The organism is Streptomyces sp. NPDC048436, from assembly GCF_043200355.1.
GTDB lineage: Bacteria > Actinomycetota > Actinomycetes > Streptomycetales > Streptomycetaceae > Streptomyces.
In genome coordinates, this window is record NZ_JBICXP010000005.1 from 1 (window position 1) to 54,844 (window position 54,844).

Here is a 54,844-nt window from a genome sequence, read left to right on the forward strand (position 1 = left end):
CGTGAGGGAAACGCCCGGTTACATTCCGAACCCGGAAGCTAAGCCTCACAGCGCCGATGGTACTGCAGGGGGGACCCTGTGGGAGAGTAGGACGCCGCCGAACTATTATTAACGGGAAACCCCCGCACCTTTGGTGCGGGGGTTTTCTGCGTTTGGCGTCGGGCTAATGTCGAGTTATGCGATACGACCTGGTCATCTTCGACAACGACGGCGTCCTGGTGGACAGCGAGCCTCTCTCCAATGCCATTCTCGCCGCCTATCTGACCGAACTCGGCCACTCCACCACGTATGAGGACTCCCTGCGTGACTACATGGGGGCCGCCGTCCATCGCGTACACGATCTTGTTCTTGAGCGCAGTGGGCAGCGGCTGCCCGAGGATTTCGATGTGACCTTCCACGCTCGTGTCTTCGAGGCCTTCGAGCGGGAGCTTGAGCCTGTGGCCGGCGCCGTCGACGTACTCGAGAAGTTGGTGGCCGACGGCGTGCCGTACTGCCTCGCCTCCTCCGGGAGCCATGAGCGGATCCGGGTCGGGCATCGGCGGACCGGGCTCGATCAGTGGTTCGGTGACGAGCGGATCTTCAGCTCCGAGGACGTGGGGCGGGGGAAGCCGGCGCCGGATCTCTTTCTGTACGCCGCCGAGCGCATGGGGGTGGCGCCCGAGAAGTGCGTGGTGATCGAGGACAGCCCGTTGGGTGTCCGGGCCGCCGTGGCTGCGGGGATGGATGTGTACGGGTTCACGGCCATGACGCCCGCGGAGCGGCTGGCGGGGGCCACCGAACTCTTCGGGGACCTGCGAGAGTTGGCTGACCTGCTCGTATGACGGCGGTGTGGGTGCGGATCTGACAATTGTCATCGCCAGCTCCGGACGATCGTTTCTGTTGGCCGATGGGCCGTCGCGGCGAAGCTGTGTACATCGAGAACGAGCGGGACGTACGCAGTGACAGCCACGACGGAGGACCGATCACCATGAGCCAGCTCGCCACCCCGGCCCACACCACGACCACCGCCACCAGCGCGGCGACCCCCACCGCCCGGCAGTCGCGCTGGGAGTCGCTGAAGCCGCTCGTGCTGGACGCGGTGGTGCCCACAGCCTCGTACTACCTGCTCAGCAAGGGCTTCGGGATGGGAACGATGGGGGCGCTCGCCTGGAGCAGTGTGGTGCCGGCCGGGCGGACGCTGTGGGGCGTGGTCAGGGAGCGGCGCGTCAATGGGCTCGCGGCGCTCATCCTGGCCGCCAACGTGGTCGGGCTGCTGCTCAGCCTGGTGGCCGGTGACCCGCGGCTGATGCTGGCCAAGGACAGCGGGATCACGGCGACGATCGGCATCGCCATTCTGTGGTCCGTGGCCGCGGGGCGGCCGTTGATGACCGCCGGGCTCAAGCCCTGGGTCACCAAGGGCAACGCGGCGCGGACCGCGGTGTGGGACCGGCTGATCGGCGAGCAGGGGCGGTTCGCGCGGCTGGAGCGGACGTTCTCCGTGCTGTGGGGTGTGGCGCTGTTCGGTGAGGCCGTGTTGCGGGTCGTGGGGGCCTACACGCTGTCGATCGACACCATGGTGTGGCTCGGCGGGGCGATCGCGGCGGTCACCATCACGGCGACGGTCTTCGTCAGCGGCGGTCGGGTCGTCGGCCCGATGGAGATGATCGTGAGCGAGGAGCTCGCCGCGATCGAGCGGTGAGGCCGGGAGGGAGCCCCATCCGAGGGGCGGCGGTGGGAAATAGGTGAGTGATCTATCTACCCACCGGTAGTCAGGGGTCCTACGCTCAGCAGCCATGACAGATGAGCTGCGGCGCGGCAGGGCCTCTTTGGCGTTCAGCTTCCTGGTGCAGGGTGTCACCTTCGCGTTGCTGGTGACGCGGATCCCCGCCCTTCAGGATCAGTACGGGATATCCGACGGCCTGCTCCCCGTCTTTCTCGCCGCCGTGCCGATCCTGGCGGGTGCCGGAAGCGTGGGCACGGAGTGGCTGGTCAAGCGGGTGCGGCCGAGCCGTGTGCTGCGGTGGTCGCAGCCCGTGGTGCTCCTGGCGCTGCTCGGGGCCGGCGCGGGCGACGCCCTGTGGCAAGTGGGCCTGGCGCTGGGGGCGTTCGGGCTCGCGGTGGGGGCGCTCGACGCGTCCATGAACATGCTCGGGGTGAGTCTGCAGCGGGCCTACGGGCGCAGCATCATGCTGGGGTTCCACGCGGCGTACAGCCTGGGCGGGATCGCGGGGGCGTCGATCGCGTGGGCGGGGGCGCACTGGGATCTGTCGCTCTTCGTGTCGTATCTGCCGGTGGTCGTGGTGCTGTTGCCGGCGGCGCTGGTGGGGAGTCGGTGGTACGTCGACGCGGGGACCGGTGGCGAAGCCGGGGTTGTGGCGGGTGATGCCGGTGAGGGCAAGGGCGGGCCGCTGGTCTTCAAGCTGCTCCTGCCGCTCTGCCTGGTGATGACTTTCGCGTACATCGGGGACTCGACCGTCTCCAACTGGAGTGCGAAGTATCTGCAGGATGTGCTGGGGAGCTCCGAGGAGGTCTCGACCGTCCCCTACAACGTCTACATGGTCATGACCCTGCTGGGGCGGGGACTTGGGGACCTGGGCGTCCGGCGGTTCGGGGCCGTGGCGGTGGTGCGGGCCGGTTCGGTGGTGGCCGCCGTCGGGTTCGCGGTCGTGGCGGTGGCGCCCGGGGCGTGGACCGGCATCCTGGGGTTCACGGTGCTCGGGATCGGGCTCTGCGTGATCGTTCCGCAGACGTTCGCCGCGGCGGGGCGGCTCTTCCCCGGGGCATCGGACGCCGCCGTCGCGCGGCTCAACGTCTTCAACTATGTGGGGTTCCTGATCGGTTCGCCGCTGGTGGGTGCGCTCGGGGATGCCTGGAACTACCGCGGGGCGATGCTCGTTCCCATGGTGTTGGTGCTCGTGACCTTGTTGTATGCCCGTTCCTTCGCCCCCGGAGCGGACCGATACGGTGACGGGCATGAGCGGGCACGCACAGCTGATGTGGGACGAGGCAGTAACGGGCTATGACTTCGGTCCTGAGCACCCCATGGACCCGGTCCGGCTCGCGCTGACCAGAAGTCTGGTCGGCGCCTTCGGGCTCGACCGTGATCTTGAGGTGGTCGCGGCCAAGCGTGCCGGTGACTCGACGCTGCGGCTCGTGCACCGCTCGGACTATGTGGACGCGGTCAAGGCCGCGTCCGCCGATCCGGCGTCGGCGGACGGTGGCTATGGCCTCGGGACCGTGGACGATCCCGCCTTCGCGGGGATGCACGAGGTGTCGGCGCTGATCGCCGGGCAGTCGGTGGGGGCCGCCGAGGCGGTGTGGCGCGGGGAAGCGCTGCACGCGGTGAACTTCGCGGGCGGGCTGCACCACGCGATGCCGGGCGCCGCTTCGGGGTTCTGCATCTACAACGACGCCTCGCTTGCCATCGCCCGGCTGCTCGAGCTCGGCGCCGAGCGCATCGCGTACGTGGACGTCGACGTGCACCACGGGGACGGTGTGCAGGCCTCGTTCTGGGAGGATCCGCGGGTTCTGACGGTTTCGCTGCACGAGCATCCCCGGACGCTGTTTCCGCAGACCGGGTGGCCGGAGGAGACGGGCGCGGCGGGTGACGCCGAGGGGTCGGCCGTGAATGTCGCGCTGCCGGCCGGGACCGGGGACGCGGGGTGGCTGCGGGCGTTCCACGCCGTGGTGCCGGAGCTGCTCGCCGAGTTCCGGCCGCAGGTCCTTGTCACCCAGCATGGCGCCGACACGCACTTCGATGATCCGCTGGCTCATCTCGCCGTGTCCCTCGACGCACAGCGGGCCGTGCAGGTGGCCTGCCATGAGTTGGCGCATTCGTACGCCGATGGGCGCTGGGTCGCTCTGGGCGGTGGGGGATACGCCGTGGTGGATGTGGTGCCGCGGTCCTGGACCCATCTGACCGCCATCGCCGCGGGGCGGGAGGTGCTGCCTTCGGCGGAGATTCCTGAGGCCTGGCGGCAGGAAGTCTTCGCGCGGACCCGGCAGTTGGCTCCCGCCCGGATGACGGATGGGCGGTGGCCCGTCTCCTGGGAGGGGTGGGAGGCGGGTTACGACCCCGCGGACCGGCTCGACCAGGCGGTGCTCGCCGCTCGCCGGGCGGCGTTTCCGCTGCGGGGGCTGTTGCCGTAGGAGGCGGGCACGCGGGCAGCGAACGGCGGTTGGGCTGGAGTGGGGTGGCTCCGAACGCCGGCCGGGCTGCGATTGTGCCCCCGTTAGCCCAACTGTGGGGGATTTCCGGGGTTTTGGGGGTGGTCGCCGGGTCGATGCGTCAGCATCGGCACCGTGTTGAGCACCGGAGCATTGCGCGCGCATCTCCTGGCTGCCCGCCTTGCCGGGCCCGTGGCCACCTCCCGGGAGCAGAGCCTGCGGAACTATCGGCTCTTCGCGGCCCGGGATCCCCGGATACTGCTCGGCCTCGACCCCGAGTGGAACTGGGGTCCCGGCGACCTTCTCGGGCTCATGGCCGACAAGTGCGGGGTCTCCGCCGACCCGCGGGACACTTCCGGGACCGACGTCATTGATCCGGAACGGACGCTCGCCGCGCTCGACGCCTTCGCCGAGAGGCTCGCGGAGGTGGCGCGAGGGCGGCTTCCCGTGCTCCTCGGGACAGGGCATCCGCACCGGCTCCTCGGGTTCTACGCCGCGTTGGCGGACGCTTTGTCGGCGGCGGGGTGCACCGTCCTCACCCCCGCGCAGGGCAGCAGTGTCGACATAACGACCCGGTTCGGCCTACGCACGTACAACCTTGACTACGTACAAGGAGTCGCGTTGGTGCGGGAACCCGGCGCGTGTCCCACCGGGAGTGAGACCGGCGCACACACCCATTCCCCGCTCCCGGTTCGGGTCGTTCTCGAGGCTGCCGCGGAGGCTGGGGGACCGCTTCCCGAGCTTGTCATCGGGGACCACGGATGGGTCTGCGGGGCAGGTCAGCTGGGGTTCGAGGCGATCGGTCTCGCGGATACGGATGATCCCGCGCTGTTCGTCGGAGAGGCCGAGGGGCAGGTGTCCGTCGTCGTTCCGCTTGATGACGCTGTGCGATCTGATTACTACCGACCGCTTACTCGCTATGTACTCAATCGAGCGTGTCTGTCACAGTAGGCGGCCGATCGCTACTCCTCTTCCCCACTCGCATCATCCGCCCCTAGTCTGGTGAGTGAGCGCGCAGAGACGAAGAGTCACCGGAAGGGGAAGCCGGTGCCCGTCATATGTGCGGAAGGTTCAGGTGGGGTGTCATGGCAGCTGACCAGAGGCCGCTGAACGAGGTTCAGTTTCTGACCGTGGCGGAGGTCGCCTCGGTGATGCGAGTGTCCAAGATGACCGTGTACCGCTTGGTGCACAGCGGTCATCTGCCCGCCATCCGGGTCGGAAGGTCTTTCCGGGTCCCGGAGCAGGCGGTTCACGAGTACCTCCGCGAGTCCTATGTGGGGGTCGAGGCGGGCTGATCGGAGCGATCGATGCCCCTCGATTACGTCCCTCACGCGGGGGCGGGTAGGCTAGGCCGACGTAGGTCGTGTGGGCCCAGTCTGCTGCCCCGCACCGAGTGAAGAGAAGTGAGCGAGGGTAGTCGTGGGCTCTGTTATCAAGAAGCGGCGTAAGCGGATGGCCAAGAAGAAGCACCGCAAGCTGCTGAAGCGCACCCGCGTTCAGCGTCGCAACAAGAAGTAAGCGACAGCTGTTCAGCGCGTCCCGAAGCCCTCCCGTCATCCTGGCGGGAGGGCTTCGGCGTGTTCCGGCCGGTTTTCGGCCGGTTTTTCGGGCCGCGCACGGGCCCCGGGGGCTTGTTCCGAACGTATGTCCTGGGCAGGATGTGCGGTCCCGATGGTCCCGATCCGGGCGTACGTCCTGGTCTGGGCGTACGGCCTGCTCTGTGTGCATGTGTGGGGTTGCCGTCACTTCCTGCATCGGGCGGTCATCACAGCGCAACAACGACCCGCTAGCGTGTGCCGGAGGGAAATGATGGGGCGCGGCAGGACTTCGAGGGCTGGGGAAGGCAGGCGCTGATCTTGGGCAAGGTCGTGCTCGTGACCGGGGTGTCCCGACAACTGGGCGGGCGGTTCGTCCGTCGAGTCCTGAGGGACCCCGAGGTCGACCGGGTGGTCGCGGTGGACGCGGTACCTCCCGAGCACCATCTGGGCGGCGCCGACTTCGTCCAGGCCGACATACGGCAGTCCGCGATCGCCAAGGTGCTCGCCGAGTTCTCCGTCGACACGGTCGTGCACCTGGACGTCACGGGCACCGCGCTCGCCGGCGGCAACCGCGGCTCGCTCAAGGAAACCAACGTCATCGGCACCATGCAGCTGCTCGGCGCCTGCCAGAAGTCGCCGACGGTCAAGCGGCTCGTGGTGAAGTCGAGCACCAATGTGTACGGCTCCGCGCCGCGCGACCCCGCGGTCTTCACCGAGACGACGCCGCCGAAGTCGCTGCCGTCCGGTGGCTTCGCCAAGGACACCGTCGAGGTCGAGGGGTACGTACGCGGATTCGCGCGCCGCCGCCCCGACGTGGCGGTCTGCGTGCTGCGCTTCGCGAACATCCTGGGGCCCGCCGCGGACTCCCCGCTCGCCGAGTACTTCTCGCTGCCGGTTCTGCCGACCGTCTTCGGCTACGACCCGCGGCTGCAGTTCGTGCACGAGGACGACGCGATCGAGGTCCTGCGCATCGGCGCGCGCGAACCGGAGCGCGGAACGCTCAACAGCGGCACGTTCAACATCGCGGGCGACGGGCTGCTCCTGCTCTCGCAGTGCTCGCGGCGCCTTGGGCGTCCGACGCTGCCGGTGTTCATGCCCGCGGTCACCTGGGTCGGCCAGGCGCTGCGGACACTGGGCGTGACGGACTTCTCGCCCGAGCAGATCAGGCTGCTCACCCACGGCCGGGTCGTGGCCACCCGGCAGATGCGCGAGACACTGGGCTTCACGCCCAAGTACACGACCGCGGAGACCTTCGCGGATTTCGTACGCAGTCGGGGTTCGGGACTTCTGCCGCCGCAGGCCGTCGCGGGGGCCATCGACCGGATCGCCACGCTGCCCTTCGCGGGCAACCAGAGCGCCAACTGAGGAGAGCGTCAACGATGGCGGACGCCAAGGTCATTCCGTTCGACGACGACAGGTCGCGCGGGGGTGCGCAGCGCCCGCCGCGCCGCAGGAGCGCGCCCCGGCGCAAGAACGATCCGGCAGCGGTGCGTGAGGTCCCGGCCATGCCGGACCAGGCGGAACCGGACGGGTCACCGCCGAGCGCGGAGCAAGCCGGACACCCCGAGCACCCAGAGCACCCAGAGGTCCCTGCGGGGGACCGGGTGCCCAAGCCCAGGGCTGGGGCGGCTCCGGGCTCGCGGGGCGGTGGTGGCGGCCTGGAGAGGCGTATCGCGGGCGGGCTCGCGTTCCTGCGGCGGCGGCTCACGGGTGACTACGAGGTCGACGACTTCGGTTACGACGAGGAGCTCACCGACCAGGTCCTGATGTCGATGGTGCGGCCGCTGTACGAGAAGTACTTCCGCGTCGAGGTGAAGGGCATCGAGAACATCCCGTCGGACGGCGGGGCGCTGATCGTCGCCAACCACTCGGGGACGCTGCCGCTGGACGGCGTGATGATGCAGGTCGCGGTGCACGACAACCACCCGGCAGGGCGTCATCTGCGGCTGCTCGCGGCGGACCTCGTCTTCATGCTGCCCGTGGTCAACGAACTCGCCCGCAAGGCGGGGCACACGCTGGCCTGCGCGGAGGACGCCGAGCGGCTGCTTGAGCGGGGTGAGCTGGTCGGGGTGATGCCGGAGGGGTTCAAGGGCATCGGGAAGCCGTTCAGCGAGCGCTACAAGTTGCAGCGGTTCGGGCGGGGCGGGTTCGTCTCCACCGCGCTGCGGGCGGGGACGCCGATCATTCCGTGCTCGATCGTGGGCGCCGAGGAGATCTACCCCATGATCGGCAACGCCAAGACGCTGGCGCGGGTGCTCGGCATCCCGTACTTCCCGATCACTCCTACGTTCCCGTGGCTCGGCCCGTTGGGGGCGCTGCCCCTGCCCACGAAGTGGACGATCCAGTTCGGGGAGCCGATTCTCACGGACGGTTATCCGCCGGAGGCGGCCGAGGACCCGATGCTGATGTTCAACCTGACCGATCAGGTCCGGGAGCAGATCCAGCACACCCTCTACAAGCTGCTGGTGCAGCGGCGGTCCGTGTTCTTCTGAGGGCCGTGTCCTTCTGAAAAGCCCAGGCCGGTGAGGCGAACGCAGGACGGGCCGGACCCCACGGAGGGTTCCGGCCCGTCCTGCGTTCGGTCCGCTACTTCGCGTCCTCTTCGTCGATGCCCAGGCCCGGAAGCAGGCCCGGCAGCAACGGCGGTACCGTCACGTCGGGCTTGGCCGGAGCGGATTCCTTGCCGGCGTCGCCGCCCTCCGAAGGGGCGGTCGGCTTGTCGGACTTCGGAGGGTCGAGGAGACCGCCCGTGTTGCCGCCGAGCAGGCCTTCGTCCTCGCTGTGCCTGTCCGAGGTGGACGGGTGGGGCCTGCTGTCCGTGCTCGCGCCGTCCCGGGGGGATGTCGTCGGGGACGAGGGGCGGTCCGGGGAGCTGGAGCCCGACGAGCCCTGGTCCGGGCTGCCCGGCGCCTGGTCCTTCTCCGGGGTGCGGGGGAAGAGCGAGCGGAGTGGCTCCACTTCCTGGTCCATGGCGTCGAAGACCGAGCTGACCTGCTGGCCCACGTCGCCGAGCTGGACGGGCAGCCGGCTCTGCAGGTCGCTCCAGGCCTTGCGGTGCGACTGCGAGAAGGCGGACAGGGTCTGGATGGGGCCGAGCGACCCGTCCCGTTCGTACGCCTCGTGCAGCAGGCGGTGGCCTTCCGTGGCGTCGTGCCGCATGCCGGAGAGGGCACGCCTCACCTCGCCGAGGGATTCGTGGTCGAGGTCGCCGGAGCGGCCCCGCTCCATCAGGCGGCGGGCTTCGTTGAGCCGCGTCGAGGCGTGGTCGAGATAGATCCCGCCCTTGTCGCTCTCGCCGTCGGCCAACCCCAGCTTCAGGTCCTCCATGCCGCGCTTCAGCCCGTACAGCGAATCGCCCGGCAGCGCGTCGGAGCTGGCCGCGGCCACTCCGCTGAACGCCCCCGCGGCGACGCCGACGGTGAGCCCGCCCGCGGCGATGCCCTTCGACAGGCGGGAGCGGGGCTTCAGTTTGCGCAGTCCCGTGGCCCGGTGGGCTCCCTTGCGGGACCGCTGTTCGGGCACCGAGGTGCCGATGGTCCCACCGCCCGCGGCCGTGCCCTCAAGGAGCATGGCCTCCATGGCAGCTACGAGCTGGGCCCGCTGGACCACTTTGACCTCGGGATCCAGCTCCGGCTTCGGCAGTTCGCCGAGGCCGTTCGCCAAGGTCAGCATCCGGTCCGGGGCAGCCTGTTCGGACGGCGCCGGATCGGGTGGGACGGAACCTTCGATCTGCTCGGCCGCCGGGTCCTGGTCGGAATGCTCCTCCAGGTCCTGGGCGAAGGCGTTCGCCCGCCGGTGTGCCGATACGTTCGCGATCACTGGCGGCACCTCCTCTCGTCATGACGGTCGACTCCCCAGGGGGTCCTGAGGGTTGCCCGACTTGAACACTTCCACACGATCGAGTGAGTGGAGGCGGTCAGGGGGCGACCACAGGGAGCCTGCATCCCGCACAACGAGCGTCGCGGCACTTGGGTTACGGACGGAGGATGATCGGACCGCCAAGTTTCCGTGACGGCCATCTGGCCGCCACGGACGGTGAGTTGGCCGCCACGCACGGCTACCCGGAGCTGTCCGCAAAGGTCGGCGCTAGCGCACGTCGTCCGGCAGGAGCCGGGCCAGCGTGCGGACCGCGCGGTACTGGAGGGTCTTGATCGCGCCCTCGTTCTTGCCCATCACCCGGGCGGTCTCGGCGACCGAGAGGCCTTGCAGGAAACGCAGGGTCACGCACTCCTGCTGCTGGGGGTTGAGGCGGCGCACGGCGTCGAGCAGTGCGGCGTTGGAGAGGGACTCCAGGACGGAGTCCTCGGGGCTGCGCTCGACCTCGTTGGCGTCGAGCATTTCGCCGGTGGTCACTTCGAGGCGGAATCGGCTCGACTTGAAGTGGTCGGCGACCAGATTGCGGGCGATCGTGACCAGCCAGGCACCGAAGTCACGGCCCTGCCAGGTGAACGTACTGATGCGGCGCAGGGCGCGCAGAAAGGTCTCACTGGTGAGGTCCTCGGCGGTCGCCTTGCCGCCGACGCGGTAGTAGATGTAGCGATAGACCGTGTCGCTGTACTGGTCGTAGAGACGGCCGAAGGCGTCGGACTCGCCGGCTTGGGCGCGTTCGACGAGGTCCATCATGCGGGCGCTGTCGCTGTCCGCGGCGGGACGGCGGTGGGTGGGGGTTGAGGTGGCGGCAGAGGCGGAACGAGCCCGTCTGCTGACCGCCGCGCCGCTGTCCGCCAGGGCATAGACGGGCCCGGCGGGTGTGGGGACGGCAAATGCGGGGACGGCGGGGCCGGCGTACGCGGTGGGGACGAAGCCGCGCAAGCGGTCGGCGACCGTTGCGCGCAGCGTAGCCAGGCCCGAGGCGTCAACCCCGACGTGTGGGTACACGGGACTCCCAGAGGCAGAGCTTCCATCACGTGCAGTACGGGACCGTTCACCCGTCGTAGCGACGTGTGGGGTCCCTTATGCGTCTGAGGAGAATAACGCTTCGTACAGGCGGCGCTACACCCAGTTGCTCAAATCACCGATTACGTCGCTTCTGTTACCGGTCTATGCCCGTTCAAGTAGCGCACAGTGAGCGCTTGTTGATCGAAATGGTTCACATTCCGGCTAAGCGCGGTGCGTGTTGTGGCCGAGTGCTACCAACGTGACTGGCGGGAGCCCGGGCGGGGTAGGGGCGAGAGAATGTTCAGTGGCGGCGGCGGTGCAGGGCGATGGCCGCGGCCGTGCCGCCCGCGATCGCGCCCACGCCCGCGGCGGCCGGGATGCCGACCTTGGCGGCCTTGCGGCCGGTGCGGTAGTCCCGCAGACGCCAGTCCCGCTCGCGCGCGTGCTTGCGCAGTTTGGCGTCGGGATTGATCGCGTACGGATGCCCGACCAGCGAGAGCATCGGGATGTCGTTGTGCGAATCGCTGTACGCGGCACAGCGGGCCAGGTCGAGGCTCTCGGCCGACGCGAGCGCGCGCACCGCCTCGGCCTTCGCCGGGCCGTGCAGGGGTTCGCCGACGAGCTTTCCCGTATAGACGCCGTCCACGGACTCGGCGACCGTGCCGAGCGCGCCGGTCAGGCCGAGGCGCCGGGCGATGATCGTCGCCGTCTCCACCGGGGCGGCCGTGACCAGCCAGACCTTCTGGCCCGCGTCGAGATGGGCCTGGGCCAGGGCGCGCGTACCGGGCCAGATGCGCTCGGCCATGTACTCGTCGTAGATCTCCTCGCCGATGGACATCAGCTCGGCGACGCGGTGGCCCTTGACGATGGAAAGCGCGCTGTCGCGGGCGTCCTGCATGTGCTCGGGGTCCTCGACGCCCGCGAGCCTGAACCACGCCTGCTGCCAGGCGAATCGGGCCAGCTCCTGGCGCTCGAAGAACTTCCGCTTGTAGAGGCCGCGGCCGAAGTGGAAGATCGCGGCGCCCTGCATCACGGTGTTGTCGAGGTCGAAGAACGCGGCGGCCTTGTCGTCGCCGAAGACCGGGAACTCCGGCTCCGCGGGCTCTGCCGGCTCTTCGGGTGCGGCGGCCTCCGCCGCCAGTTCCTCCAGCTCCTGGGAGGACTTGCGCGCTGCCTCAGCCGAGGCCTCGCCTGCCAACACGCTCCGCGCCGTGGCGGAGCGCCTACGGGGGGTGAGCCATCCGAGAGCGGCCATGTCGTGAGCATAGCTAGTTCGTTCGGTGGTTCCGGAGTCGGCAGGATGCGTCCCTGTGAACTCTGCGCGACCGCCCCGTTAAAGAGACGGGCCGTGCGGCGCGTCGGCGGGGCGAGAATGGTGTCATGAGCCCGATTTTTCGCCGTACGGAGAAGAAGAAGCCCCAGGACCGGACGGTCACCTTGATCGGTAAGCCCGGCTGTCATCTGTGCGATGAAGCACAGCTGGTGATCGAGAAGGTCTGCGGCGAGCTGGGAGTCGCATGGGAGAAGAAGGACATCACCGAGGACGAAGAGCTCAACAGGGCCTACTGGGAACAGATTCCGGTGGTTCTGGTGGACGGTGAACAGCACACCTTCTGGCGGGTGAACGAAGATCGACTTCGTCGGGAGCTCGCCCCGTAAACCGAACGGTTACTGACTGAGTAGTACAAGTGCCCCGAAAGGTCCCTTAGGATCGTGGGCGGTTTGGTCTCGGGGGCGATGATCGTGAGGAGAGTGTGCGGTTTTGCCCCCATCAAATGAGCAACGCCGCTCCCTATGCGCCGGTTCCAGGAAAGAGCGCCGGGGGCGCGTGACCCCGGTCACGTTGGCCGGGCAAATCGGACACCATCTTTGTGCACGCGTTCACAAAGACATAGCCTGCATTCGACGGGGCGGTCTGGGGACGTGTGACCGCCTGCAGCCCCGCTCTACCCGCAGGAGCACCGTGGCAACTGGCCGAACTCACCGACCGGCGACCCGCAGCCGAGGGATTCCCGAGGCCACCGTCGCCAGGCTTCCGCTGTACCTCCGAGCCCTCACCGCACTGTCGGAGCGCTCGGTGCCCACGGTCTCCTCCGAGGAGCTCGCGGCCGCCGCGGGGGTCAACTCCGCGAAGCTGCGCAAGGACTTCTCCTACCTCGGTTCCTACGGGACGCGCGGCGTCGGCTACGACGTCGAGTACCTCGTCTACCAGATCTCCCGCGAGCTCGGCCTGACCCAGGACTGGCCCGTCGTGATCGTCGGCATCGGTAACCTCGGCGCGGCGCTCGCCAATTACGGCGGGTTCGCCTCGCGCGGCTTCCGTGTCGCCGCGCTGATCGACGCCGACCCGGCCATGGCGGGCACGCCCGTCGCGGGCATGCCGGTGCAGCACACGGACGACCTCGAGAAGATCATCAGCGACAACGGCGTCTCCATCGGCGTCATCTCGACCCCGGCGGGCGCCGCCCAGCAGGTCTGCGAGCGGCTCGTCGCCGCCGGTGTGACGTCCATCCTGAACTTCGCGCCCACCGTTCTCTCCGTGCCGGACGGCGTCGACGTACGCAAGGTGGACCTCTCCATCGAGCTGCAGATCCTCGCCTTCCACGAGCAGCGCAAGGCCGGTGAGGAAGCGGCCGCCGACAGCGCCGCGCCGCCCGCCGCCGCCAAGCAGCAGCGGAAGGGACCCGACGGGGACGTCCCCGCCGTGATGCCGGCATGAGTCTCCTCGTCGTAGGGCTGAGCCACCGCAGCGCCCCCGTCAGCGTCCTCGAACGGGCCGCCCTTGGTGCCGACACGCAGGCCAAGCTCCTCCAGGACGTGCTCGCCGCCGAGCCCGCCGCCGAAGCGGCCGTGCTCGCCACCTGCAACCGCATCGAGCTGTACGCCGACGTGGACAAGTTCCACGCGGGCGTCGCCGAGCTGTCCACGCTGCTCGCCCAGCACAGCGGCGTCGGCCTGGAGGAGCTCACTCCTTATCTGTACGTCCACTACGAGGACCGAGCCGTCCACCACCTGTTCTCGGTGGCCTGCGGCCTGGACTCGATGGTCGTCGGCGAAGGGCAGATCCTCGGACAGATCAAGGACGCCCTCGCGCGCTCCCAGGAGCTGCACACCGCGGGGCGCCTCCTCAACGACCTCTTCCAGCAGGCCCTGCGGGTCGGCAAGCGCGCGCACTCGGAGACCGGCATCGACCGGGCCGGGCAGTCGCTCGTGACCTTCGGCCTCGAACAGCTCGCCGGGCGCCAGCCCGTAGACACGTGGGCCAAGGGCAAGCGCGCCCTGGTCATCGGCGCCGGATCCATGTCCTCCCTCGCCGCGGCGACGCTCGCACGCGCCGGGGTCCACGAGGTCGTCGTCGCCAACCGCACCCTCGACCGGGCCCACCGCCTGGCCGAGATCCTCTCGGAAGGCGGCACGGGCACCATCGCGCGCGCCGTGCCGATGGACCAGGTGGCGGCCGAACTGACACGTGCAGATGTCGCGGTGTCCTGCACCGGCGCGACGGGTCTCGTCCTGACGGCCGATGCCGTCGCGGCGGGAGTCGCCGACCGTACGGGCGCGCCCGTCACGGTGGGTGCGCCGCGCGTGCCCGCGGCAAGCTCTCCGTCCGCCGCCGCCCCGCACGGCGCCGACACCGACGACGCGTGCCCGCTCGGCCTCTCCGGGGACGGGGCGGCCGTGCCCCGCGGCGTCGGGTTCTCCGTCATGGGCGAGGACGCCGTCGCCGGGATGGACGCCGCGACCCTTGAGCAGCACGCCGCCTGGGTGGACAACGCACCCGCCGCGCGCCGTGACGACCCGCAGAACGAGGCCGACACCATCACCGCGCTCGCCGCGGCCGTGACCGCCACCGGGCGCGTGCCCGAGCGCCGCGGACCCTCGATGGTCGAGACCGGACACGTCCTGCTCGCCCTGCTCGACCTGGCCATGCCCCGCGACATCGACGGAGCCGTGCATCGCATCGACGGCGTACGCCTCGTCGACATCGAGTCGCTCGCCGACGCTTCCGCGGACGCCCCGATGGCCGACGATGTGGAGAAGGTCCGCGCGATCGTCTCCGACGAGGTCGCCGCCTTCGGCGCCGCGCAGCGGGCCGCGCACATCACGCCGACCGTGGTCGCCCTGCGCACCATGGCCGCCGACGTCGTCGCGAACGAGATCGCGCGGCTCGACGGACGGCTCCCCGGGCTTCCCGAGAAGGAGCGCGCGGAGATCACCCAGACCGTCCGCCGCGTCGTCGACAAGCTGCTCCACGCACCCACCGTGCGCGTCAAGCAGCTCGCGGGCGAGCCCGGCGGCGCCGGGTACGCGGACGCGCTGCGCACCCTTTTCGACCTGGACCCGCAGACGGTCGCCGCCGTCAGCAGGGCCGACCGGCGCAATGACCCCACCGAACAGAACGCATCGCAAACAGATCCGAATCGAGGCCGGGCATGACCGAGAGGGCACTAAGGCTCGGGACACGGCGCAGCAAGCTGGCCATGGCCCAGTCCGGGCAAGTGGCCGACACAGTGAGCCGGTTGACCGGCCGCTCCGTAGAGCTCGTGGAGATCACGACGTACGGCGATACGTCCCGTGAGCACTTGGCACAGATCGGCGGCACCGGCGTCTTCGTGACCGCCCTGCGCGACGCGCTGCTCGGCGGCGAGGTCGACTTCGCCGTCCACTCGCTGAAGGACCTGCCGACCGCGCAGCCCGACAACCTCGCGCTGGCCGCGGTGCCGCTGCGCGAGGACCCCCGTGACGTACTCATCGCACGCGACGGGCTGACCTTCGCGGAGCTGCCCGCCGGCGCGCGCGTCGGCACCGGCTCGCCCCGCCGCATGGCGCAGCTCAACGCCTACGCCCGCAACCACGGGACGACCATAGAGACCGTGCCGATCCGCGGGAACATCGACACCCGCATCGGATTCGTGCACAAAGGGGAGCTCGACGCCGTCGTGCTCGCCGCCGCCGGACTCCACCGCGTCGGCAGGATCGACGAGGTGACCGACTTCCTGTCGGCCGACACAGTTCTGCCCGCCCCCGGCCAGGGGGCACTGGCGATCGAATGTGCCGCGTCCAACGCGTCACTGATCGCCGCGCTCGCCGAGCTCGACGACCCGTACACCCGGGTCGCCGTGACCGCCGAGCGATCCCTGCTCGCCGCCCTGGAAGCCGGTTGCAGCGCACCTGTGGGTGCGCTGGCCGACTTGCTGGCCGACGGGCAGATTGTCAAGGAGATGCGCCTGCGCGGCGTCGTCGGGGCAACCGACGGCTCGACGCTGGTGCAGCTGTCCACCACCGGTCCCGTGCCCGAGACGCATGACCAAGCCTTGGCGCTCGGCCGTGAACTCGCTGCCGAGATGCTTGCCAAGGGCGCGGCCGGTCTGATGGGGGAGCGAGCACTTTGAGCCCCACCTCGAACCTTGCCGGCCTTCCCGCACACGGGCACGTCACCTTCCTGGGTGCCGGACCCGGAGATCCGGGACTACTCACGCTGCGCGCCGTCGAGGCGCTGGCCCGAGCGGACGTACTGATCGCCGAGCCTGATGTGCTCGACGTCGTTCGCGCGCATGCCCGGGGAGGTGTGGACACACCTCAGCCAAGGGCAGTTGACGGCGCATCAGCGATCGCCGAAGCTCCGTCGGTACGAGCCGCCACCAATCTTGTCATGGAGGCAGCGAGGGGCGGCAAGCGGGTCGTGCGTGCCGTCAGCGGCGACCCCGGCCTAGACGCCTACGCCGCCGAGGAGATGCTCGCCTGCGCCGCCGAGGGCGTCTCCTTCGAAGTCGTGCCCGGCATCGCGGCGGCGGTCGGTGTGCCCGCCTACGCGGGTGTTCCGCTGCGCGACGCACAGGGCACGGACGTACGTTTCGTCGACGCGCGCACGGCCTCCGACCGTTGCTGGAGCGAGGTGGGGTCATCCGACGGAACCGTCGTCGTGTCGACCTCCCTGGACTCCGTGGCATCGGCCGCCGGTGAACTGGTCTCGTCCGGCCGCAAGCCGGACACCCCGATGACCGTCACCGTCGCCGGTACGACGACACGTCAGCGCACGTGGACGGCGACCCTCGGCACGATCGCGCAGGTACTCAAGCAGGCGAAGGTGCTGCCCTCGCCCGACGGAGGCCAGCCCGTCATAGCCGTGGTCGGCGAGCGGTCCGCCGCCGCGCAGCGCGACCAGCTGTCGTGGTTCGAGTCGAAGCCGCTCTTCGGGTGGCGGGTGCTCGTCCCGCGTACGAAGGAGCAGGCGGCCTCGCTCTCCGACCAGCTGAGCTCCTACGGCGCGGTGCCTCACGAGGTGCCGACGATCGCCGTGGAGCCGCCCCGGACGCCGCAGCAGATGGAGCGTGCCGTCAAGGGCCTGGTCACGGGCCGCTACGAGTGGATCGCCTTCACCTCGGTCAACGCCGTCAAGGCGGTGCGCGAGAAGTTCGAGGAGTACGGGCTCGACGCGCGCGCCTTCGCCGGGATCAAGGTCGCGGCGGTCGGCGAGCAGACCGCCGCGGCGCTGGTCGCCTTCGGCGTGAAGCCCGATCTGGTGCCGAGCGGTGAGCAGTCGGCCGCGGGTCTCCTTGAGGACTGGCCGCCGTACGACCCGGTCTTCGACCCGATCGACCGGGTGTTCCTGCCGCGGGCCGACATCGCCACGGAGACGCTGGTCGCCGGGCTCATCGACCTCGGCTGGGAGGTCGACGACGTCACGGCCTACCGGACCGTACGGGCGTCGCCGCCTCCCGCGGACACGCGTGAGGCGATCAAGGGCGGCGGCTTCGACGCCGTGCTCTTCACGTCCTCGTCGACCGTGCGGAACCTCGTCGGCATCGCGGGCAAGCCGCACAACGTGACCGTCATCGCGTGTATCGGCCCCGCCACGGCCAAGACCGCGGAGGAGCACGGGCTGCGGGTGGACGTGATGGCTCCCGAGCCGTCCGTCCACAAGCTGGCCGAGGCGTTGGCCGAGTTCGGAACCCGTCGCAGGCTCTCCGCCCTGGAGGCGGGGGACCCTGTCACCCGGCCGAGCGAGCGGCGACCGGGGTCTCGCCGGAGGCGTGCGGCACCGTAAGGTCTTCGGCGCCGTTGATCACCGGCTACGCCGAGTTCGTCCTCAAGCGCCGGACGGGCTGGATATTTCCCCTGGCCCCGGCTGAGATCCTTCAGTCGGGGCCAGAATCGTTTCGTGAGGTGAGTGAGAACAGTGACCACGTACGGATCCTTCCCCGGGGCTCGGCCCCGCCGGCTGCGGACGACCTCCGCGATGCGGCGCATGGTCGCCGAGACGCGCCTCCACCCGGCCGATCTGATCCTGCCCGCGTTCGTACGCGAGGGCATCAGCACGCCCGCGGAGATCGGCGCCATGCCCGGCGTCGTCCAGCACACCCGCGACAGCCTGAAGAAGGCCGCCGTCGAGGCGCTGGAGGCCGGAGTCTCCGGGATCATGCTCTACGGGGTTCCGGAGGAGCAGAAGAAGGACGCCGCGGGCACCGTCGGCACCGACCCGGACGGGATCCTCCAGGTCGCGCTGCGCGATGTGCGCGCCGAGGTCGGCGACGACCTCATCGTCATGTCCGACGTGTGCATCGACGAGTTCACCGACCACGGGCACTGCGGTGTCCTGGACGCCGAAGGGCGCGTCGACAACGACGCCACCCTTGAGCGGTACGCCGAGATGGCGCAGGTCCAGGCCGACGCGGGCGCCCACGTGGTGGCCCCGAGCGGCATGATGGACGGTCAGGTCGGCGTCATCCGCGACGCGTTGGACCAGATCGGGCACGAGGACGTCTCGATCCTCGCCTACACCGCCAAGTACTCCTCCGCCTTCTACGGCCCCTTCCGCGAGGCGGTCGGATCGTCGCTCAAGGGCGACCGCAAGACCTACCAGCAGGACCCGGCCAACGCCCGCGAGTCGCTGCGGGAACTGGCCCTTGACCTGGAGGAGGGCGCCGACATGGTGATGGTGAAGCCCGCCGGCCCCTACCTCGACATCCTGGCGAAGGTCGCCGCCGCCGTGGACGTGCCGGTCGCCGCGTACCAGATCTCCGGTGAGTACGCGATGATCGAGGCCGCCGCCGAGCGAGGCTGGATCGACCGGGACCGCGCGATCATGGAATCGCTCACCGGCATCAAGCGGGCGGGCGCGAACATGATCCTCACGTACTGGGCGACCGAGGTGGCGCGGCAGCTCTGAGGGACGGCGGCTCCGCTTGACCTCAAGTTTGCTTGAGGTTGCAGGGTGATGCGCATAGACGTTCTGTCGCGTTCTGAGGAGGACGTATGCGCGCCGTTGTTCTGCATGAGTTCGGACCCGCCGAGAACCTGACGTACGAGACCTTGCCCGACCCCGTCGTGGGGCCGGGCCAGGTGCGTATCGCCGTACGGGCGGCGGGAGTTCACTTCGTCGAGACCGTCATGCGCCAGGGTCAGGCGAGCGACATGGCGCCCCCGCTGCCCGAGCTGCCTTCCGTGTTCGGCGGGGAGGTCGCCGGTGTTGTCGACGCGGTGGGGCCTGGCGTGGACTCCGCGTGGCTTGGGCGGGCCGTCGTGACGCCGCGCAGCACACCCGGCGGATACGCCGAGCTGACGGTGGCCGAGCTCGCGCAGCTGCACGAGGTGCCGGACGGACTCGGGTACGAGACCGCCGTGGCCATGGTGATGACCGGCGCGACGACCATGGGGCTGCTGGACGTGGCTCAACTCTCCGCTGATGACGTGGTCTTGGTGACGTCTGCCGCCGGTGGTGTCGGGCGGCTGGTGGTGCAGTACGCGGTGTCCGTCGGGGCGGTGGTGATCGGGGCTGCGGGCGGGGACAAGGTCGAGGCCGTCTGGGAGCTCGGCGCCGATCTCGCCGTGGACTACAACAAGCCCGGCTGGACCGACGTCGTGCGTGAGCGGCTCGACGGGCGGCAGGTGAGTGTGGTGCTAGACGGGGTGGGCGGCGAGAAGTCCGCTGCCGCGTTCGATCTCATCGCAGAGGGCGGCCGTTACGTGGTCATCGGCTGGTCCTCGCAGGAGGGCTTCCAGCCGGACGCGGCGGCCGTCGAGGAGCGGGGCATCACCGTCACCAACGCCTTGCTGGAGCTGATAGAGCACCCGGAGAGAGGCCCAGACCGTGAACGCTGGGCTCTGGAGGCGGCTGCCAAGGGGGAGTTGACGCCTGCCGTGCAGGCGTTCCCGCTGGCGCAGGCGGCGAGGGCGCATGCGGCCATGGAGCGCCGGGAGACCACGGGAAAGGTCGTACTGACCCCCTAACCCTGACCCTGCTCCTTCTTGAGCAGGGTCGTCAGGCGCGAGAGCCCGTCCGCCGCGTGACCGGCGGCGACCGAGCGGTCCAGGAGGCCCTGGAGCGGCCGGAAGAGCTCGTCGCTGATCCCCGCCTGGGCGTACGCCGTAAGGAAGTTGGGCAGAGCGGCCTGGTTGATGCCCAGGGACGAGACGTCCGTGAGGTGCTGCCCGGAATCCAGCGCCTCGGCCATGCCCGGCACCAGGCCGTCCGTCATGGCGCCGACCCACTCCCGGAGCAGCGGCGCGAACTCACGGGCCGGTACACCCGCGCTGCCGATCAGCGCGTACGCCTGGACCACGCCCATCACCATGCCGTACATGCCCGTGAGCAGCGACAGGTCATACAGGGCGGCAGCGCCAGGGTCCTTGCCGACCCACTTACTGGCGGCGAGCGCTTCCAGCGTGGGCCGGTGGGTCTCGAACGCGGTCTCGTTCGCGCCGCTGTAGAGGATGTACGCGGCAGGGGTCGCGATCATCTGGGGGATGGCCATGATGCCGCCGTCGATGTACGTGATGCCGCGAGCCGCCGCCCAGTCGGCCAACTCCCGCGCCTGGGCCGGGGTCCCGTTCGTGAGGTTCACGAGGGTGCGGCCGGCGAGGGCTTCGGCCTCCGGCGCGAGCAGGGAACGTACGCCGTCGTTGGTGGTGAGGCACACGATCACCAGGGGACTGGCGGTAATGGCATCCCGCACGGTGCCGGCCGGGGCCGCGCCCCGCGCCACGAGGGGCCCGGTCTTGGCGGCGGTGCGGTTCCACACGGTGGCGGGGTGCCCCGCCTTGAGAAGCGCGGAGGCGAGGGCGGTGCCCATGAGGCCTAGGCCTAGGACGGTTACGGGGGTGGGCATTGGGGCTCCTTCGGGGGCGGCTTTTGGGTACGCCTTGATCCTTGGGGGGCCCTGCGGTTGGGGCAAGTACCGACTATTTGGTGCGTACTTACCTGCTGGTCAGTGAGTGGTATTGAATAGCGTGGTTGCTGTGGGTGGGTGTCTGATGGAGCCTCCATCCCGTGTGGGCACGCGCGAGTCCGGTGGGGGCTGGCTTTCGTCTGCTGATGTCCGAACGGGGCCACGGATTTGCACACCTGGATCAGACACAAAGGACAACGGGCCAGGGCACCCCAAGGGCAGCAACAACGACTCACCCAAGAATGGCCGCCAAAAGACGCAGCAACAGCAAGAGCGGCGGGCCGGGACGGGGGCTGCCGGGGCACGCCGTGGTCTCCGTAGACGCCCAAAAGACACCCATTCGCAGAAAAGTTCCAGCCGTCCCCTAGCCGACCAGGGATAGCGTGGAACTTTTCTGCATTCCGCCCCATAACGCGCAACACACGCCACCTGCCCCGTCTTGTTGCTGCGCTTTTTGCCGCACGTGGGGGTGCGTTGTTGGGGGCGGGGTCGGAACGGATTGTCGGTTGCGTTTGAGAGGGATTGCTAAATCTGGGGCCCAGTCCGGACATCAGCCCACGAAAGCCAGCCCCCACCGGAGCCGCGCATACCCACACGGGATGGAGGCTCCATCAGCCACCCACCCACAGCAACCACGCTAATAACTAGGCGACTACAGCCCGGCGTCGGCCTCTGTGCTGCCGTCCAGGAACGAGGTCCAGGCCTTCGGCGTGACGGTGAGGGTCGGGCCTGCGGGGTTCTTGGAGTCACGGATGTGGATGGCGGCGGGGTGCGGAGCGATTTCCACGCACTGGCCGCCTTGGTCGCTGCTGTAGCTGGACTTCCGCCAGTCGTAGGCGACTTCGAGGCACTGTCCGCCTTCGCTGCCGCTGTAGCTGGACTTGAACCACTGCAATGCGGTGCTCATTGCTCTCCTAGCGAACGGTCCAACAGGCCCTTGGTCTCATAAGGGTTGAGGGCCTGTGTCCGCAGCATCGCATATTTGCGATCCAGCAGAGATACCTCGTCAGGATCGGCGATCAGCTGGCTTCCGCGCTGGGCCTCGATGTAGGCGATGCGCTGGTGATCGGGGGTTTCCAGCAGAGTGAAGGGGCCGTCGAGCCCCGCGTGGGTGTCGCGTCCAACTGGCATGACTTGAAGGGCGACTCCCGGCAGAGTCGCCCACTCGCGCAAGCGGCGTAGCTGCGCGTAGTGCACCTCGTCACCGCCGAGGCGGTCCATCAAGGTCACTTCGGAGATGACGAAGCTGGCTGTCGGCGGGACTTTGCGGTGCAGGATCTCTTGCCGCTCCATGCGGGCGGCGACGCGTAGTGCGATTTCGTCCTCGGCGAGGGCCGGAACCTTGCTGTGGAACACCGCGTAGGCGTACGGCTCCGTCTGCAGCACACCCGGCAGCACCTGGTTGTCGTACCAAGACAACGCAATCGCCTCCCGCTCCAGATCCATGTACTCCTCAGCCCACCTCGGAAACAGATCCACCTCCGGCATGTTCTCCACCGCGATCGCCAACACCCCCTTGGCGTCCAGGAGTACGTCCAGCTCCGCAGCGAAGTCCTCCTTCAGTAGCCGTCTCCCCTGCTCGATCGACGCGATGGTCTCCTCGTCCACGACCAGCCGCTCCGCGAGCTCGCGCTGGGTCAGGCCCGCCGCCCGGCGCAGCGCGGCGACCTGCGCGCCCAGCATTCTCATCGCGGAGGCGTTCTTCCTGCGGCGGTTCCTGGGTGGCATGGCGCTCAACTCCCCTGGTGCGGAGATCAACTCACCCGTGCGGACCCGTACAGATTCCCTGCACGTGTGCACGTACTGTTCCATCATCACCACGCACCGTCACCATCGCCCCGTGAATCAAGAAACCCGCGAGCACTTCTACCGCCGCCGGCGCCAATCCGTCACCGGCGCCCGCGAGTTCACCCGCGCTGCCCTCGCGGACTGGGGGATCAAGGGTGACCGCGCAGATGACATCGCACTCTGCGTCACCGAACTCGCCACCAATGCCCTCCTCCACGGAGTCCCGCCCGGACGCGGGTTCCAGCTCTTCCTCCGGTACGGCGCCGAAGGCGAAGCCGTACTCCGCGTCGAGGTGCACGACAGCGGTGACGGGTGTCCCAGAGTCGTGTGTCCCGACGGGGAGTCGGGGCGGGGGCTTCTGCTCGTGGCTGCGCTCTCCGACGCTTGGGGCGTCGGAGAGCGCGATCCGGGCAAGGTCGTGTGGTGTCAGTGGGAGCTGGGCGCGGAGCCGCCGGTCACCACGTCAGGGCGTCCGATGCCGACGTCTGCCAGTACGTGACGAACGCCGAGCTGTCCACGTACACCCCCTCCTGCGGCAGCTTCGCCGACGCCGGGGCGCCGACGCTGCCGTTCATCGCGCGGTTGGAGAAGTGGACGTCCATCTTGTGGGCCTGGGAGCCCTCCGTGCCCTCGGGGGAGGACGTGCCGATGGCCGCGTACGCCGTCTGGCCGGGCTTGAGGGTGACGACCGCCTGGGGCTTGCTGGCCTCCAGCCAACCCGTGGCCGCCTGGCCCTCGTCGAAGCGGAGGAGCGGGGCGCCGTACGCGTAACACGTCTTCGTGCCCGTGTTCTTGGCCTTCAGGAGGAGGTGGTTGATGGGGCGGGAGACCTGCTCCACGGTGACCTTGGTGGTGGCGGAAGTGCAGGTGACCGGCGCCGACTTGGCGGCCGGCGTCGCGGCGGACGCGGCGCCGCCGAGCACGGTGAGCGAGAGGGCGGCGGTGAAGGCTGCTGCGGCGGCGGTGGCTTTGGTGGTGAATCGCATGGCTGGTCTCTTTCGGTGTGACGGGAGCGACGTGAGCCGCGCCGAGGGGATCCCCGATGCGGCGTGCTTGTATGGCCCAGAGCTTGTGCGGGGTTCTGTCCCGGCGGCCAGTGCGGGACGGCAGTTGGGGACGCTGGGACATTCCTGCGGCTGCGATCTGCGACAACGCCGTTCCATGGAACGGATGGATGGAATGGGAGAGAGCGTGGGGGCGGGCGATCTCGCGGAGTTGCTGCGGGGGCTGAAGGAGAGGTCGGGGCTCAGTTACGGGGCGCTGGCCAAGCGGTTGCATGTATCGACGTCGACGCTGCACCGGTACGTGAACGGGTCCGCCGTACCTACGGAGTTCGCTCCGTTGGAGCGGTTCGCCCGGGTGTGCGGGGCCTCGCGGGAGGAGATGGTCGGGCTCCACCGGCAGTGGATCCTGGCCGACGCGTCGAGAGGTGGTGAGCGCAAGGAACCGCCTCAGCCGTCTCAGCCGTCGCAGTCGTCTCAGTCGTCTCTTCGGGGGGTGGCCTCGCCTGATGTGGCGCCGGGTGCCGATGTGGGTGACGCGGGCGATGTGTCCGGCGCCGCCGACGACGCGCCCGGCATCGTTATCGGCCCCGCCCCCACGGCGGCGGGAAAGCGCCAGGGGAGGCGGCTGCCCAGGTCGCGCGTGCTTGTCGCCGCCGGTGTCGTGCTCGCGCTCGGCGCCACCGCCGTCGCCGTACAGGCCGCGTCCGGCGGCGGTGATCGCGACCGTCACGCCTCCGTCAACTCCCCGAGCCCCGAAGGCGGGGAGCGGGAGCCGAGCTCGGACGGTGCCGGGTCCGCCTCGCCCTCCGGGAAGGAGAAGGGCAAGGAGTCCGCGAAGGGCAAGCCGGGCAAGGAGACGGCCGAGGCCGAGAAGTCGGAGGGGGCGGGCAAGGGCCGGGGAGTCGGGGGCGCTGACAAGGCGTCCGGCGGCGGGGGCGGTGGTGAGGGGGGTGTTCCGGTGACCGTCTCCACCCAGGCCCAGTACTGGCAGGACCCTTGCGGGCACCCCTACCTCGTCGACAAGGGCCCCGGCGATCTCTCCCCGCCCCCCAACGAGCAGGACGCCCCCGGCTGGGTGTCCGCGAACGGCGCGGTCGCCGCCCGGGACCAGACCGTGAAGCTGACCGTGCAGGGCACGGGCAAGGACACCGTCGTCCTGGAGTCCCTGAACGTCCGCGTCGCCCAGGCCGCCGCGCCGCTCGCGTGGACCAACTACAAGATGGGCTACCTCGGCGTCGGCTGCGGAGGCAACGTGCCCCAGCACTCCTTCGCCGTCAACCTGGACGCATCGGTGCCCCGCCCTGCCCCGATGGACGGGGGCAGCGGCTTCCCCTACACGGTGAGCGCGAGCGACCCCGAGGCGTTCTTCGTCAACGCCACCGCCAACACCCGTTACGTACGCTGGTACTTGGAGCTGGAGTGGTCGAGCGGCGCCCGGCACGGCACCGTACGCATCGACGACACGGGCAAGCCGTTCGCCACCAGCGGCGACAAGAGCCGCCCCGTCTACGGGTTCTCGCTCGACAGCAAGAAGTGGACGAAGACGAATCGCGACAACGACGATGTGCCGGACTCGGCGGGGTAGCGGCGGGGGGGGCAGGGCGGCCGGGCGGCCAAGGCCTGCGTCCGCATCCCGGAATGACACATGTAGAGGGCACCTTCGTGCCTAGGGTGCGGTCAACGCTGTCCGAGCCGAAGGAGCCGTCGCCGTGACCGTCACCGAGCCCGCACCCGCCGCAGTCCCCACGCCGCCGCTCGCCGCGCGTGCCGCATCGGTGGGTGGCTCGCCGGTACGGGACATCCTCGCCGTCACCGCTCGGCCCGAGGTCATCAACTTCGCGGGCGGGCTCCCCGCGCCCAGCCTCTTCGACAAGGCGGGCATCGCCGCCGCCTTCCAGGCCGTGCTCACCGAACAGCCCGAGCGCGCGCTCCAGTACGCCACGACCGAGGGCGAGCCCGCCCTGCGGGCCGCTGTCGCCGCACGCTTCTCCGTGCGGGGGCTCGCGACCGACGCCGACGACCTCGTCATCACCACCGGGTCCCAGCAGGCCCTCTCGCTGATCGCCACCGCCCTCATAGAGCCCGGCGAGGCCATCCTCGTCGAAAGCCCCTGCTATCTGGCGGCACTTCAGGCCTTCGGCTTCGCGGGCGCGCACGTCATCCCCGTGCCCTGCGACGAGGCCGGGATCATCCCGGACGCCCTGGACGACCTCGTCGCCCGCCACCGGCCCAAGCTGCTCTACACCGTCCCCACCTTCCAGAACCCCACCGGCCGCACCATGCCGGGCGAGCGGCGCGCCGCGATCGCGGAGGTCGCCGCGCGGCGCGGACTGTGGATCGTCGAGGACGACCCGTACGGGGAGCTGCGCTTCGAGGGCGAGCGCGTGCCCTGGATCGCCTCGTACCCGGGAGCCGAGGACCGCACCGTGCTGCTCGGCAGCTTCTCCAAGGTCATGGCGCCCGGCCTGCGCCTCGGCTGGCTGCGGGGGCCCGCGGCGCTGCTGCGGGCGTGCGTCGTCGCCAAGCAGGCCGCGGACCTGCATACGCCTACCGTCAACCAGCTTGCCGCGGCGCGGTACTTGGCGGACAACGATCTCGACGCGCATGTGGCCCACGTCGCCGGGGAGTACCGGGTGCACCGGGACGCGATGCTCGCGGGGCTCGGGTCCGCGCTTCCCGAGGGGTCCACCTGGCTACGGCCCGAGGGCGGCATGTTCGTCTGGGCGAAGCTGCCCGCTGGGTACGACACCGCCGCGTTGCTCCCGGGGGTCGTGAAGCATGACGTGGCTTACGTTCCCGGGGCGCCGTTCTACGCGGGGCAGCCGGACCCCACGACTCTGCGGATGTGCTTTGTTACCCAGACGCCTGCCGAGATCGCGGAGGGGCTGCGGAGGCTGGGGGCTGCGCTGCGCGGGTAACTGCGGGCCGTATGTGGCTGGTCGCGCAGTTCCCCGCGCCCCTGACGGGGCCCGCATGTGGCTGGTCGTGCCCGCGCGGCGGAGCCGCATGTGTCACAGCCCCGCGCTCCTGACGGGGCCCGCATGTGGCTGGTCGTGCCCGCGCGGCGGAGCCGCATGTGTCACAGCCCCGCGCTCCTGACGGGGCCCGTATGTGGCTGGTCGTGCCCGCGCGGCGGGGCCGCATGTGTCACAGCCCCGCCCCCGGCGGGGCTCAAAGCCGCTCAGGCGTCCTGATCCCCAGCAGTGCCATTCCCTGGTGCAGGGTCCGTGCCGTGATGTCGCACAGGAACAGGCGGTTCTCCGCTACGTCCTGCGGCGGCTTCGGCTTGATGACCGGGCACTTGTCGTAGAACGTCGTGTACAGCGACGCCAGTTGGTAGAGGTACGCCGCCAGCTTGTGCGGCGCGTACTCCGCCGCGACCTCCGCCACCGTCTCCGCGAACTGGTCCAGGTGCAGGCCCAACGCCCGCTCCGCGTCCGCCAGTTCGAGCTCCGGGTGCGCCTTGGGCGACACGCCTTCGGCCTTGCGCAGGATCGACTGGATACGGGCGTACGCGTACTGGAGGTACACGCTGGTGTCGCCGTTCAGGGACACCATTTGGTCCAGGTCGAACTTGTAGTCGCGCGTCGCCGACGTCGACAGGTCGGCGTACTTCACCGCGCCGATACCCACCTGCGTGCCCCGCTCGGCGATCTCCTCATCCGAGAGGTCCTGCGCCTTCTCGCGCACGATGGCCGACGCCCGGTCGATCGCCTCGTCCAGGAGGTCGATCAGCCGGACCGTCTCGCCCTCGCGCGTCTTGAACGGCTTGCCGTCCTTGCCCAGGACCGTGCCGAAGCCCAGCTGCACCGCCTTGACGTTCTCCGTCAGCCAGCCCGCCCTGCGTGCCGTCTCGAAGACCATCTTGAAGTGCAGGGACTGCCGCGCGTCCACCACGTACAAAAGGGTGTCCGCCTTCAGGTTGAAGACGCGGTCGCGGATCGCGGAGAGGTCGGTGGCCGCGTACCCGAAGCCGCCGTCGGACTTCTGGACGATCAGGGGGGACGGGTTGCCGTCCGGGCCCTTCACGTCGTCGAAGAACACGCACAGCGCGCCGTTCGACCGGACCGCGACGCCCGACTCCTCCAGCATGCGGCAGGTGTCGGCCAGCATGTCGTTGTAGCCGGACTCGCCGACGATGTCCTCGTCGTGGATCTCGACGTCCAGCTTGTCGAAGACCGAGTAGAAGTACACCTTCGACTCGTCCACGAACCGCTGCCAGATCGCGAGGGTCTCCGGATCGCCCGCCTGGAGGTCGACCACCCGGCGCCGGGCCCGCGTCTTGAACTCCTCGTCGGAGTCGAAGAGCGTGCGCGAGGCCTTGTAGACGCGGTTGAGGCTGGACATCGCCTCTTCGCCCGCCTCGTCACCCTCGGCGGCCTTGTGGCCCAGCTCGTCCGGGTGCTCGATCAGATACTGGACGAGCATGCCGAACTGGGTGCCCCAGTCGCCGATGTGGTGACGGCGGACGACCTTCTCGCCGGTGAACTCCAGGATCTGGACGACCGAGTCGCCGATCACCGAGTTCCGCAGGTGGCCGACGTGCATTTCCTTGGCCACGTTCGGCTGGGCGTAGTCGATCACCGTCGTGCCCGCGTCCGCCGCGTACGGAACGCCGAGCCGCTCGCCGTCGGCGGACCGCGCGGCGAGGTTCTCGGTGATCGCCTTGTCGGTGACCGTGATGTTCAGGAAGCCGGGCCCGGAGACCTCGATGTCCTTGATCAGGTCCGGCGCGGTGATCCCGGACACCACCTGCGTGGCCAGCTCACGCGGATTGCCCTTGAGCTTCTTGGCGAGCGCCAGGATCCCGTTGGCCTGGTAGTCGGCCCGGTCGCTTCGTCGCAGCAGCGGGTCGGCGGAGCCGGCCTCCGGCAGGGCAGCCGAGAGGGCGTCCGCGAGGCGCTGGTGGACGGAAGCGGTGAGGGACGTGACCGAGGCCATGAATGGGTGCCGTTCTGCTCGGGTGCCTGGTTGCTGGGGGTCTAGAAATTCGAGTATCCCACGGGGTGAAAAGCGGTTTTCGCGGTTGCGGGGGGACCTGGGAGAATGACCCCGTCAAGCGGTACTCACGTAGAAGAAGAGTTGAAGAGGAAAGGCGTGCCGATCGTGGCTCAGAGCACCGATACCACCGACTGGGTCTCCCGCTACGCGGACGAGGTCATCGCCGAGTCGGAGCGTCGTGCCCCGGGCAAACCCGTCGTCGTCGCCTCCGGGCTCTCGCCCTCGGGACCGATCCACCTGGGCAACCTCCGCGAGGTCATGACCCCGCATCTGGTCGCGGACGAGATCCGGCGGCGCGGGCACGAGGTCCGCCACCTCATCTCCTGGGACGACTACGACCGGTACCGCAAGGTCCCGGCCGGTGTCCCCGGCATCGACGAGTCCTGGGCCCAGCACATCGGCAAGCCGCTCACCTCCGTGCCCGCCCCGGCCGGTTCCGCGTACGCGAACTGGGCCGAGCACTTCAAGGCGGCCATGACCGAGGCGCTCGACGAGCTGGGTGTCGAGTACGACGGGATCAGCCAGACCGAGCAGTACACCTCGGGCGTCTACCGCGAGCAGGTCCTGCACGCGATGAAGCACCGTCGTGACATCGACGGGATCCTCGACCAGTACCGCACCAAGAAGGCCCCCGGGAAGAAGCAGTCGCAGAAGCCGGTCGACGAGGCCGAGCTTGAGGCCGCCGAGGGGTCAGGCGCCGCGAGCGAGGACGACGGCAGCGGTGGTGGGAGCGGGTACTTCCCGTACAAGCCGTACTGCGGCGCGTGCGAGAAGGACCTCACCACGGTCACGTCGTACGACGACGAGAGCACCGAGCTTTCGTACGTCTGCGCGGACTGCGGGCACACCGAGACGGTCCTGCTCAGCGAGTTCAACCGCGGCAAGCTGGTCTGGAAGGTCGACTGGCCCATGCGCTGGGCCTACGAGGGCGTCATCTTCGAGCCGAGCGGCGTGGACCACTCGTCTCCCGGGTCGTCCTTCGTGGTCGGCGGTCAGATCGTCCGCGAGATCTTCGACGGCGTGCAGCCGATCGGCCCCATGTACGCGTTCGTGGGGATCTCCGGGATGGCCAAGATGTCGTCCTCCAAGGGTGGCGTGCCGACTCCGGCCGACGCGCTGAAGATCATGGAGGCGCCGCTCCTTCGCTGGCTGTACGCGCGTCGCAGGCCCAACCAGTCCTTCAAGATCGCCTTCGACCAGGAGATCCAGCGGCTCTACGACGAGTGGGACAAGCTGGACGCGAAGGTCGCGGACGGATCCGTGCTGCCCGCCGACGCCGCCGCGCACTCGCGTGCGGTGCGGACGGCCGCGGGTGAGCTGCCTTCGACCCCGCGGCCCCTTCCCTACCGGACGCTCGCGTCCGTCGCGGACATCACGGCGGGCGCCGAGGACCAGACCCTCCGCATCCTGCGGGACCTGGACCCCTCCGACCCGATCGCCTCCCTGGACGAGGCGAGGCCGCGGCTCGACCGCGCCGAGAACTGGATCACCACCCAGGTCCCGGCCGAGGCCCGCACGGTCGTGCGCGCGGAGCCGGACGCGGAGCTGCTCGGCTCCCTCGACGAGCAGGGGCGGGAGTCGCTGCGGCTGCTGCTGGAGGGCCTGGACTCGCACTGGTCCCTGGACGGGCTCACCACGCTCGTCTACGGCGTCCCGAAGGTCATGGCGGGCCTGGAGCCCGACGCCAAGCCGACCCCGGAACTGAAGGTGTCCCAGCGGACGTTCTTCGCCCTGCTGTACCGCCTCCTGGTCAGCCGGGAGACGGGGCCGCGGCTGCCCACGCTGTTGCTCGCCGTAGGCGCTGAGCGGGTCCGCAAGCTTCTGGGCGCGTAGCGCGTAGCGGTACGTAGATGGGGGCGCCGTCCAGTTGCCTGGGCGGCGCCCCCATCGCGTGCGGCGGGCCCGGGGTTACGCGCTGTACTCCGAGTCCAGGTCCTCCTGGTAGCGGCCCCGGAAGTCACGCAGGTAGGGGCGCAGCGTGCTCTCCGCCGGAGGGCCGCCCGCCTGGCCCGTGACGCCGTACAGGTCCATCAGGTACAGGCCGAACTGCCGGGCGTTGGGGTAGTCCCCGAGCTCGCTCACGTACTTCCGGAACGCCGCGAAGTACGCGTCGTCGCGCGAGACGTCGTCCGGCAGACCGGACGGATCCGGCAGCGCCTCCGCCGCCTCCTCGTGCGCCTCGTACTCGGGAGCCTGCTCCTCGCGCGGGCCCGGAATCAGATGCTGACCGCCGAGCGGGCGGGTGCGGCCGGGGCCCGCGGGGACCGGGAACCCGGGCTCGGGGGCAGCCGCGGCGTTGCCCTGCTCGTCGAAGTACGCCTGCTGCTGCTCCAGGTACTCCTGCTGCTCGACGTAGGCCTGCTGCTCCGCGTACGCCTGCTGGTCCGCGTACCACTGGTCGTGCGGCTCTTCAGGAACGTACGAAGGCTGCTGAGCGGCGAACCACGGGCTCACATGCGCGCCCTCGGGCTCCGGCTGAGGCTGCTGCTCAGGCTCAGGCTCCGGCTGCGGCTGAGGCTCGGGCACCGCCACCGCCACCGGCGGCTTGATCAGCTCGGGGCGCCGCGGCTCCTCCGGGGCCGGCGGCAGCAGCGCGGGCTCGATGCCCGCCGCCGCGAGGCCCGCGGGGCCGGTCTCCGCGAGGGGGACACCGAAGCGCGCGAGGCGCAGCGGCATCAGGGACTCCACGGGGGCCTTGCGGCGCCAGGAGCGGCCGAAGCGGGCCTGGAGGCGGGCCTGGTAGATCAGGCGGTCCTGCTCCAGCTTGATGACCTGCTCGTAGGAGCGCAGCTCCCACAGTTTCATCCGGCGCCACAGCTTGAAGGTGGGCACGGGGGAGAGGAGCCAGCGGGTGAGGCGTACGCCTTCCATGTGCTTGTCGGCCGTGATGTCCGCGATCCGGCCCACCGCGTGCCGCGCCGCCTCGACGGCGACCACGAACAGGACCGGGATGACGGCGTGCATGCCCACGCCCAGCGGGTCGGGCCAGGCCGCGGCGCCGTTGAAGGCGATCGTCGCCGCCGTCAGGAGCCACGCCGTCTGGCGAAGCAGCGGGAAGGGGATACGGATCCAGGTCAGCAGGAGGTCGAGCGCCAGCAGGACGCAGATGCCCGCGTCGATGCCGATCGGGAAGACCGCCGAGAAGCTGCCGAAGCCCTTCTTCTCGGCGAGTTCGCGTACGGCCGCGTACGACCCCGCGAAACCGATGCCGGCGATGACGACCGCACCGGCGACGACCACGCCGATGAGTATTCGGTGCGTGCGTGTCAGCTGCATCGCGGCCACCCGCGAACCCCTCCCTGTTCGGTTTGTTGCGAGCGACAGCCTGGCACACGCATGCGGAAGACGGTGTGCCGGTACGGCAGGAGCCCGGCCCACCGGGGGCCGGGCTCTTCAACTGCCGTTACCGCGCCGCGAGTTACTGCGCGCCACTACGGGCCAGGCGTCAGCTCTTGGGCTTGGAGCTGGACTTGGAGCCGCTCTTGGAGCTGGACTTGGGGCTGTCCTTGGAGCTGTCCTTGGGGCTTGCGGACTTCTTCGAGTCGCCGCCCGCCCCGTCGTCCACGCCGCCGAACCCGCCGCCCGACTTGTTCGCCGCGACGACCTTGCCCGCGGCCTCCTTCGCCGCCTTCTCGGCGGCCTTGGACAGGTCCTTCGAGCTCGGAGCCTTGTCGCCCGCCAGGCCCGCGCCGTTGTAGTCGATCGTGACGACCGCGTTCTCCACGCGCGTCACGACCGTCTGCTGCTTGAAGTTTTCCTTGTCCTTCTTCAGGTCGTAGTGCACGACCGTCGTCTGGTCGCCCATCCCCGGCACCGGCTCCGTCTTGACGCTCTTCGCGCCCTCCGTCGCCTGCGCGTCCGCGACCTGCTTCGCGAAGTTGTCCTGGGCGCGCTTGGCGCCGCTGCCGAGCGACGCGTCCGAGTCGAAGCGCATCAGCGAGACGCGGAGCCAGCGGAACTGCGAGCCGTCGACGCCGTTGTTGTCGAGGCTGTCCCAGGAGCAGGTGCCGCGCGCCGACGTGTCATCGGACGTGCCCGCCTTGCCCGACTTGTCCTTCGCCTTCGGGACGAGGTCGGCAAGGGTCTTCTTCGACAGGACCTCGCAGGGCTCGGGCAGCTTGCTGAACGCCGCCTTCTCCACGCTCGCGGACTTGTCCTTGCCCGAGGCCGAGGCGGAGGTCTTCGCGCCCGCGTCCTTCTTGGCCCCGTCCGAGCCCGAGTCCGAGCCGGAGGAGCAGCCGGAGGCAATGAGGATCACCGGTACGGCGGCTGCGCAGGTGAGTATGCGGGTGAGTCGCTGTGCTGGTCGGTGCATGGTTCCTTCACTCAAGTCACTCAAGACGGCTGTCTTCGGCAGTCGGCTGTCGGCTGTCGTCGGTTCGATGGGCCACGGTACGCCGTACCCGACGCGGGCGACTCCGCTTCCACGGAGCCCGGTGCCCGTCCGGACCGCCCCTATTCGGAGAACTTGTCGGCCAGCGTTCCGGCCAGTTCCTGCGCCTTGTCCTGCATTTCCTTGCTGTCGGGGACATCGGTGCGGCGCCCCGGCTGCTCGTCGTACTCGATGGTCACGATGACGTTCGACGTGCGGAACACCACAGTCACCGTGCGGTGCCGGGTCGCGGACGCGGACGTGGTGAGAGCGTCGTCGAGGAAGGCCTCGTCGCCCAGGTCGTCGAGGACGCGGGGTTCGAGGCCGAGGGGCGTGACGGTGCTCTCGGGATCACCGGAGGCGCCGCTGTCGTCGCCCTTGCCCTTGCCCTTGCCCTTTCCGTCACCCGTGTCATCACCCTTGTCGTCGCCCTTGCCGCTTCCGCCGCCGGGACCGTCCGATGACGCGGACCCGGCATCATCGGACGGCTCTGCCTCCTCCGGGGCGGACGTGCTCCCGGAGGGCTCGGGCAGGTCGGCCTTCTGCACCTTCGACGAGTAGACCTCGGTGGCGCGGGTGTCGTCGCTGACGGAGTTGTCGTACGAGACGACGCGCTCGAAGTCGACGAGCAGATGGTGGGTGGCGTCCGAGGACTCCACCTTCCAGCGGCAGCCCACATGCCGGTCCGTGTCGTACGTGACGGTGGGCGCACCCTCGTACGCCTTCTCCTGCTGCTCCTCGTCCGTCATCTCCTCGATGCCGGGCAGCATCGAGTCGAGCGTGCCGCGGTCGACCTGGCCGCAGGCCTCGGGGAGCGTGCGGTACTTGCCGGGCTCGGGCGCCGAGGTCGAGCTGCCGGTGTCGCCGGGCTTCGAGTCGTCGGCCTCACCGCCGAGAGCACCCCCGCCCGTGCAGCCGGCGAGCAACGCCGCGAGGAGGGCTGCGATGCCCGGTACGTAGGCCTTCCGCTGCACCGTGTGGGCTCCTTCTCGCCGGGATAATCGGTTGCCGCTGGCGGGCGACCGGTGGACACAATGTGTATCGCACGCAATGCCATGGACGCCGGTCCGTCATCCCTTTCGTTGACCTTGGCGCCGATATTTGCGTTTCGATGCGTGAGGGATGCCTGTAATCATCTGTCGATATCTGCGGGCATCTGTTCAACTACGGGGGATTGAGGACGTTATGTCGTATGTAGAGGTACCGGGCGCGAAAGTGCAGATCCGGATGTGGACGGACCCGGCGTCGGTCGAGGATGTCGCACTCCAGCAGCTCCAGAACGTCGCGACGCTGCCCTGGATCAAGGGCCTCGCCGTCATGCCGGACGTCCACTACGGCAAGGGCGCGACGGTCGGCTCGGTGATCGCGATGCAGGGGGCGGTATGCCCTGCGGCGGTGGGCGTCGACATCGGCTGCGGTATGTCGGCCGTCAAGACCTCGCTGACGGCGAATGACCTGCCGGGGGATCTGTCGCGGCTGCGGTCGAAGATCGAGGCTGCCATTCCGGTGGGGCGGGGGATGCATGACGATCCGGTGGATCCGGGGCGGCTGCATGGGTTCGGGACTGCGGGGTGGGCTGATTTCTGGGGACGCTTCGACGGGATCGCTGATGCGGTCAAATTCCGTCAGGAGCGGGCCACAAAGCAGATGGGAACGCTCGGATCCGGAAACCACTTTGTCGAAGTCTGTACTGATTCTGACGGTTCGGTGTGGCTCATGCTGCACTCCGGATCCCGGAACATCGGCAAGGAACTGGCCGACCACCACATCGGCGTCGCGCAGAAGCTCCCGCACAACCAGGGACTCGTCGACCGTGACCTGGCGGTCTTCGTCTCGGACACCCCGCAGATGGCGGCGTACCGGAACGACCTCTACTGGGCGCAGGAGTACGCGAAGTACAACCGCTCGATCATGATGGGTCTCCTGAAGGACGTCGTCCGCAAGGAGTTCAAGAAGGCGAAGCCGACGTTCGAGCAGGAGATCAGCGCCCACCACAACTACGTGGCGGAGGAGCGGTACGACGGCATGGACCTGCTCGTCACCCGCAAGGGCGCGATCCGTGCGGGCTCGGGCGACTACGGGATCATCCCGGGTTCGATGGGCACGGGCTCGTACATCGTGAAGGGCCTCGGCAACGCGGCGTCCTTCAACTCGGCCTCGCACGGCGCCGGCCGGAGGATGAGCCGGAACGCGGCGAAGAAGCGCTTCTCCACGCAGGACCTGGAGGAGCAGACGCGGGGCGTCGAGTGCCGTAAGGACTCGGGTGTCGTGGACGAGATCCCGGGCGCGTACAAGCCGATCGAGCAGGTGATGGAGCATCAGCGTGACCTCGTGGAGGTCGTGGCGAAGCTGAAGCAGGTTGTCTGCGTGAAGGGCTGAGGGTTCGTGAAGGGCTGAGTTGCGGAAAAGTCCCGACGCCGGGCCGTGGTTCGCGGCCGGCGGCGGGACTTTTCCGACTCCGGCATCACAGTTCCCTGTGGACCTTCGTGTTGGAGGCCTGGGCTCGGGGGCGGACCACCAGGAGGTCGATGTTGACGTGGGGCGGGCGGGTCACCGCCCAGGTGATCGTGTCCGCCACGTCGTCCGCCGTGAGGGGGGCGGCCACGCCCGCGTAGACCTTCGCGGCCTTCTCCGTGTCGCCGCCGAAGCGGGTCGTCGCGAACTCCTCCGTCTTGACCATGCCGGGGGCGACCTCGATGACGCGGACCGGGGTGCCGACGATCTCCAGGCGGAGGGTTTCGGCGAGGACGTGTTCGGCGTGCTTGGCGGCGACGTAGCCGCCGCCTCCCTCGTACGTGCTGTGGCCGGCCGTGGAGGAGAGGACCACGATCGTGCCGTCGCCGCTCTCGGTGAGCGCGGGGAGCAGGGCCTGGGTGACGTTCAGGGTGCCGATGACGTTCGTCTCGTACATCTGGCGCCAGTCCGCGGGGTCTCCGGTGGCGATGGTGTCGGCGCCGAGTGCGCCGCCCGCGTTGTTGACCAGGACCGCGACCTTGCGGAAGGCGCCGGCGAACTCGTCCACGGCCGTGCGGTCGGTGATGTCGAGCGTGTACGCCATCGCGTCGTGGCCCGCGGCCGTGATCTCCGCGGCCAGCTCCTCGATGCGGTCCTTGCGGCGGGCGGTGAGGACGACGCGGTAGCCGGCGGCCGCGAGCTGCCGTGCGGTGGCGGCGCCGATACCGCTGCTCGCGCCGGTGACGATCGCGATGCGGGTGGCGGCGGGCGCGGCGTTCGCGGCGGCGTTCGCGGCGGCGGTCATGGCTGCTCCTTGTGCGTACGTGTGTTCGTGGCCTGGCCTGTCTGTCCTGCTCCGGCCTTCGCCGACAAGGATAGGCGGGGGCCGTCGAAGCCTGATCGGCCTCAGCGGCCTCAGCGGCCTCGTGGGGCGTACATGATCACCGCCATGCCGGCGAGGCAGATCAGCGCCCCGGTCACGTCCCAGCGGTCGGGCCGGTAGCCGTCGGCGACCATGCCCCAGGCGATGGATCCCGCGACGAAGACACCGCCGTACGCGGCGAGGATGCGGCCGAACTCGGCGTCGGGCTGGAGCGTGGCGACGAAGCCGTAGATCCCGAGGGCGATCACGCCCGCGCCGATCCAGGCCCACCCTTTGTGCTCGCGTACTCCTTGCCAGACCAGCCAGGCGCCGCCGATCTCGAAGAGGGCGGCGAGGGCGAAGAGGGCTGCGGATCGGGCGACGACGAGCATGGGGGAATCGTGACACGGTGCCAGGTCTCTGCGTCGTACGCTTTCTGTCTGACGCAGATATCTGCTCATGGGTCCTGGAGGAAGGTGGTCCGTCGTGGCCGACGAGACGAACGGCGCCGCGGCGCGGCGCGGAAACCTGCTCGATGAGCTGTCCGTCGAGTCGCGGCGCTATATGGCCTCGTACGCCCTCTTCAATCAGGCCGTCGCCGACCACCTGAACCTGCACCCCACCGATCTCCAGTGCGTGAACCTGCTCAGCCTGGAGGACAAGCCCGTCACCACGGGCCACATCGCCGAGCTGACCGGCCTCACGACCGGCTCGGCGACGCGGCTCGTGGACCGTCTTGAGAAGGCGGGCTATGTCGTACGGGAGCGGGATGCCGCCGACCGGCGGCGGGTTCTCGTGTCGACGGTGCCGGAGAAGGTGGCGGAGTTCGGACGGATGTGGGACAAGCTCGGGGGCAGCTGGTTCGCGCTCTTCGAGGGGTACGACGACGATGAACTGGCCCTGCTGATCGGCCATATGCGCCGCACCGTGGAGCTCAGTGCGGCGCAGGTGGCGCGGTTGCGGGGCGGGGAGTTGGGCGAGGCATAGCGGCTTGGCGGCTTGGAGGCTCAGTGGTGCTGCTCCTCCTGCGCCTTGCGCGGGAGGAGTCGTACGAGGCCGCAGCAGAGCAGGGTGACGCTCGCGACGACGGTGAGGGTGACGGTCATGGCGTGGGCCGGGCCGCCGTCGGCGGTCTTGAAGAAGACGGTGACGACGGTGGCCGCGCCGATCGCGTTGGCGAGCTGCTGCACCGCGCTGAGCGAGCCGCTCGCGCTGCCCGCCTCCTCGGGTGCGATGTCGCCGATGGTGATGTCGTAGACGGTGCCGAAGCAGGTGCCCATGCCCAGGCCGATGATGAGCATCGGGGGCAGGAGGGCCCAACTGGCGGGGTGTGTGGGGGAGTTCGCGACGAGGGTGAGCAGGTATCCGGTGCCGGTCAGCATGATCAGGAGGCCGGCCAGGACGAGCCTTCGGCCGAGTTTCCCGATGAGGCCGTGGCAGGCGATGGACGCGATGACGATGCCCGCGGAGAGCGGGATGAGGGCGAGCGCGGTGCTGGAGGGTGAGCGGCCTAGGCCTTCCTGGAGGTAGAGCGAGATGACGTAGAGCAGGCCGGATACGGCGGCGGAGAAGGCGACGCAGAGGATCAGCCCCGAGGTGAAGCCGCGGTTGCGCAGCAGCGAGGGCTGGATCAGCGGGTTTTGCGCGGTGCGCTGACGGCGGCAGAAGAGGGCGAAGGCGGCAAGGCCCGCGGTGATCAGCAGGATGGGGGCGGGGGTCCAGCCGTTCGCGGAGCCCTCGATCAGGCCGGAGAGCAGGCCGAGCATGGTGGCGCCGAGGAGGGCGGAGCCGGCGCCGTCGATCGAGATGGCGCGGTCACCGGGGTCCTTGGGCACGAGGCGGACGGCCGCGAGGAGGGCGGCGCCGCCCAGGACGAGGTTGATCAGGAACATGGGCCGCCAGCCGAGGCCGGCGATGTCCGCGTCGATCAGGAACCCGGCGAGGATGGGGCCGCCGACGGCGGAGAGACCCATGGCGGGGGCGAAGAGGCTGAACGCCTTGCCGATCTCCTCGCGGGGCCAGGCCGCGCCGAGGATGCCGAAGCCCTGCGGGATGACGAGTGCGCCGAAGGCTCCCTGCGCGAGGCGGGCGACGGTGATCGACTCGGGGCTGAAGGCGAGACCGCAGGCGACGGAGGCGAGCGTGAAGCCGCCGAGACCGAGCAGGAAGAGCCGCCGCCTGCCGTACTTGTCGCCCAGGCGTCCGCCGAGGACGAGGAGTACGCCGAGGGCGAGCGCGTAGGAGGCGCCGAGCCACTGGATGAGGCTCGGACCGCCGCCGAGGTCCTTGGCGATGGTGGGGGCGGCGATGTTGGTGACGGTGGCGTCCACGAGGTCGAGCACGTCGGCGGCGATGATCACCGCGAGGATGGCCCAGCGTTTTCGGGGGGTCAGGGGGAGGCCGGGGGCGGGGTCGGGGTAGGGGCCTGGTGGGGGTGCGGTGGTGGTTGCTTCGGGGGACGTGGTGGCGTCGGTTGGCATGGGGGTCCTTCGTCTGGGGCGAGGGGGAGGGGGTGCGCGGGTACGGGGGTACGCAGGCGCGGTGAGGCACTGGTGGAATGTGCGGCGCTATGCAGAAGCTGCGTCACGCAGATAAATGTCCGGCAAGGGGCGTGGCCTGTCAAGGCGATTGGCGGGGGCGGTACAGGCCGTGGGCCCGCCGGGTGACTTCGGTGCCGTTGCTCTTCCCGTGCGGGGTCAGGCCGTGGGCCCGCCGTGTGACTTCGGTGCTGTCGCTCTTCGTGTGCGGGGTCAGGCCGTGGGCCTGCCGGGTACTTTCGGCGTCGTTGCTCTTCGCGTGCCGCGGACTGGGCCGCCGCTTCGCGGCGGGTGTCTCCCGCCCACCCACCCGATTGCCCCGGGGTAATCGGGTGGGTGGGCGGGAAAACTCCGCCGCGAAGCGGCGCCTAATAAGGAACCCACCGCCCCGCGTAAAGGTGGGAAGCGGCAGGGGCTGCTCACCGTGAGGGTGGGGCGTAAGCCGTCGGCGGTACTCCCACCGTGGCCGTGAAGTCCCTGACCAGGTGCGCCTGGTCGGCGTAACCCAGCGAAAAGGCCAACTCCGCCCAGTCGACGGCCGTGTCCGCCTCGGCCCGCTCCAGCGCCTCATGGATCCGGTAGCGAAGGATCATCCACTTCGGGCCGACCCCGATGTACGCCGCGAACAGCCGCTGCAGCGCCCGCACCGAGACGCCTTCCGCCTGGGCGAACGCGCCGACCCGGCGGATCGTGCGGTCGGTGCGGATGCGTTCGGCGAGGGCTGTCGCGAGGTCGGCCTGTGGGTCCGGGGCGGGGCCGATGCCCAGCAGGAAGGCGTCAAGCGCCGCCACGCGCGCGTGCTCCTCGTCGGGGGACAGGACCGCCTCCAGCGCACCGCCCGGGACCTCGGCGAACACCTCATCCAGGGGGAGAAGCCGCCGGCCCGTCCAGGTGGACACCGGCTCCGAGGGGGCGAACGGGCGGAAACCGCCGGGCCGGAACTTCACCCCGCACACCCGGCCCCGGCCCTCCAGCTTCTGCGTGAAGAGGCCGAGCCCGATGCCCGCCACCTCGGCGAAGGGCTCCTGTCCGGGGAGCGCCTGGAAAACGACGTTCACGGAGGGGTGCGGGACGATGTGGGAGGCGTACGGCTCGGAGAGGTCCCAGTCGATCAGCCAGTACTGCTCCACGTAGGGGCGCAGTACCGCCGCGCCCGGTGCGAGGCGGCGGAAGTTCACGCGGGCGAAGAGACCGGCGGCATCGACGATGCCCCGTGTGTCGCTCCGGGGGGCGGAGGCTTCGGCAGCCATGGCTCGATCGTATGCCGGGAGCCGTCACCAGGGGGGCGTCACCGGAGGGGGGGCACCGCCGGAGGCCGTCACCAGTGTCGCGTTTCTTCAAGCCGCCGCGGCACCCCCCGGCCTACCGTCATGGCATGACTGAGCACACCATCGGTGATCTCCTGAGGGTGGCCGCGGGCCAGGCCGTCCCCGTCGTCCGCGCCATCCCCGAAGATCGCCTCGCCGATCCCACGCCCTGTGCCGACTACGACGTAAAGGCCCTGGTCAACCACCTCATTCAGGTCGTCGTCCAGTTCCAGGCGCTGGCCGCCAAGCAGAACTCCGACTTCAGTGAGAGCCCCGATTTCGTGACCGGGACCGGGGCCGGGGCCGAGGGCCCGCCGTGGCGTGACCGTTTCGCCGACGAAGCCGGGAAGCTGGTCGCCGCCTGGTCCGCTCCCGGTGCCGACGAGGGGACCACGGGTGCGATGGACATGCCCGCGCGGACCGTCGGCTGCATGGCGCTGCTCGACCTGACGGTCCACGCCTGGGACCTGGCCCGCGCCACCGGCCAGGAGTACGAGCCCGCCCCGGAGAGCGGCGACGTCATCGCCACGCTGCGGGAAGCGGTGGCGGGTCTCGCGCCGACGGCCCGGAAGATGGGCGTCTTCGGGGAGCCCATCGCGGCCCCCGATGACGCCACCGAGCTGGAGCGGCTCCTCGCCGAGACGGGACGCGACCCCCGCTGGAGCGCCAAGGGCTGACCACCGGGCGATCGCCAAGGACTGACCGGAGGGGGAGGGGAAGGGGGAAGGGGGGAATACCCCAAGCCCCACCCCCGTTCCGTAGGTATAGTTGAAGCATCAACAACCTGCGGAGAGTGAGTCAAGCCATGTCAGCCATGCAGTCCGGATCCGGCATGCAGTTCGGGATCTTCAGCGTCGGCGACGTGACGCCGGACCCGACCACGGGCCGCACCCCCACCGAGCACGAGCGCATCAAGGCCATGGTCGCCATCGCGCTCAAGGCCGAGGAGGTCGGGCTCGACGTCTTCGCGACCGGTGAGCACCACAACCCGCCGTTCGTGCCCTCCTCGCCCACCACGATGCTCGGCTACATCGCCGCCCGCACCGAGAACCTGATCCTCTCCACCTCCACCACCCTCATCACCACGAACGACCCGGTGAAGATCGCCGAGGACTTCGCGATGCTCCAGCACCTGGCCGGCGGCCGGGCCGACGTGATGATGGGGCGCGGCAACACCGGCCCGGTCTACCCGTGGTTCGGCAAGGACATCCGCGAGGGCATCAACCTCGCCGTCGAGAACTACGCGCTCCTGCACCGCCTGTGGCGCGAGGATGTGGTGACCTGGGAGGGCAAGTTCCGTACGCCGCTCCAGTCGTTCACGTCCACGCCCCGCCCGCTGGACGGCGTCGCGCCCTTCGTCTGGCACGGCTCCATCCGCTCCCCGGAGATCGCCGAGCAGGCCGCGTACTACGGAGACGGCTTCTTCCACAACAACATCTTCTGGCCGCAGGAACACACCAAGAAGATGGTCGATCTCTACCGCCGCCGGTACGCGCACTACGGGCACGGCACCGAGGAGCAGGCGATCGTCGGCCTCGGCGGGCAGGTGTTCATGCGGAAGAACTCCCAGGACGCCGTACGGGAGTTCCGGCCGTACTTCGACAACGCGCCCGTATACGGACACGGGCCCTCGCTCGAAGACTTCACCTCCCAGACGCCGCTGACCGTCGGCTCCCCGCAGCAGGTGATCGAGCGGACGCTGTCCTTCCGCGACAGCGTCGGTGACTACCAGCGCCAGCTGTTCCTGATGGACCACGCAGGTCTGCCCCTCAAGACCGTCCTAGAGCAGCTCGACATCCTCGGCGCGGAAGTCGTACCGGTCCTGCGCGAGGAGTTCGCCAAGAACCGCCCGGCGAACGTCCCGGACGCCCCGACACACGCCGCCCGCGTGGCGGCCACTCAGAGCGAGGAGACCGCCGCATGAAGAGCCTGAAGCTCGTCGTCGTCTCCGCGGGGCTCAGCGTCCCCTCCTCCACCCGCCTCCTCGCCGACCGCCTCGCCGCGGCCACCGGCCGCCACGCCGAGGTGGAGATCCAGGTCGTCGAACTCCGCGACCTGGCCGTGGAGATCGCGCACAACTACGTCACGGGCTTTCCCGGACCGAAGCTGAGCGCGGCGGCCGAAGCGGTGAAGGGCGCTGACGGCCTGATCGCCGTCACGCCGGTCTTCTCCGCCTCCTACAGCGGCCTGTTCAAGTCGTTCTTCGACGTGCTGACCGTCCTGGACAAGGACGCGATCGCCGGTACGCCGGTCCTGATCGCGGCGACCGGCGGCACCCCCAGGCATTCGCTGGTCCTGGAGCACGCGATGCGACCGCTGTTCGCGTATCTGCGGGCGCTGGTCGTGCCGACAGGCGTGTACGCGGCGTCTGAGGACTGGGGCGCGGACGGGCTTGACGAGCGCATCGACAGGGCCGCGGCCGAATTGGCCGGAATCATGCGGCCCGCGTCGGTCGAGGAGGACGAGTTGATCCCCTTCGAGCGGCAACTCGCGGCGCTGCGGCCGGAGTAAGCACTCATACGAGGGCAGGCGCGGGGCTCAGGGCCACACCAAGCAGTAGGCCTGATGCCCCGCGTCATGCAGCCGGTGGCTGAAGTCCTGCCATTCGTGCAGGAGTTGGTAGACGTTGAACGCGTCGCGCGGGCCGCCCCTGTCGGGGACCGTGGACCAGATGAACGCCGCCGCGCCCACCGACTCCTCGCCGACGCCGCGCAGCGGGTCGACGACCGTCATGGGGAGCTTCACCACGGCGTAGTCAGGGTGCAGGACGACCAGTTCGAGCGGGGGCACCTTGGACAGGGGTATGCCCTCGATGCCGGTCAGGACCATCGCGGCCACCGTCTCCGGCTTGATCTTCGTGAACATGCCGCCCATGCCGAGCTCGTCACCGCCGAGCTCCTCGGGGCGCATCGAGATGGGCACACGGGCGGCGGTCGCGCCGTCCGGGGCTCCGAAGTACTTGTAGGTCACCCCGCCCACCCGGCCACTCCTGGTTCCCGCCCGGTCCTGCTCGGTCTCGCCCCGTGCTGCGGCCTCCGCCTCGGCCGCTTCCGCCTCGCGCCGGTGCTTTCCGATCCGCCGGGCACGCCGCGGACCCAGGCCGTCGGTCCCCTCGCCCAGTCCGCCACCGCGATGCATATCTCCACCCGACTGCTTTTCCAGGGCGCCCGCCCCTGCTTTTCTAGGCCTCGCGGCCCCCGCCGCGCAACCCGATCATCGTGTCAGTGACCTCCCCCACGGTCACCGGCTAAAACGTGGAGTGAAACACCTGTCCGCAGGATGTCCGAACCCTCTGACACCATGGTTCATGTGAGCTTCCCGTATAGCGCCCCAGTTTCGCAGACTCTCTTCGACCGTGCGGCGGCCGTGACGCCCGGCGGTGTGAACTCTCCCGTGCGCGCTTTCCGCGCTGTGGGTGGTACGCCCCGTTTCATGGTGTCCGGTACCGGTCCGTACCTGACGGACGCCGACGGCCGTGAGTATGTCGACCTCGTCTGCTCGTGGGGGCCGATGATCCTCGGCCACTCCCACCCCGATGTGATCGCCGCCGTCCAGGAGGCCGTCGCCCGCGGCACCTCCTTCGGCACGCCGGGCGAGGGCGAGGTCGCGCTCGCCGAGGAGATCGTCGCCCGTATCGAGCCCGTCGAGCAGGTGCGGCTCGTCTCCAGCGGCACCGAGGCGACGATGTCCGCGATCCGCCTCGCGCGCGGGTTCACCGGCCGCGCCAAGATCATCAAGTTCGCCGGGTGTTACCACGGCCACGTGGACGCGCTGCTCGCCGCCGCCGGCTCCGGTCTCGCCACCTTCGGGCTTCCGGACACCCCGGGCGTCACCGGCGCCCAGGCCGGCGACACCATCGTCGTCCCGTACAACGACCTGGACGCGGTGCGCGCCGCGTTCGCCGCGAACGCCGGTGAGATCGCCTGCGTCATCACCGAGGCCTCGCCGGGCAACATGGGCGTCGTGCCGCCGGGTGAGGGCTTCAACCAGGGGCTCGCGGACCTGTGCCGGGAGAACGGCGCGCTGTACATCTCGGACGAGGTGATGACCGGCTTCCGTACGTCGAAGGCGGGCTGGTTCGGCGTCGACGGCGTGCGTCCCGATCTGATGACCTTCGGCAAGGTCATGGGCGGCGGCTTCCCGGCCGCCGCTTTCGGTGGCCGCGCCGATGTCATGGCGCACCTCGCCCCGGTCGGTCCCGTCTACCAGGCGGGCACCCTGTCGGGTAACCCGGTCGCGACGGCCGCGGGCCTGGCGCAGCTGCGTCTCCTGGACGACGCGGCGTACGACAAGGTCGACGCCGTCTCCGAGCAGCTGCGCGGACTTGTCACCGAGGCGCTCTCCAAGGAGGGCGTCGCCCACCGGCTGCAGAACGCGTCGAACATGTTCTCCGTCTTCTTCACCGACCGCGAGGTGCGGAGCTACGAGGACGCGAAGACCCAGGAGTCCTTCCGCTTCACCGCCTTCTTCCACTCGATGCTGTCGCAGGGCGTGTATCTGCCGCCGTCGGCCTTCGAGTCCTGGTTCGTTTCCACCGCCCATGACGAGCGGGCCGTCGAGCGGATCGCCGCGGCCCTGCCGTCGGCGGCGCGCGCCGCCGCCGAAGCCACTGAATCCACCACGGAGGCCACCGCATGAGCGCGGGCAACGAGCTCACCGTCGTCCATGTGATGCGCCACGGGGAGGTGGAGAACCCGGACGGGATCCTTTACGGGCGTCTTCCGGACTACCACCTCTCCGAGCTGGGGCGGCAGATGGCCGACCGGGTCGCCGAGCATCTCGCCCCGCGTGACGTCACGCATGTCGTGGCCTCGCCGCTGGACCGCGCGCAGGAGACGGCGACGCCGATCGCCAAGGCGCACGGCCTGGATCTGGCGACGGACGGGCGGCTCATCGAGGCGGGCAACGTCTTCGAGGGCAAGACCTTCGGCGTCGGCGACGGCGCGCTGAAGAACCCGGAGAACTGGAAGCACCTGGTCAACCCCTTCAAGCCGTCCTGGGGCGAGCCGTACGTCGAGCAGGTCGTGCGGATGATGGGCGCCCTGGACACGGCACGGGACGCGGCCCGCGGCCATGAAGCGGTGTGCGTCAGCCATCAGTTGCCGATCTGGATCCTGCGGAGCTTCGTGGAGAAGCGGCGCCTGTGGCACGACCCGCGCAAGCGGCAGTGCACGCTCGCCTCCCTTACGTCGTTCACGTACCGCGGCGACAAGATCGTGTCGGTGGGGTACAGCGAGCCCGCCCGGGATCTCGTGCCCGCGCATCTTCTGGCGGGCGCCAAGCCCGTGAAGGGGAAGAGCAAGGCGTTCGGCGCATAGCTCGGTGAAGCCGCATAGCCCTCGGTGAATGCCGCATAACCCTCCGCCCCGATTCGTCGCCCGGCAATTGACGTCGCGTAATTGACTGGCGACTGTATGTCCGTTCTCGGCAAAAGGCGCTAAATATGTGCTTGTTGCCGGAACCCGCTTCTTCGTCGCGCCCTCTAACGGGGCGTCCATCGTGCATGGACGCAAGCAGGGCCGCAGGGCGCGACGAATGGGGATGGAATGCGCGACATCAGTCGCAGGGGAATGCTCGGCCTCGGAGTCGGGACAGCGGCCGCCATGGGACTCGCCGGCTGCGGCACGGGCTCCGGCAGTCATTCGGCCGGTTCCGCGGAGAAGGGCAAGGACGGCCGGGGTGGCGACAAGCACCCGGCGAAGCCGATCGGTGACGGTTCGACGGCGTATACGGGGAAGCAGCCGAATCAGCTCCCCAAGCCCGTCCCGCTGGAGCCGGGCGAGACGCCCCCGCAGTTCGTGGTCTTCTCCTGGGACGGCGCGGGCGAGGTCGGCAACGGTCTCTTCCCCCGCTTTCTGAAGCTGGCCGAGGAACATGACGCGCGGATGACGTTCTTCCTCTCGGGGCTTTATCTGCTTCCCGAGTCGAAGAAGCGGCTCTACCGGCCGCCGAACAACGCGGTCGGCGCCTCCGACATCGGTTATCTCACCGACGGCCACATCAAGGAGACCCTGAAGTACGTCCGTCAGGCCTGGCTCGAAGGCCACGAGATCGGCACGCACTTCAACGGGCACTTCTGCGCGGGCAGCGGCACGGTCGCCAACTGGACGCCCGCGCAATGGCAGAGCGAGATCGACCAGGCCATGTCCTTCGTCAAGGAATGGCGTACGAACACGGGCTGGACCGAGCTGCCTTCGCTGCCCTTCGACTACGACAAGGAACTCGTCGGCGGGCGCACTCCCTGCCTTCTCGGTCAGGACAATCTGCTGCCGACGGCGAAGAAACTCGGCTGGCGTTACGACGCCTCGTCGCCCGGCGGCCGTCAGCGCTGGCCGCAGAAGAAGATGGGCGTCTGGGATCTGCCGCTGCAGGCCATGCCGTTCCCGGGGCACTCCTTCGAGGTCCTTTCGATGGACTACAACATCCTCGCCAACCAGTCGCAGAACTCCACGAAGGCCCCGCCGGCCAACTACCCGGGCTGGCGCAAGCAGGCCACCGAGTCGTACATAGCCGGATTCAAGCGGGCCCATGAGTCCAACCGCGCGCCCTTCTTCATCGGCAACCACTTCGAGGAGTGGAACGGCGGCATCTACATGGACGCCGTCGAGGCCGCCCTGAAGCACATCGCGGGGAAGAAGGACGTGCGTCTCGTCTCCTTCAGGCAGTTCGTCGACTGGCTCGACGTGCAGGATCCGAAGGTCCTTGCCGAGCTGCAGGGCCTCGATGTCGGGCAGGCGCCCGCGGGTGGCTGGAAGGGACTGGGGAAGGCCGTCTGAAATGGGACTTTCCGCTACCGCGGGGGGTGCGGAAGATCCCCGAAACAGACATGCGAAACTTTTCACATGAGTGCCGCCTGCCGCGCCCCCCACAGCACGAACCGCAGCCGTAGTCGCAGCCGCGCCGTCCTACTGGGCGCTGGGGCCGCGGTCGCCGCGCTGACCCTGTCGGCGTGCAGCTCAGGGGGCACGTCGGGCGGGTCGGGGAACACCAACTTCGTCACCGGCTCCGACGGGATCTCCACCGTCGGCAAGGGCGACCGCAAGGACGGGCCCGACATCGAGGGCGAGACCCTCGAAGGCAAGAAGCTGAGCCTCGACGACTACAAGGGCAAGGTCGTCGTCCTCAACGTCTGGGGCTCCTGGTGCCCGCCCTGCCGGGCCGAGGCCCCGAACTTCGTGAAGGTCGCAGGCGACACCGAGGGCAAGGGCGTCCAGTTCGTCGGGATCAACACCCGCGACAACGACAAGGGCCCGGCGCTCGCCTTCGAGAAGGACTACAAGGTCCCCTACCCGAGCCTGCACGACCCGATGGGCAAGCTCATGCTGCGCTTCCCCAAGGGCACGCTGAACCCGAACTACATCCCCTCCACGATCGTCATCGACCGGGACGGGAAGATCGCGGCGCGCTCGCAGCAGCCGCTCAACGAGAAGAAGCTGCGCAAGATGATCGACCCGCTGATCGCGGAGAAGTGATCTCCTCGTGATGTCCACTCTCGCCGCCGTCGGCGAACCGAACCAGACGGTCATGAACGGCGCGCTCCTCCTCGCACTGCCCGTCGCCGTGCTCGGCGGTCTCGTCTCCTTCTTCTCCCCGTGCGTGCTGCCGCTCGTGCCGGGCTATCTGTCGTACGTCACCGGCGTCGGCGGCACCGATCTGGCCGAGGCCAAGCGGGGCCGGATGGCGGCCGGGGCCGGGCTCTTCGTGCTCGGATTCACCGCCGTCTTCGTCTCCACCGGGGCGCTCTTCGGCTACGCGGGCCAGAACCTCCAGGACTACCAGGACGTCATCACCAAGGTGCTCGGCGCCGTGATGATCGTCCTCGGCGTCTTCTTCATGGGGCTCATGCCCTGGCTCTCGCAGCGCGAGTTCCGCTTCCACAAGAAGCCCGCCGCCGGCCTCGCGGGCGCGCCGGTACTCGGCGCGCTGTTCGCCGTCGGGTGGGCGCCCTGCGTCGGGCCGACGCTGACGTCCGTCAACACCCTGGCCCTCGACCAGGCGAGCGCCGGCCGCGGGGCCATACTGAGCGTCGCGTACTGCCTGGGGCTCGGCGTCCCGTTCATCCTCGCGGCCATCGCCTTCCGCAAGGCGCTCGGCGCGTTCAGCTGGGTGAAGAAGCACTACGTCTGGGTGATGCGCGTCGGCGGCATCATGATGATCGCGACCGGACTGCTCCTCGTCACCGGAGTGTGGGACAGCATCGTGCAGCAGATGCAGGTCTGGTCAAATGGCTACACGGTGGGGATCTGAACCATGAGCAAGACCGAAGCCCCTGAAGAACAGAGCGATCTGGGTGCCGCGGGCTCCCAGCTCTCCACCGCCCCGATCGACCGGGCGATGCCCGGCTCCTTCGGCGGCAAGCGCGCCCCCGGCGTCACCGGATGGCTCGTCTGGGCCGGCCGCGAGGCCACCGGCTGGGTCCGGTGGATGTGGCGGCAGCTGACCTCGATGCGGGTCGCGCTGCTCCTGCTGCTCCTGCTCTCCCTCGGTGCGATCCCGGGCTCGCTGATCCCGCAGACCAGCATCGACGAGCTGAAGGTCGCGGACTTCAAGAAGGCGCACACCACTCTCGCGCCGCTCTATGACAACCTCGGGCTCTTCCACGTCTACAGCTCGGTGTGGTTCTCCGCGATCTACATCCTGCTCTTCGTCTCCCTCATCGGCTGCATCGTGCCCCGCACCTGGCAGTTCGTCGGCCAGCTGCGCGGCCGGCCGCCGGGCGCCCCCAAACGCCTCGACCGGCTGCCCGCGTACACCACCTGGCGCACCGACGCCGAGCCCGAGCAGGTGCACGAGGCAGCGCTCAGCCTGCTCAAGGGGCGCCGCTTCCGCGCGGACCTCACGAGCCGCCAGGGCAGCGCGGGGGCGTCCGTCGCCGCGGAGAAGGGCTATCTGCGCGAGGCGGGCAACCTCTTCTTCCACATCTCGCTGATCGTGCTCCTGGTGGCCTTCGCCGTCGGTGCCCTGTTCAAGTCCGAGGGCGGCAAGCTCGTCGTACAGGGCGACGGGTTCTCCAACACCCTCACCCAGTACGACAACTTCAAGTCCGGCAGCCTCTTCGACACCGAGGAACTTGCGCCCTTCAGCTTCAGGCTGGACAGCTTCGACTCGTCGTTCGAGCGGAAGGGCCCCGAAAAGGGCACGGCCCGCACCTACCGCGCCAACGTCACCTACAGCGAGGGCGCGGACGGCAAGGAGAAGAAGCAGGCGATCGAGGTCAACAAGCCGCTGGAGGTCGACGGCTCGAAGGTCTACCTCATCGGCCACGGGTACGCCCCGACCGTCACCGTCCGCGACGGCAAGGGCAAGGTCGTCTACACGGCGTCCGTGCCGCTGCTGCCGATCGACTCCAACGGCACGGCCACCGGTGCCATCAAGGTCCTCGACGGCTACCGCGACAAGAACGGCAAGAAGGACCAGCTGGGCTTCAACGCCTTCTTCGTGCCGACGTTCGCGGGCGCGGGCAAGGGCCAGATGTTCTCCCAGTTCCCGGCCCTGGACTACCCCGTGCTCGCGCTGTCCGCGTACCACGGGAGCCTCGGTGTGGACTCCGGTCTGCCGCAGAACGTGTACCAGCTGGACACCAGCAAGATGGACAAGTTCAAGGACTCCAAGGGCGATCTGCTCAAGCAGCGGATGCGGCCCGGCGACACGATGAAGCTGCCGAACGGCGCCGGCTCGATCACCTTCGAGAAGGACATCAAGCGCTGGGCCACCTTCCAGATCTCCCAGCAGCCCGGCAGTATGTGGGCGCTCGTCGGCGCGATCTCCGCCATCGTCGGCCTCGCCGGATCGCTGTTCATCCAGCGCCGCCGCGTGTGGGTGCGTGCCGTACGGGGCGCCGACGGCGTCACCGTCGTCGAGATGGGCGGGCTCGGCCGCAGCGAGTCCGCGAAGCTGCCCGAAGAGCTGGGCGACCTCGCCGCACATCTCCACGAGAAGGCGCCGAGCGCGCCCGATCCAGACCATGCCGATCATGCTGATGCCGAGCATGGCGACTCCACCCCCCAAGTTGTTCCTGCCGAAGGGGCTGAGAAGTGAATCTCGCCACCACCCTCGCCGCCGCCGAACCGAACGAGAACCTCGCGCACATCAGCAATGTGCTCATCTACTCCGCGATGGCCGTCTACCTCCTTGCCTTCTTCGCGCACATGGCAGAGTGGATCTTCGGCAGCCGCAGCAAGGTCGGCCGCACGGCCGCCGCGCTGACCGCCGGGACCCAGGCCACCGCCAAGGCTCCCGCCGTGACCGTCAAGGCCACGGGCGGTACCGCGGTCCTCGACCGGCCGAAGGCCACGCCCAAGGTCGTCACCCGCTCCGTCACCGGCACCCGTGACGTGCCGGACGGTCCCGGTGCGTCCGGCGGCGACGAACAGGGCGACCTCTACGGCCGTATCGCCGTGTCCCTCACCGTGCTCGGCTTCCTCGTGGAGTTCGGTGGCGTGCTCACCCGCGCGCTGTCGGTGCAGCGGGCGCCGTGGGGCAACATGTACGAGTTCAACATCACCTTCTCCACCATGGCCGTGGGTGTGTACCTCGTACTCCTGCTGCTGAAGAAGAACGTCGGCTGGCTCGGCCTCCCGCTGATCACCACGGTCCTCCTCGACCTCGGTCTCGCCGTCACGGTCCTGTACACCGCCAGCGACCAGCTGGTCCCCGCCCTGCACTCGTACTGGCTGTGGATCCACGTCTCCACCGCGATCTTCTGCGGTGCCGTCTTCTACGTGGGCGCCGTCGCGACGATCCTGTACCTCTTCCGCGACTCCTACGAGAGCAAGCTGGCCGAGGGCGGAAAGCCCGGCCGCTTCGCGACCTCCGTCATGGAGCGCCTCCCGGCGGCGGCCACCCTCGACAAGTTCTCGTACCGCGTGAACGCCGCCGTCTTCCCGCTGTGGACGTTCACGATCATCGCGGGCGCGATCTGGGCGGGCGACGCGTGGGGCCGCTACTGGGGCTGGGACCCCAAGGAGGTCTGGTCCTTCATCACCTGGGTCGCCTACGCCTGCTACCTGCACGCCCGCGCGACGGCAGGCTGGAAGGGCCGCAAGGCCGCCTACCTGGCGCTGATCGCCTTCGGCTGCTGGCTGTTCAACTACTACGGCGTCAACATCTTCGTCACGGGCAAGCACTCGTACGCCGGGGTCTGAACCGCCGTCAGTCACCGGGAGTGCGGAACCGGACGTACCGGGCGAGGCTTGTGCCATGACCGCGACGATCGGGCACGGCGCGAGCCGGACGGACGGCTCCACGCAGCACCTCCACTACGAGCTCCACCTTCCCCACCCTGTGGAAAAGGTCTGGGCCGCGGTGGCCACCCCGGAGGGTCTTCCGGGGTGGCTGGCCGCGGCCGACGTGTTCGAGCCGCGGCTCGGCGGTGCGGTTGTGCTGCGCTGGCTGAACGGGGGCGAGTCGGCCACCCACTCCGGGCACATCACCGCGTGGGACCCCGAGCGGGTCGCTGAGTACACGATCGACCTGCATGGACGGTGCCGTTTCCACCTGGAGGCGGCCGAGGGCGGGGCCGGTACGACCCTGCGCTTCACCAATGAGTTCGACGGCGACGACGAGCTCCGGCTGGACTGCCTCGCCGGCTGGCACAACCACTTCCAGTTCCTCGTGGACGCGCTCGACGGGCGCCCGAAGGACTGGTCGACGTGGAGTCTCGAGCCCTGGCGGGAGCTGCGCGAGGCGTACCGGAAGCCGTGACGTATCGGAAGCCGTGACCCCGAGAGGCTGCTCAGACCTTCAGGAGCAGCTTCCCCGTGCTCGTGCGCGCGCCCATCAGGCGGTGCGCCTCGGAGGCTTCCGCCAGCGGGAACTCCGCCGTCACCGGCAGCGTCACCGTGCCGTCGGCCACCTTCGCGAAGGCCCGCGCGGCGACCTCGCGCAAGGCGTCCGGCGCCGTCCTGGCGAGGGAGAGGATCGAGAAGCCGGATACGCCGACGGCCGCGCCGTACAGCTCGGGCTGGCCCACCTGCCACGGCTCCGCCGAACTCGCGTTGCCGAACGAGACGAGCCGCCCGAAGACCGCGAGCGCCGCGAGACCGGCGCGCAGGGTGTCGCCGCCGACCGGGTCGAGGGCGAGGTCGACCCCTCGGCCACCGGTGGCGGCGCGGACCTCGGCGGCGAAGCCGTCCCCGACGAACACCTCGTCGTAACCGTGCTCCAGGGCGTACTTCGCCTTCGCCTCGCCCGACACGACGCCGTACACCGCGCCCGCGCCCGCCGCCTTCGCCAACTGGCCCACCACCGTGCCGATTCCGCCCGCCGCGCCCTGCACGAGGACGCTCTCGCCCGCGCGCAGCCTGCCCACCTCGTGCAGCAGGGCGTGGGCGGTGGGCAGGACCGTGGGCAGGGTGGCCGCCGTACGCAGGTCCACGCCGTCCGGCAGGGCGAACACCGTCGCCGCTTCGGCGAGTGCGACCTCCGCGTACGCGCCGCCCTCGGTGAGCGCGACGACCTCCTGGCCGACCGCGAACCCCTCGACGCCCGCGCCGACCTCCCGGACCCGTCCGGAGACTTCGAGACCGGGCACGTAGGGGAGTGAGGGCACGCGGTAGCCCTCGGCGCGGGCCTTCAGGTCGGCGAAGTTCACGCCGGTGTACGCGACGTCGACGGTGATCTGGCCGGGGCCCGGCTCCGGCACGCTCGTGTCCACCGCCTTCAGGACCTCGGGGCCGCCGTACTCCTGGAACTGGATCGCGCGCATGGTCGGCATGGCTGTGGCCCTTCGAGTGGTCGGTCTACGAGTGTTCAACGGGAAGCGAACAGTCAGGAGTGTATGGTTTTCATCGAACACTCGGCAAGGGGTCGAGGGGAAAAGGGGTCCGGTCGTGGCCAACACACACCACCGCGCGGCGCCGGTGCACGTCCATCCGGACGAGGTGCCCGTCCTTGCCGCGTTCACCGCCCTCGCCGACCCCGTACGCCTCGAACTGGTCCGGGAGTTGGCGACCTCCCCCGACTGGACGCGCAGCTGCGGCAGCTTCGACGTACCCGTCGGCAAGGCCGCGCTGAGCCACCACTTCGGGGTGCTGCGGGGAGCGGGAATCGTCGAGCAGCGCGACGAGGGGCCGCGGCGGGTCAACCGGCTCCGCCGGGAGGAGTTCGAGGCGCGCTTTCCCGGCCTTCTCGCGCTGGTCCTGCGCTGACCTCGGATCAGCCCGCGTCGACGCCGATGTCCTCGTGCCACAGCTCCGGCCGTGCCGCGATGAAGTCCTTCATCATCGCCGTGCACTGCGGATCGTCGAGGACCACGATCTCCACGCCGTGCTCCGCCAGCCAGTCGTGCCCGCCGTGGAACGTCTCCGCCTCGCCCACGACCACCCGCGAGATCCCGAACTGCCGCACAAGGCCGCTGCAGTACCAGCAGGGCGAGAGCGTCGTGACCATCGTCGTCCCGCGGTACGTGCGCTGCCGTCCCGCGTCCCGGAACGCCGACGTCTCCGCGTGCAGCGACGGATCGCCGTCCTGGACGCGGCGGTTGTGCCCCCGCCCGAGGATGACCCCGTCCGAGCCGTAGAGCGCCGCGCCGATCGGGATGCCGCCCTCCGCGAGCCCCCGCCGGGCCTCCTCGACAGCGGTCGCGAGCCACGCGCGTGCCTGTGCCTGATCCATGTGCGCACCTTTCGTCGGAGGCCTTGTCCGGTGCCATCGTCCCCGCCGATACCCCCATCGGCAGGACGCCCCACTGGCCCGTGGACCAGCACATACGCCCGCTCGTAGCTTCAGGGCATGACCTCAACGACCTCCATGACCAGGACCGCACAGAACAAGGGCACGGCCCAGCTCACCGCGGCGATGGCGCTCTCCGGCACCCTCGGGATCTTCGTCGTCGAATCCGGTGCGTCGGCCTTCAACGTCGTCTTCTTCCGCGTGCTCTTCGGCGCCCTCGCCCTCGGCGCCTACGCCTTCGCCCGCGGCTACTTCCGCGACCACGGCATCACCCCCAGGAAGCTCGGACTCGCCGCGCTCGGCGGGGCGTTCATCGTCTTCAACTGGGTGTTCCTCTTCAAGGCGTACGAAGCCACCTCGATCTCGCTCGCCACCGTCGTCTACCACACGCAGCCGTTCCTGCTCGTGCTGCTCAGCGCGGTCATCTTCCGTGAACGGCTGACCAGGCAGCAACTGATGTGGCTGGCCACCGCGTTCGGCGGTCTCGTACTCGTCTCCGGGGTGCGCCCCGGTGACCTCGGCTCGCTCACCGGCATCGGCTTCGCGCTCCTTGCCGCGCTGCTCTACGGCCTCTCCACCCTCGTCACCAAGCGCATCACCGGCGTACGGCCCCACCTCATCGCCCTCATCCAAGTCCTCGTCGGCATCCCGCTGTTGCTGCCCTTCGCGAACTTCGGCGCGATGAGCGGCACGGGCGCCGGATGGGGCTGGCTCGTGGGGCTCGGCGTCATCCACACCGGACTGATGTACGTCCTGATGTACGCGGCGTACGCCAAGCTGCCCACCGCCAAGATCGCCGTACTGGCCTTCACCTATCCGGCGGTCGCGATGGTCGCCGACTGGGCCGTCTACGGGCACCACATCGGCCTCGTCCAGGCACTCGGCGTACCGCTGATCGTCCTCGCGAGCCTGAAGGTCAACCGGGCCAAGTCGCCGATGACGGTGGTCAGTTCGCGGACTCCGCTGCCTGCTCCCGCACCAGCCGTACCGACTGGTCGATGAAGAGCCGCACATGCGCGGCGAGCCGCTTCCCCGACCGCCACGCCAGCTGCGTGTGCAGCACGAACGGCGGCTCCCACGGAAGCGCGACGAGCACCCCCGAAGCCAGCTCATCCCG

The 54,844-nt window shown here is 69.5% G+C and carries 54 protein-coding genes and 1 rRNA gene (1 of these 55 cut by a window edge); 36 read left to right on the forward strand and 19 right to left on the reverse strand.

Annotation, left to right across the window (positions count from 1 at the left end):
• The 10 genes from rrf to ACGFX9_RS18490 all read left to right on the forward strand — a co-directional run.
• Positions 1–103 (forward strand): 5S ribosomal RNA (gene rrf / locus ACGFX9_RS18445); the annotation flags it as partial.
• A gap of 73 nt (positions 104–176) precedes the next feature.
• The gene (locus ACGFX9_RS18450; protein WP_393472556.1) at positions 177–821 is read left to right on the forward strand and encodes an HAD family hydrolase; all 645 of its coding nucleotides are present in this window, start codon (positions 177–179) and stop codon (positions 819–821) included.
• A gap of 146 nt (positions 822–967) precedes the next feature.
• Positions 968–1,678 carry a VC0807 family protein gene (locus tag ACGFX9_RS18455; RefSeq protein ID WP_393472559.1) on the forward strand — a complete coding sequence of 237 codons (711 nt, stop codon included), beginning with the start codon at positions 968–970 and terminating at the stop codon, positions 1,676–1,678.
• A 94-nt stretch (positions 1,679–1,772) separates the two neighbouring features.
• Positions 1,773–3,002: an MFS transporter gene (locus ACGFX9_RS18460; RefSeq protein ID WP_393472563.1), complete on the forward strand. Its 1,230-nt coding sequence runs from the start codon at positions 1,773–1,775 to the stop codon at positions 3,000–3,002.
• On the forward strand, positions 2,953–4,128 hold the full coding sequence (locus tag ACGFX9_RS18465; protein ID WP_393472566.1) for an acetoin utilization protein AcuC: 1,176 nt from the start codon (positions 2,953–2,955) through the stop codon (positions 4,126–4,128). Before ACGFX9_RS18460 ends, ACGFX9_RS18465 begins: the two co-directional genes overlap by 50 nt.
• Before the next feature lie 153 nt (positions 4,129–4,281).
• On the forward strand, positions 4,282–5,097 hold the full coding sequence (locus ACGFX9_RS18470) for a phosphatase (RefSeq protein ID WP_393472569.1): 816 nt from the start codon (positions 4,282–4,284) through the stop codon (positions 5,095–5,097).
• A gap of 134 nt (positions 5,098–5,231) precedes the next feature.
• Positions 5,232–5,441, forward strand: coding sequence for a helix-turn-helix domain-containing protein (locus tag ACGFX9_RS18475; RefSeq protein ID WP_157869005.1), 210 nt, complete (start codon positions 5,232–5,234; stop codon positions 5,439–5,441).
• Between the two features lie 124 nt (positions 5,442–5,565).
• Positions 5,566–5,664, forward strand: a complete 99-nt coding sequence (locus ACGFX9_RS18480) for a 30S ribosomal protein bS22 (protein ID WP_003948845.1) — start codon at positions 5,566–5,568, stop codon at positions 5,662–5,664.
• Between the two features lie 338 nt (positions 5,665–6,002).
• Positions 6,003–7,049 carry an NAD-dependent epimerase/dehydratase family protein gene (locus tag ACGFX9_RS18485; protein WP_393473928.1) on the forward strand — a complete coding sequence of 349 codons (1,047 nt, stop codon included), beginning with the start codon at positions 6,003–6,005 and terminating at the stop codon, positions 7,047–7,049.
• 14 nt (positions 7,050–7,063) lie between these two features.
• The gene (locus ACGFX9_RS18490) at positions 7,064–8,176 is read left to right on the forward strand and encodes a lysophospholipid acyltransferase family protein (protein WP_393472572.1); all 1,113 of its coding nucleotides are present in this window, start codon (positions 7,064–7,066) and stop codon (positions 8,174–8,176) included.
• Positions 8,177–8,270: 94 nt separating this feature from the next.
• Here the strand turns inward: ACGFX9_RS18490 and ACGFX9_RS18495 are convergent, their stop codons facing one another.
• From ACGFX9_RS18495 to ACGFX9_RS18505, 3 genes are all read right to left on the reverse strand, one after another.
• On the reverse strand, positions 8,271–9,503 hold the full coding sequence (locus tag ACGFX9_RS18495; protein WP_393472575.1) for a DUF5667 domain-containing protein: 1,233 nt from the start codon (positions 9,501–9,503) through the stop codon (positions 8,271–8,273).
• Positions 9,504–9,770: 267 nt separating this feature from the next.
• Positions 9,771–10,562, reverse strand: coding sequence for an ECF subfamily RNA polymerase sigma factor, BldN family (locus ACGFX9_RS18500; protein ID WP_393472577.1), 792 nt, complete (start codon positions 10,560–10,562; stop codon positions 9,771–9,773).
• A gap of 301 nt (positions 10,563–10,863) precedes the next feature.
• Positions 10,864–11,817, reverse strand: coding sequence for an HAD family hydrolase (locus ACGFX9_RS18505; protein WP_393472581.1), 954 nt, complete (start codon positions 11,815–11,817; stop codon positions 10,864–10,866).
• 125 nt (positions 11,818–11,942) lie between these two features.
• On the opposite strand from ACGFX9_RS18505, the gene ACGFX9_RS18510 reads away from it, so the two are divergent.
• The 7 genes from ACGFX9_RS18510 to ACGFX9_RS18540 all read left to right on the forward strand — a co-directional run bounded on the left by ACGFX9_RS18510 (position 11,943) and on the right by ACGFX9_RS18540 (position 19,793).
• Positions 11,943–12,221, forward strand: coding sequence for a glutaredoxin family protein (locus ACGFX9_RS18510; RefSeq protein WP_393472584.1), 279 nt, complete (start codon positions 11,943–11,945; stop codon positions 12,219–12,221).
• 304 nt (positions 12,222–12,525) lie between these two features.
• On the forward strand, positions 12,526–13,281 hold the full coding sequence (locus tag ACGFX9_RS18515; RefSeq protein WP_393472587.1) for a redox-sensing transcriptional repressor Rex: 756 nt from the start codon (positions 12,526–12,528) through the stop codon (positions 13,279–13,281).
• On the forward strand, positions 13,278–14,999 hold the full coding sequence (locus ACGFX9_RS18520) for a glutamyl-tRNA reductase (protein WP_393472590.1): 1,722 nt from the start codon (positions 13,278–13,280) through the stop codon (positions 14,997–14,999). Before ACGFX9_RS18515 ends, ACGFX9_RS18520 begins: the two co-directional genes overlap by 4 nt.
• Positions 14,996–15,955 (forward strand): hydroxymethylbilane synthase, encoded by a 960-nt coding sequence (gene hemC, locus ACGFX9_RS18525; protein WP_393472594.1) that lies wholly within the window; start codon positions 14,996–14,998, stop codon positions 15,953–15,955. Before ACGFX9_RS18520 ends, hemC begins: the two co-directional genes overlap by 4 nt.
• A complete protein-coding gene (locus ACGFX9_RS18530) occupies positions 15,952–17,610 on the forward strand; it encodes a uroporphyrinogen-III synthase (RefSeq protein WP_393472598.1) in 1,659 nt (552 codons plus the stop codon). The genes hemC and ACGFX9_RS18530 overlap by 4 nt, the downstream gene beginning before the upstream one ends.
• Before the next feature lie 132 nt (positions 17,611–17,742).
• Positions 17,743–18,732 (forward strand): porphobilinogen synthase, encoded by a 990-nt coding sequence (gene hemB, locus ACGFX9_RS18535; protein ID WP_393472601.1) that lies wholly within the window; start codon positions 17,743–17,745, stop codon positions 18,730–18,732.
• 86 nt (positions 18,733–18,818) lie between these two features.
• The gene (locus ACGFX9_RS18540) at positions 18,819–19,793 is read left to right on the forward strand and encodes a zinc-binding dehydrogenase (RefSeq protein WP_393472604.1); all 975 of its coding nucleotides are present in this window, start codon (positions 18,819–18,821) and stop codon (positions 19,791–19,793) included.
• On the opposite strand, the gene ACGFX9_RS18545 is transcribed toward ACGFX9_RS18540, so the two are convergent.
• From ACGFX9_RS18545 to ACGFX9_RS18555, 3 genes are all read right to left on the reverse strand, one after another.
• Positions 19,790–20,671 (reverse strand): NAD(P)-dependent oxidoreductase, encoded by an 882-nt coding sequence (locus ACGFX9_RS18545; RefSeq protein WP_393472607.1) that lies wholly within the window; start codon positions 20,669–20,671, stop codon positions 19,790–19,792. The two genes, ACGFX9_RS18540 and ACGFX9_RS18545, sit on opposite strands and share 4 nt — an antisense overlap.
• 712 nt (positions 20,672–21,383) lie before the next feature.
• On the reverse strand, positions 21,384–21,638 hold the full coding sequence (locus tag ACGFX9_RS18550) for a DUF397 domain-containing protein (protein ID WP_393472611.1): 255 nt from the start codon (positions 21,636–21,638) through the stop codon (positions 21,384–21,386).
• Entirely contained in the window at positions 21,635–22,459 is an 825-nt protein-coding gene (locus tag ACGFX9_RS18555) for a Scr1 family TA system antitoxin-like transcriptional regulator (protein ID WP_393473931.1), read from the reverse strand. The genes ACGFX9_RS18550 and ACGFX9_RS18555 overlap by 4 nt, the downstream gene beginning before the upstream one ends.
• Before the next feature lie 112 nt (positions 22,460–22,571).
• On the opposite strand from ACGFX9_RS18555, the gene ACGFX9_RS18560 reads away from it, so the two are divergent.
• Entirely contained in the window at positions 22,572–23,018 is a 447-nt protein-coding gene (locus ACGFX9_RS18560; RefSeq protein WP_393472614.1) for an ATP-binding protein, read from the forward strand.
• On the opposite strand, the gene ACGFX9_RS18565 is transcribed toward ACGFX9_RS18560, so the two are convergent.
• Positions 22,975–23,505 (reverse strand): DUF4232 domain-containing protein, encoded by a 531-nt coding sequence (locus ACGFX9_RS18565; RefSeq protein ID WP_393472617.1) that lies wholly within the window; start codon positions 23,503–23,505, stop codon positions 22,975–22,977. The two genes, ACGFX9_RS18560 and ACGFX9_RS18565, sit on opposite strands and share 44 nt — an antisense overlap.
• A gap of 184 nt (positions 23,506–23,689) precedes the next feature.
• On the opposite strand from ACGFX9_RS18565, the gene ACGFX9_RS18570 reads away from it, so the two are divergent.
• Positions 23,690–25,108 carry a helix-turn-helix domain-containing protein gene (locus ACGFX9_RS18570; protein WP_393472620.1) on the forward strand — a complete coding sequence of 473 codons (1,419 nt, stop codon included), beginning with the start codon at positions 23,690–23,692 and terminating at the stop codon, positions 25,106–25,108.
• Between the two features lie 124 nt (positions 25,109–25,232).
• Positions 25,233–26,441 (forward strand): PLP-dependent aminotransferase family protein, encoded by a 1,209-nt coding sequence (locus ACGFX9_RS18575; protein ID WP_393472624.1) that lies wholly within the window; start codon positions 25,233–25,235, stop codon positions 26,439–26,441.
• Positions 26,442–26,694: 253 nt separating this feature from the next.
• Here ACGFX9_RS18575 and argS read toward each other — a convergent pair whose 3' ends face one another.
• A complete protein-coding gene (gene argS, locus ACGFX9_RS18580; protein ID WP_393472627.1) occupies positions 26,695–28,464 on the reverse strand; it encodes an arginine--tRNA ligase in 1,770 nt (589 codons plus the stop codon).
• Between the two features lie 156 nt (positions 28,465–28,620).
• On the opposite strand from argS, the gene lysS reads away from it, so the two are divergent.
• Entirely contained in the window at positions 28,621–30,357 is a 1,737-nt protein-coding gene (lysS, locus tag ACGFX9_RS18585; RefSeq protein WP_393472630.1) for a lysine--tRNA ligase, read from the forward strand.
• 75 nt (positions 30,358–30,432) lie between these two features.
• On the opposite strand, the gene ACGFX9_RS18590 is transcribed toward lysS, so the two are convergent.
• The 3 genes from ACGFX9_RS18590 to ACGFX9_RS18600 all read right to left on the reverse strand — a co-directional run bounded on the left by ACGFX9_RS18590 (position 30,433) and on the right by ACGFX9_RS18600 (position 33,870).
• On the reverse strand, positions 30,433–31,809 hold the full coding sequence (locus tag ACGFX9_RS18590; RefSeq protein ID WP_393472634.1) for a DUF2637 domain-containing protein: 1,377 nt from the start codon (positions 31,807–31,809) through the stop codon (positions 30,433–30,435).
• A 160-nt stretch (positions 31,810–31,969) separates the two neighbouring features.
• Positions 31,970–32,839: a DUF3558 domain-containing protein gene (locus tag ACGFX9_RS18595; RefSeq protein WP_393472637.1), complete on the reverse strand. Its 870-nt coding sequence runs from the start codon at positions 32,837–32,839 to the stop codon at positions 31,970–31,972.
• A 140-nt stretch (positions 32,840–32,979) separates the two neighbouring features.
• On the reverse strand, positions 32,980–33,870 hold the full coding sequence (locus tag ACGFX9_RS18600) for a DUF3558 domain-containing protein (protein ID WP_393472640.1): 891 nt from the start codon (positions 33,868–33,870) through the stop codon (positions 32,980–32,982).
• Positions 33,871–34,081: 211 nt separating this feature from the next.
• Between ACGFX9_RS18600 and ACGFX9_RS18605 the strand changes: the two genes are divergently transcribed.
• Entirely contained in the window at positions 34,082–35,275 is a 1,194-nt protein-coding gene (locus ACGFX9_RS18605) for an RtcB family protein (RefSeq protein WP_393472643.1), read from the forward strand.
• Between the two features lie 85 nt (positions 35,276–35,360).
• Here ACGFX9_RS18605 and ACGFX9_RS18610 read toward each other — a convergent pair whose 3' ends face one another.
• Both ACGFX9_RS18610 and ACGFX9_RS18615 read right to left on the reverse strand, forming a co-directional pair.
• On the reverse strand, positions 35,361–36,155 hold the full coding sequence (locus ACGFX9_RS18610; RefSeq protein WP_393472646.1) for an SDR family NAD(P)-dependent oxidoreductase: 795 nt from the start codon (positions 36,153–36,155) through the stop codon (positions 35,361–35,363).
• Positions 36,156–36,265: 110 nt separating this feature from the next.
• Positions 36,266–36,604, reverse strand: a complete 339-nt coding sequence (locus tag ACGFX9_RS18615; RefSeq protein ID WP_393472649.1) for a YnfA family protein — start codon at positions 36,602–36,604, stop codon at positions 36,266–36,268.
• A gap of 172 nt (positions 36,605–36,776) precedes the next feature.
• Between ACGFX9_RS18615 and ACGFX9_RS18620 the strand changes: the two genes are divergently transcribed.
• Positions 36,777–37,199: a MarR family winged helix-turn-helix transcriptional regulator gene (locus tag ACGFX9_RS18620; RefSeq protein ID WP_393473934.1), complete on the forward strand. Its 423-nt coding sequence runs from the start codon at positions 36,777–36,779 to the stop codon at positions 37,197–37,199.
• Between the two features lie 20 nt (positions 37,200–37,219).
• Here ACGFX9_RS18620 and ACGFX9_RS18625 read toward each other — a convergent pair whose 3' ends face one another.
• Complete coding sequence (locus ACGFX9_RS18625; protein WP_393472651.1) at positions 37,220–38,692, reverse strand: MFS transporter; 1,473 nt, start codon at positions 38,690–38,692, stop codon at positions 37,220–37,222.
• 476 nt (positions 38,693–39,168) lie between these two features.
• Positions 39,169–39,999 (reverse strand): DUF6597 domain-containing transcriptional factor, encoded by an 831-nt coding sequence (locus ACGFX9_RS18630; RefSeq protein ID WP_393472653.1) that lies wholly within the window; start codon positions 39,997–39,999, stop codon positions 39,169–39,171.
• A 125-nt stretch (positions 40,000–40,124) separates the two neighbouring features.
• On the opposite strand from ACGFX9_RS18630, the gene ACGFX9_RS18635 reads away from it, so the two are divergent.
• The 3 genes from ACGFX9_RS18635 (at position 40,125) to ACGFX9_RS18645 (ending at position 42,567) form a co-directional block, all read left to right on the forward strand.
• A complete protein-coding gene (locus ACGFX9_RS18635) occupies positions 40,125–40,733 on the forward strand; it encodes a TIGR03086 family metal-binding protein (protein WP_393472655.1) in 609 nt (202 codons plus the stop codon).
• Between the two features lie 155 nt (positions 40,734–40,888).
• Positions 40,889–41,980, forward strand: coding sequence for an LLM class flavin-dependent oxidoreductase (locus tag ACGFX9_RS18640; RefSeq protein ID WP_393473937.1), 1,092 nt, complete (start codon positions 40,889–40,891; stop codon positions 41,978–41,980).
• A 5-nt stretch (positions 41,981–41,985) separates the two neighbouring features.
• Complete coding sequence (locus ACGFX9_RS18645; protein WP_393473940.1) at positions 41,986–42,567, forward strand: FMN reductase; 582 nt, start codon at positions 41,986–41,988, stop codon at positions 42,565–42,567.
• 27 nt (positions 42,568–42,594) lie between these two features.
• Here ACGFX9_RS18645 and ACGFX9_RS18650 read toward each other — a convergent pair whose 3' ends face one another.
• Positions 42,595–43,194 carry a hypothetical protein gene (locus ACGFX9_RS18650; RefSeq protein ID WP_393472658.1) on the reverse strand — a complete coding sequence of 200 codons (600 nt, stop codon included), beginning with the start codon at positions 43,192–43,194 and terminating at the stop codon, positions 42,595–42,597.
• A gap of 162 nt (positions 43,195–43,356) precedes the next feature.
• Between ACGFX9_RS18650 and hemL the strand changes: the two genes are divergently transcribed.
• From hemL to ACGFX9_RS18690, 8 genes are all read left to right on the forward strand, one after another.
• Entirely contained in the window at positions 43,357–44,694 is a 1,338-nt protein-coding gene (gene hemL / locus ACGFX9_RS18655; protein WP_393472661.1) for a glutamate-1-semialdehyde 2,1-aminomutase, read from the forward strand.
• On the forward strand, positions 44,691–45,374 hold the full coding sequence (locus tag ACGFX9_RS18660; RefSeq protein WP_393472664.1) for a histidine phosphatase family protein: 684 nt from the start codon (positions 44,691–44,693) through the stop codon (positions 45,372–45,374). The genes hemL and ACGFX9_RS18660 overlap by 4 nt, the downstream gene beginning before the upstream one ends.
• A 228-nt stretch (positions 45,375–45,602) precedes the next feature.
• Positions 45,603–46,832: a hypothetical protein gene (locus ACGFX9_RS18665; protein WP_393472667.1), complete on the forward strand. Its 1,230-nt coding sequence runs from the start codon at positions 45,603–45,605 to the stop codon at positions 46,830–46,832.
• A gap of 66 nt (positions 46,833–46,898) precedes the next feature.
• Positions 46,899–47,528 (forward strand): TlpA family protein disulfide reductase, encoded by a 630-nt coding sequence (locus tag ACGFX9_RS18670; protein WP_393472670.1) that lies wholly within the window; start codon positions 46,899–46,901, stop codon positions 47,526–47,528.
• A gap of 10 nt (positions 47,529–47,538) precedes the next feature.
• Complete coding sequence (locus ACGFX9_RS18675) at positions 47,539–48,303, forward strand: cytochrome c biogenesis CcdA family protein (RefSeq protein WP_393473943.1); 765 nt, start codon at positions 47,539–47,541, stop codon at positions 48,301–48,303.
• Positions 48,304–48,306: 3 nt separating this feature from the next.
• Positions 48,307–50,094: a cytochrome c biogenesis protein ResB gene (locus tag ACGFX9_RS18680; RefSeq protein ID WP_393472673.1), complete on the forward strand. Its 1,788-nt coding sequence runs from the start codon at positions 48,307–48,309 to the stop codon at positions 50,092–50,094.
• Complete coding sequence (gene ccsB / locus ACGFX9_RS18685; protein WP_393472676.1) at positions 50,091–51,200, forward strand: c-type cytochrome biogenesis protein CcsB; 1,110 nt, start codon at positions 50,091–50,093, stop codon at positions 51,198–51,200. Before ACGFX9_RS18680 ends, ccsB begins: the two co-directional genes overlap by 4 nt.
• Before the next feature lie 55 nt (positions 51,201–51,255).
• The gene (locus tag ACGFX9_RS18690) at positions 51,256–51,759 is read left to right on the forward strand and encodes an SRPBCC domain-containing protein (RefSeq protein WP_393472680.1); all 504 of its coding nucleotides are present in this window, start codon (positions 51,256–51,258) and stop codon (positions 51,757–51,759) included.
• Between the two features lie 31 nt (positions 51,760–51,790).
• Here ACGFX9_RS18690 and ACGFX9_RS18695 read toward each other — a convergent pair whose 3' ends face one another.
• The gene (locus ACGFX9_RS18695) at positions 51,791–52,762 is read right to left on the reverse strand and encodes a zinc-binding alcohol dehydrogenase family protein (protein WP_393473946.1); all 972 of its coding nucleotides are present in this window, start codon (positions 52,760–52,762) and stop codon (positions 51,791–51,793) included.
• Between the two features lie 124 nt (positions 52,763–52,886).
• Here ACGFX9_RS18695 and ACGFX9_RS18700 point away from each other — a divergent pair, with 124 nt between their 5' ends.
• The gene (locus tag ACGFX9_RS18700) at positions 52,887–53,204 is read left to right on the forward strand and encodes an ArsR/SmtB family transcription factor (protein WP_393472683.1); all 318 of its coding nucleotides are present in this window, start codon (positions 52,887–52,889) and stop codon (positions 53,202–53,204) included.
• 7 nt (positions 53,205–53,211) lie between these two features.
• Here the strand turns inward: ACGFX9_RS18700 and ACGFX9_RS18705 are convergent, their stop codons facing one another.
• Positions 53,212–53,670, reverse strand: coding sequence for a nucleoside deaminase (locus tag ACGFX9_RS18705; protein ID WP_393472686.1), 459 nt, complete (start codon positions 53,668–53,670; stop codon positions 53,212–53,214).
• A gap of 117 nt (positions 53,671–53,787) precedes the next feature.
• Here ACGFX9_RS18705 and ACGFX9_RS18710 point away from each other — a divergent pair, with 117 nt between their 5' ends.
• A complete protein-coding gene (locus ACGFX9_RS18710) occupies positions 53,788–54,729 on the forward strand; it encodes a DMT family transporter (protein ID WP_393472690.1) in 942 nt (313 codons plus the stop codon).
• Here the strand turns inward: ACGFX9_RS18710 and ACGFX9_RS18715 are convergent.
• On the reverse strand, positions 54,674–54,844 hold the end of the coding sequence (locus ACGFX9_RS18715) for a LysR family transcriptional regulator (RefSeq protein ID WP_393472693.1). 741 nt of this gene lie beyond the right edge of the window; only the last 171 of its 912 coding nucleotides appear in the window; the start codon falls outside the window, past its right edge; its stop codon occupies positions 54,674–54,676. The two genes, ACGFX9_RS18710 and ACGFX9_RS18715, sit on opposite strands and share 56 nt — an antisense overlap.

Excerpts from the sequence above, each read along its gene's own strand:
- ACGFX9_RS18690 (WP_393472680.1), top strand. The coding sequence starts at position 51,256 with ATGACCGCGACGATCGGGCACGGCGCGAGCCGGACGGACGGCTCCACG.
- hemC (WP_393472594.1), top strand. The coding sequence starts at position 14,996 with ATGACCGAGAGGGCACTAAGGCTCGGGACACGGCGCAGCAAGCTGGCC.
- ACGFX9_RS18650 (WP_393472658.1), bottom strand. The coding sequence starts at position 43,194 with ATGCATCGCGGTGGCGGACTGGGCGAGGGGACCGACGGCCTGGGTCCG.
- ACGFX9_RS18670 (WP_393472670.1), top strand. The coding sequence starts at position 46,899 with ATGAGTGCCGCCTGCCGCGCCCCCCACAGCACGAACCGCAGCCGTAGT.
- hemL (WP_393472661.1), top strand. The coding sequence starts at position 43,357 with ATGGTTCATGTGAGCTTCCCGTATAGCGCCCCAGTTTCGCAGACTCTC.
- ACGFX9_RS18460 (WP_393472563.1), top strand. The coding sequence starts at position 1,773 with ATGACAGATGAGCTGCGGCGCGGCAGGGCCTCTTTGGCGTTCAGCTTC.
- ACGFX9_RS18505 (WP_393472581.1), bottom strand. The coding sequence starts at position 11,817 with ATGGCCGCTCTCGGATGGCTCACCCCCCGTAGGCGCTCCGCCACGGCG.
- ACGFX9_RS18660 (WP_393472664.1), top strand. The coding sequence starts at position 44,691 with ATGAGCGCGGGCAACGAGCTCACCGTCGTCCATGTGATGCGCCACGGG.
- ACGFX9_RS18555 (WP_393473931.1), bottom strand. The coding sequence starts at position 22,459 with ATGCCACCCAGGAACCGCCGCAGGAAGAACGCCTCCGCGATGAGAATG.
- ACGFX9_RS18465 (WP_393472566.1), top strand. The coding sequence starts at position 2,953 with ATGAGCGGGCACGCACAGCTGATGTGGGACGAGGCAGTAACGGGCTAT.
- ACGFX9_RS18540 (WP_393472604.1), top strand. The coding sequence starts at position 18,819 with ATGCGCGCCGTTGTTCTGCATGAGTTCGGACCCGCCGAGAACCTGACG.
- ACGFX9_RS18570 (WP_393472620.1), top strand. The coding sequence starts at position 23,690 with ATGGATGGAATGGGAGAGAGCGTGGGGGCGGGCGATCTCGCGGAGTTG.
- ACGFX9_RS18595 (WP_393472637.1), bottom strand. The coding sequence starts at position 32,839 with ATGCACCGACCAGCACAGCGACTCACCCGCATACTCACCTGCGCAGCC.
- ACGFX9_RS18545 (WP_393472607.1), bottom strand. The coding sequence starts at position 20,671 with ATGCCCACCCCCGTAACCGTCCTAGGCCTAGGCCTCATGGGCACCGCC.
- ACGFX9_RS18455 (WP_393472559.1), top strand. The coding sequence starts at position 968 with ATGAGCCAGCTCGCCACCCCGGCCCACACCACGACCACCGCCACCAGC.
- argS (WP_393472627.1), bottom strand. The coding sequence starts at position 28,464 with ATGGCCTCGGTCACGTCCCTCACCGCTTCCGTCCACCAGCGCCTCGCG.
- ACGFX9_RS18620 (WP_393473934.1), top strand. The coding sequence starts at position 36,777 with ATGGCCTCGTACGCCCTCTTCAATCAGGCCGTCGCCGACCACCTGAAC.
- ACGFX9_RS18520 (WP_393472590.1), top strand. The coding sequence starts at position 13,278 with ATGAGTCTCCTCGTCGTAGGGCTGAGCCACCGCAGCGCCCCCGTCAGC.
- ACGFX9_RS18630 (WP_393472653.1), bottom strand. The coding sequence starts at position 39,999 with ATGGCTGCCGAAGCCTCCGCCCCCCGGAGCGACACACGGGGCATCGTC.
- ACGFX9_RS18565 (WP_393472617.1), bottom strand. The coding sequence starts at position 23,505 with ATGCGATTCACCACCAAAGCCACCGCCGCCGCAGCAGCCTTCACCGCC.
- ACGFX9_RS18625 (WP_393472651.1), bottom strand. The coding sequence starts at position 38,692 with ATGCCAACCGACGCCACCACGTCCCCCGAAGCAACCACCACCGCACCC.
- ACGFX9_RS18710 (WP_393472690.1), top strand. The coding sequence starts at position 53,788 with ATGACCTCAACGACCTCCATGACCAGGACCGCACAGAACAAGGGCACG.
- ACGFX9_RS18550 (WP_393472611.1), bottom strand. The coding sequence starts at position 21,638 with ATGAGCACCGCATTGCAGTGGTTCAAGTCCAGCTACAGCGGCAGCGAA.
- ACGFX9_RS18450 (WP_393472556.1), top strand. The coding sequence starts at position 177 with ATGCGATACGACCTGGTCATCTTCGACAACGACGGCGTCCTGGTGGAC.
- ACGFX9_RS18615 (WP_393472649.1), bottom strand. The coding sequence starts at position 36,604 with ATGCTCGTCGTCGCCCGATCCGCAGCCCTCTTCGCCCTCGCCGCCCTC.
- ACGFX9_RS18490 (WP_393472572.1), top strand. The coding sequence starts at position 7,064 with ATGGCGGACGCCAAGGTCATTCCGTTCGACGACGACAGGTCGCGCGGG.
- ACGFX9_RS18680 (WP_393472673.1), top strand. The coding sequence starts at position 48,307 with ATGAGCAAGACCGAAGCCCCTGAAGAACAGAGCGATCTGGGTGCCGCG.
- ACGFX9_RS18605 (WP_393472643.1), top strand. The coding sequence starts at position 34,082 with ATGTCGTATGTAGAGGTACCGGGCGCGAAAGTGCAGATCCGGATGTGG.
- ACGFX9_RS18610 (WP_393472646.1), bottom strand. The coding sequence starts at position 36,155 with ATGACCGCCGCCGCGAACGCCGCCGCGAACGCCGCGCCCGCCGCCACC.
- ACGFX9_RS18510 (WP_393472584.1), top strand. The coding sequence starts at position 11,943 with ATGAGCCCGATTTTTCGCCGTACGGAGAAGAAGAAGCCCCAGGACCGG.
- ACGFX9_RS18675 (WP_393473943.1), top strand. The coding sequence starts at position 47,539 with ATGTCCACTCTCGCCGCCGTCGGCGAACCGAACCAGACGGTCATGAAC.
- ACGFX9_RS18695 (WP_393473946.1), bottom strand. The coding sequence starts at position 52,762 with ATGCGCGCGATCCAGTTCCAGGAGTACGGCGGCCCCGAGGTCCTGAAG.
- ACGFX9_RS18640 (WP_393473937.1), top strand. The coding sequence starts at position 40,889 with ATGCAGTTCGGGATCTTCAGCGTCGGCGACGTGACGCCGGACCCGACC.
- ACGFX9_RS18705 (WP_393472686.1), bottom strand. The coding sequence starts at position 53,670 with ATGGATCAGGCACAGGCACGCGCGTGGCTCGCGACCGCTGTCGAGGAG.
- ACGFX9_RS18635 (WP_393472655.1), top strand. The coding sequence starts at position 40,125 with ATGACTGAGCACACCATCGGTGATCTCCTGAGGGTGGCCGCGGGCCAG.
- ACGFX9_RS18475 (WP_157869005.1), top strand. The coding sequence starts at position 5,232 with ATGGCAGCTGACCAGAGGCCGCTGAACGAGGTTCAGTTTCTGACCGTG.
- ACGFX9_RS18665 (WP_393472667.1), top strand. The coding sequence starts at position 45,603 with ATGCGCGACATCAGTCGCAGGGGAATGCTCGGCCTCGGAGTCGGGACA.